39 protein-coding genes (1 of these 39 only partly in view) are annotated in these 57,671 nt (G+C 51.2%); 20 read left to right on the top strand and 19 right to left on the bottom strand.

The features are described 5' to 3' along the window. The 5 genes from K2G41_RS08085 to K2G41_RS08065 form a co-directional block, all read left to right on the top strand. A protein-coding gene (locus tag K2G41_RS08085; protein ID WP_300117129.1) for a hypothetical protein crosses the window boundary here: on the top strand, positions 1 to 2,569 show its 3' portion. 95 nt of this gene lie to the left of the window's left edge; only the last 2,569 of its 2,664 coding nucleotides appear in the window; the start codon falls outside the window, past its left edge; its stop codon occupies positions 2,567 to 2,569. 291 nt (positions 2,570 to 2,860) lie between these two features. Beyond that, positions 2,861 to 5,326: a phenylalanine--tRNA ligase subunit beta gene (gene pheT, locus K2G41_RS08080; RefSeq protein WP_300117127.1), complete on the top strand. Its 2,466-nt coding sequence runs from the start codon at positions 2,861 to 2,863 to the stop codon at positions 5,324 to 5,326. Between the two features lie 78 nt (positions 5,327 to 5,404). Next, a complete protein-coding gene (locus K2G41_RS08075; protein WP_300117126.1) occupies positions 5,405 to 6,142 on the top strand; it encodes a YebC/PmpR family DNA-binding transcriptional regulator in 738 nt (245 codons plus the stop codon). Positions 6,143 to 6,427: 285 nt separating this feature from the next. Continuing rightward, on the top strand, positions 6,428 to 7,852 hold the full coding sequence (locus K2G41_RS08070) for an MBOAT family protein (RefSeq protein WP_300117125.1): 1,425 nt from the start codon (positions 6,428 to 6,430) through the stop codon (positions 7,850 to 7,852). Next, positions 7,852 to 8,751 carry a hypothetical protein gene (locus tag K2G41_RS08065; RefSeq protein WP_300117123.1) on the top strand — a complete coding sequence of 300 codons (900 nt, stop codon included), beginning with the start codon at positions 7,852 to 7,854 and terminating at the stop codon, positions 8,749 to 8,751. The genes K2G41_RS08070 and K2G41_RS08065 overlap by 1 nt, the downstream gene beginning before the upstream one ends. Positions 8,752 to 8,794: 43 nt before the next feature. Here K2G41_RS08065 and K2G41_RS08060 read toward each other — a convergent pair whose 3' ends face one another. From K2G41_RS08060 to K2G41_RS08050, 3 genes are all read right to left on the bottom strand, one after another. Continuing rightward, a complete protein-coding gene (locus K2G41_RS08060; protein WP_300117121.1) occupies positions 8,795 to 9,451 on the bottom strand; it encodes a response regulator transcription factor in 657 nt (218 codons plus the stop codon). 105 nt (positions 9,452 to 9,556) lie between these two features. Continuing rightward, the gene (gene cysK / locus K2G41_RS08055; protein ID WP_300117120.1) at positions 9,557 to 10,504 is read right to left on the bottom strand and encodes a cysteine synthase A; all 948 of its coding nucleotides are present in this window, start codon (positions 10,502 to 10,504) and stop codon (positions 9,557 to 9,559) included. 147 nt (positions 10,505 to 10,651) lie between these two features. Further along, positions 10,652 to 11,200: a DNA alkylation repair protein gene (locus K2G41_RS08050; RefSeq protein WP_300117119.1), complete on the bottom strand. Its 549-nt coding sequence runs from the start codon at positions 11,198 to 11,200 to the stop codon at positions 10,652 to 10,654. A gap of 124 nt (positions 11,201 to 11,324) precedes the next feature. Here K2G41_RS08050 and K2G41_RS08045 point away from each other — a divergent pair, with 124 nt between their 5' ends. Beyond that, the gene (locus K2G41_RS08045) at positions 11,325 to 13,751 is read left to right on the top strand and encodes a patatin-like phospholipase family protein (RefSeq protein ID WP_300117117.1); all 2,427 of its coding nucleotides are present in this window, start codon (positions 11,325 to 11,327) and stop codon (positions 13,749 to 13,751) included. An 83-nt stretch (positions 13,752 to 13,834) separates the two neighbouring features. Here the strand turns inward: K2G41_RS08045 and K2G41_RS08040 are convergent, their stop codons facing one another. From K2G41_RS08040 to K2G41_RS07965, 16 genes are all read right to left on the bottom strand, one after another. Continuing rightward, the gene (locus K2G41_RS08040) at positions 13,835 to 14,530 is read right to left on the bottom strand and encodes an HAD family hydrolase (RefSeq protein WP_300117115.1); all 696 of its coding nucleotides are present in this window, start codon (positions 14,528 to 14,530) and stop codon (positions 13,835 to 13,837) included. 21 nt (positions 14,531 to 14,551) lie between these two features. Next, on the bottom strand, positions 14,552 to 15,502 hold the full coding sequence (locus K2G41_RS08035) for a CDP-alcohol phosphatidyltransferase family protein (protein WP_300117113.1): 951 nt from the start codon (positions 15,500 to 15,502) through the stop codon (positions 14,552 to 14,554). Next, positions 15,499 to 16,449 carry a phosphatase PAP2 family protein gene (locus K2G41_RS08030; RefSeq protein WP_300117111.1) on the bottom strand — a complete coding sequence of 317 codons (951 nt, stop codon included), beginning with the start codon at positions 16,447 to 16,449 and terminating at the stop codon, positions 15,499 to 15,501. The genes K2G41_RS08035 and K2G41_RS08030 overlap by 4 nt, the downstream gene beginning before the upstream one ends. Before the next feature lie 64 nt (positions 16,450 to 16,513). Further along, on the bottom strand, positions 16,514 to 17,191 hold the full coding sequence (locus K2G41_RS08025; protein ID WP_300117155.1) for a CDP-alcohol phosphatidyltransferase family protein: 678 nt from the start codon (positions 17,189 to 17,191) through the stop codon (positions 16,514 to 16,516). Positions 17,192 to 17,292: 101 nt separating this feature from the next. Then, positions 17,293 to 17,874, bottom strand: a complete 582-nt coding sequence (locus K2G41_RS08020; RefSeq protein WP_300117109.1) for a GtrA family protein — start codon at positions 17,872 to 17,874, stop codon at positions 17,293 to 17,295. A 34-nt stretch (positions 17,875 to 17,908) separates the two neighbouring features. After that, positions 17,909 to 18,442 carry a phosphatidylglycerophosphatase A gene (locus tag K2G41_RS08015; protein WP_300117107.1) on the bottom strand — a complete coding sequence of 178 codons (534 nt, stop codon included), beginning with the start codon at positions 18,440 to 18,442 and terminating at the stop codon, positions 17,909 to 17,911. After that, on the bottom strand, positions 18,439 to 19,305 hold the full coding sequence (locus tag K2G41_RS08010; RefSeq protein WP_300117105.1) for a hypothetical protein: 867 nt from the start codon (positions 19,303 to 19,305) through the stop codon (positions 18,439 to 18,441). The genes K2G41_RS08015 and K2G41_RS08010 overlap by 4 nt, the downstream gene beginning before the upstream one ends. 88 nt (positions 19,306 to 19,393) lie before the next feature. Next, positions 19,394 to 20,104 (bottom strand): NTP transferase domain-containing protein, encoded by a 711-nt coding sequence (locus K2G41_RS08005; protein WP_300117103.1) that lies wholly within the window; start codon positions 20,102 to 20,104, stop codon positions 19,394 to 19,396. A 78-nt stretch (positions 20,105 to 20,182) separates the two neighbouring features. Next, on the bottom strand, positions 20,183 to 21,274 hold the full coding sequence (gene pdxA, locus K2G41_RS08000) for a 4-hydroxythreonine-4-phosphate dehydrogenase PdxA (protein WP_300117100.1): 1,092 nt from the start codon (positions 21,272 to 21,274) through the stop codon (positions 20,183 to 20,185). A 379-nt stretch (positions 21,275 to 21,653) separates the two neighbouring features. Next, positions 21,654 to 22,820, bottom strand: a complete 1,167-nt coding sequence (locus K2G41_RS07995) for a TlpA disulfide reductase family protein (RefSeq protein ID WP_300117098.1) — start codon at positions 22,818 to 22,820, stop codon at positions 21,654 to 21,656. Positions 22,821 to 22,871: 51 nt separating this feature from the next. Beyond that, the gene (locus K2G41_RS07990; protein ID WP_300117095.1) at positions 22,872 to 24,062 is read right to left on the bottom strand and encodes a TlpA disulfide reductase family protein; all 1,191 of its coding nucleotides are present in this window, start codon (positions 24,060 to 24,062) and stop codon (positions 22,872 to 22,874) included. 35 nt (positions 24,063 to 24,097) lie between these two features. Beyond that, positions 24,098 to 24,802, bottom strand: a complete 705-nt coding sequence (locus K2G41_RS07985; RefSeq protein ID WP_300117094.1) for a fibrobacter succinogenes major paralogous domain-containing protein — start codon at positions 24,800 to 24,802, stop codon at positions 24,098 to 24,100. A gap of 2 nt (positions 24,803 to 24,804) precedes the next feature. Then, complete coding sequence (locus K2G41_RS07980; protein WP_300117092.1) at positions 24,805 to 25,734, bottom strand: hypothetical protein; 930 nt, start codon at positions 25,732 to 25,734, stop codon at positions 24,805 to 24,807. Between the two features lie 49 nt (positions 25,735 to 25,783). After that, a complete protein-coding gene (locus tag K2G41_RS07975) occupies positions 25,784 to 27,424 on the bottom strand; it encodes a RagB/SusD family nutrient uptake outer membrane protein (protein ID WP_300117091.1) in 1,641 nt (546 codons plus the stop codon). 10 nt (positions 27,425 to 27,434) lie between these two features. Then, positions 27,435 to 30,995, bottom strand: coding sequence for a SusC/RagA family TonB-linked outer membrane protein (locus K2G41_RS07970; protein ID WP_300117090.1), 3,561 nt, complete (start codon positions 30,993 to 30,995; stop codon positions 27,435 to 27,437). Between the two features lie 96 nt (positions 30,996 to 31,091). Next, positions 31,092 to 32,246, bottom strand: a complete 1,155-nt coding sequence (locus K2G41_RS07965; RefSeq protein WP_300117089.1) for a FecR family protein — start codon at positions 32,244 to 32,246, stop codon at positions 31,092 to 31,094. A 317-nt stretch (positions 32,247 to 32,563) separates the two neighbouring features. On the opposite strand from K2G41_RS07965, the gene K2G41_RS07960 reads away from it, so the two are divergent. From K2G41_RS07960 to K2G41_RS07895, 14 genes are all read left to right on the top strand, one after another. Beyond that, positions 32,564 to 33,097 carry a sigma-70 family RNA polymerase sigma factor gene (locus tag K2G41_RS07960; protein WP_300117087.1) on the top strand — a complete coding sequence of 178 codons (534 nt, stop codon included), beginning with the start codon at positions 32,564 to 32,566 and terminating at the stop codon, positions 33,095 to 33,097. 346 nt (positions 33,098 to 33,443) lie between these two features. Further along, the gene (locus K2G41_RS07955; protein WP_300117086.1) at positions 33,444 to 36,692 is read left to right on the top strand and encodes a TonB-dependent receptor; all 3,249 of its coding nucleotides are present in this window, start codon (positions 33,444 to 33,446) and stop codon (positions 36,690 to 36,692) included. Between the two features lie 27 nt (positions 36,693 to 36,719). Next, on the top strand, positions 36,720 to 38,816 hold the full coding sequence (locus tag K2G41_RS07950; protein WP_300117085.1) for a RagB/SusD family nutrient uptake outer membrane protein: 2,097 nt from the start codon (positions 36,720 to 36,722) through the stop codon (positions 38,814 to 38,816). Between the two features lie 104 nt (positions 38,817 to 38,920). After that, the gene (locus K2G41_RS07945; RefSeq protein WP_300117084.1) at positions 38,921 to 39,901 is read left to right on the top strand and encodes a hypothetical protein; all 981 of its coding nucleotides are present in this window, start codon (positions 38,921 to 38,923) and stop codon (positions 39,899 to 39,901) included. Positions 39,902 to 40,092: 191 nt separating this feature from the next. Further along, on the top strand, positions 40,093 to 43,557 hold the full coding sequence (locus K2G41_RS07940) for a hypothetical protein (protein WP_300117082.1): 3,465 nt from the start codon (positions 40,093 to 40,095) through the stop codon (positions 43,555 to 43,557). A 408-nt stretch (positions 43,558 to 43,965) separates the two neighbouring features. After that, the gene (locus K2G41_RS07935) at positions 43,966 to 47,049 is read left to right on the top strand and encodes a SusC/RagA family TonB-linked outer membrane protein (protein WP_300117080.1); all 3,084 of its coding nucleotides are present in this window, start codon (positions 43,966 to 43,968) and stop codon (positions 47,047 to 47,049) included. A gap of 27 nt (positions 47,050 to 47,076) precedes the next feature. Next, entirely contained in the window at positions 47,077 to 48,621 is a 1,545-nt protein-coding gene (locus K2G41_RS07930; RefSeq protein WP_300117078.1) for a RagB/SusD family nutrient uptake outer membrane protein, read from the top strand. Positions 48,622 to 48,647: 26 nt separating this feature from the next. Continuing rightward, the gene (locus K2G41_RS07925) at positions 48,648 to 49,526 is read left to right on the top strand and encodes a DUF4843 domain-containing protein (protein WP_300117076.1); all 879 of its coding nucleotides are present in this window, start codon (positions 48,648 to 48,650) and stop codon (positions 49,524 to 49,526) included. Positions 49,527 to 49,546: 20 nt separating this feature from the next. Next, positions 49,547 to 51,091 (top strand): PKD-like family lipoprotein, encoded by a 1,545-nt coding sequence (locus tag K2G41_RS07920; protein ID WP_300117074.1) that lies wholly within the window; start codon positions 49,547 to 49,549, stop codon positions 51,089 to 51,091. A gap of 289 nt (positions 51,092 to 51,380) precedes the next feature. After that, a complete protein-coding gene (locus tag K2G41_RS07915) occupies positions 51,381 to 52,460 on the top strand; it encodes a thioredoxin family protein (protein WP_300117072.1) in 1,080 nt (359 codons plus the stop codon). Between the two features lie 53 nt (positions 52,461 to 52,513). After that, a complete protein-coding gene (locus tag K2G41_RS07910) occupies positions 52,514 to 53,443 on the top strand; it encodes a serine protease (protein ID WP_300117070.1) in 930 nt (309 codons plus the stop codon). Between the two features lie 11 nt (positions 53,444 to 53,454). After that, the gene (locus K2G41_RS07905; RefSeq protein WP_300117068.1) at positions 53,455 to 54,342 is read left to right on the top strand and encodes a GLPGLI family protein; all 888 of its coding nucleotides are present in this window, start codon (positions 53,455 to 53,457) and stop codon (positions 54,340 to 54,342) included. Positions 54,343 to 54,540: 198 nt separating this feature from the next. Beyond that, positions 54,541 to 56,346, top strand: coding sequence for a long-chain fatty acid--CoA ligase (locus tag K2G41_RS07900; protein ID WP_300117066.1), 1,806 nt, complete (start codon positions 54,541 to 54,543; stop codon positions 56,344 to 56,346). Positions 56,347 to 56,415: 69 nt separating this feature from the next. Beyond that, a complete protein-coding gene (locus K2G41_RS07895; protein ID WP_300117064.1) occupies positions 56,416 to 57,426 on the top strand; it encodes an aspartate-semialdehyde dehydrogenase in 1,011 nt (336 codons plus the stop codon). Positions 57,427 to 57,671: the final 245 nt, after the last annotated feature.

The following is a 57,671-nucleotide window of genomic DNA, read 5'->3' as shown; positions in this document are numbered from 1 at the left end:
TGAAGTCACCGAACCTGACTATATTCCGTGGCCTGTCAACCGTTGCGAACAAGAATCAAAGACATTTGACAACGGTATGACCATAACTGTTTCCGGCGGTGAGGGGGCTTCAGCTGTAGCTTCCAACTGGAACAAACAGACTGTACAGGCAGGCATGAAACTCTTCGGCGACGGTGTCTATGCCTGTACGCTCGAAAACGGTAACGCCATCAAGATCACGGAAGGCCCGACTGCTATAATCCTTACGATCGAGGGACTCGCTCCCGGACAGCATTCTGTCATAGCCTACCACAATAATACGGACAAGAATCAGACCTTACCGCCGATACGTGTGGATGTCAACGGTGAAATGCGTCTTGAGAATGTAAAATACTCCACTAACACGGACAATCTCAAGGCTTCTGAAGTGGGTCGTTCCTACGTTGAATTTGAGGCCAAGGAGGGTGAACCGGTGGTCATCAAGTATATGACCGTCCCTGCTGAGGGGCAGACATATTCGACCACAGCCGTGATGATCAACGGTCTGGAATTTGACACCAATCCTTACGGGATAATGGATGAATTTCCTGAGAATAATGATCGCCACGTGGCTGCCGACGACGGTTCGGTGATCTTCACGTGGAAGGGTGCGGATGTGGCCGCTGTCCATAAGCTTGTCTATGGCACGGATTCGCTCACTGTAGCTAATTCAGTCGCTTATCAATACGAGGGTCCCGCCGCTGAATTTAAGGCCGATGGTTTCTCTCCGCTTCACCGTTACTGGTGGCGCGTTGATGAGGTAGAGGCCAACGGCACAGTGCATAAAGGCAAACTCATGACATTCCAGCCCCGCCGTCTTGCCTTCCCCGGAGCTGAGGGCTACGGACGCTTTGCCATCGGTGGTCGCGGAGGTATCGTCTATCACGTGACCTCTCTTGCCGATGACGGACAGCCCGGCACGCTTCGCTATGGTATCGAGCAGATCCATGAACCGCGTACCATCGTCTTCGACGTTGCCGGTGTGATCGCTCTCGAATCGCGTCTGGTGATCTCCGATAAGTATGTGACTATAGCCGGACAGACCGCTCCCGGACGTGGTATCCTGCTTCGCAACAAGGCTTTCGGTATGCAGAGCGACGGTATCACCCGTTTCATGCGTCTCTATCTCGGCGGTGCTGACGATTGGAATGAAAGTATGGGCGGAAATCCCAATACTTCCGACGGTATGGGTATGACCGGCAACGACCATTCAATCATGGACCACTGCTCGATCGCATGGACTCTCGACGAGGGTTTCTCCTCGCGCAACGCCAAGACCATGACTCTCCAGCGCACCATCATCAGTGAGGCTCTCAACTATGCCGGTCACGCCACTCAGTATGAGAATCAGGGCAAGCACGTCAGCCACGGCTATGCCGCGACAATCGGCGGTGGAGAGATGGGCAGTCAGGTCGGTTCTTATCACCACAATCTCCTCGCCCACTGCGAAGGCCGTAACTGGAGTCTCTCCGGAGGTCTTGACGGCGCAGGCTACTATGACGGTCACCACGACGTGTTCAACAACGTGGTCTATAACTGGGGCGGACGTGCTACCGACGGTGGTACTCACGAGCTTAACTTCGTGAACAACTACTACAAGATGGGTCCTGCCACGACTCAGAAGTATCTCCTGCGCCACCAGTTCGAGGGTGTTGGCAAGGGATCGCAGAGAGCTTATGTCAGCGGTAATATCCGTGAGGAAAAGAACGGAACGAAGACACAGGACAAGGAGGGTACAACCTATCAATATACACTCTCTAACGGTCAGGAGCTCAACTGGGATCCTTGGAACAGTGAGCCTTTCTTCCCAAGCCACGCGACAGTTGAAACTGCCGAGGCTGCTTTCAAGAATGTACTTTCGGATGTAGGCTGCAACATGCCTGAACTCAATAATCACGATGCCCGTATAGTCAGCGAGACTCTCAACGGCACCACTTCCACCGTCGGCCGCTACACAAAGAAAGCCGGTCTGCCCGACTGCGAGAGTGACGCCGAAGGATTCGCCGGCCTGAATATCATCGAGGCAAGCCGTGAAAGCGGATGGGATACTGATAATGACGGTATCCCCGACTGGTTCGAGCTTATCGTCGGAACTGACTACGCTACCCCCAATAATAATGAGGACCGTGACGGTGACTTCTTCACAGACCTTGAAGAGTATCTCGCATGGATCTCTGTCCCCAACTTCCGTATTGACGGATCAGGTGACGTGACTCTCTCCACTTACTTCGCAGGCTACAAGACACCGTCATATCAGATCACGGGACTTCCTCCGACAGTAAGTGGCGAAATCCGTGACGGAGTGCTGACAGTCACTCCTTCGGCCGACGCTCCGGCTCTCTTTACTGTTGAGGTCAAAGCTTCGGAGGATGGTATCAGCCTCACACGCAGTTTCAATTTCGCATCTGAAAACGGAAACTCTGCCATCATCCCCGTCTTTGGTAACGAAGATGGTGAGGATGCGCCTCTTTACGACATTCTCGGTCGCCGTGTCACCGATCCTCAGCGCGGTCTTTATGTCCGCAAGGGTGAGAAGGTAATCGTCCGCTGAGTACGCTGACGGCATTCGTCATTGAAACTCCTTTAAGACCTACGTAATAAGGCGTGAGGTCTGAAAAATCATCATTGAAACGGCAGACACATCCGGCAAAATCAGCCGCCGGATGTGTCTGCGTCGTTTTATAGCCGGACGGGCGCGTTGATTTTAGCGGATAATTTGTGTATAGTTTGCCGAGATTTCGTAACTTTGCACATCATTTTGCATTTTCTCGCCCTTTTGTGATTTCACTTAGGAGCGGCGAAATGCGATGAGCCAACCTCAATGCATATTCCAACCATTGTCATGAATATATCATATAACTGGCTAAAAAAATACCTCGACTTCAATCTCACCCCCGACGAACTCGCGGCGGCACTGACATCGATCGGTCTGGAGACCGGTTCGGTTGAAGAGGTCGAGTCGATCCGCGGTGGCCTCCGCGGTATTGTCATCGGTAAGGTCCTCACCTGTGTCGAACATCCCAACAGTGATCATCTCCATATCACCACAGTAGATCTCGGTGACGGCAAGGAGACGCAGATTGTCTGCGGCGCGCCCAATGTGGCTGCCGGACAGACAGTGGTTGTGGCCACCGTCGGTACGACGCTTTATGACGGCGACAAGGAGTTTGCCATCAAGAAGTCCAAGATCCGTGGTGTGGAGTCGTTCGGTATGATCTGTGCCGAGGATGAAATCGGTGTTGGATCGTCGCACGACGGTATTATCGTTATCACCGACGATGTAAAGCCCGGCACACCTGCCGCCGAATATTTCGGTCTGACTTCTGACTATGTGCTTGAAGTCGATCTCACCCCCAACCGCATTGATGCTGCTTCGCACTACGGTGTGGCCCGTGATCTTTCCGCTTGGATGGCCGCTCATACCGAACCGGGTGATCTCCACCGTCCGGATGTCACTCCGTTTGCTATTGAAAAGCCCGAAGGTGGAATCACGGTTGAGGTGGAGAACACAGATGCCTGCCCCCGTTACACCGGCGTCACCGTGCGCGGAGTCAAGGTTACCGAGTCGCCTCAATGGCTCAAGGATGCACTCTCGACCATAGGTTTGCGTCCGATCAACAATATTGTCGATATAACCAACTATCTTCTTCACGGCATGGGTCAGCCCCTCCACTGCTTTGATGTGGCCAAGATCGCCGGCGGGAAGATCATTGTCAAGAATGCCCGCGAAGGGGAGAAGTTCGTCACGCTCGACGGAGTTGAGCACACACTTGATTCGCGTGACCTCATGATCTGCAACACCGAGGTGCCCATGTGCATAGCCGGTGTGTTCGGAGGTCTTGATTCAGGTGTGACCGAAACCACAACCGACGTATTCCTTGAAAGTGCATACTTCAATCCTACATCTGTCCGTAAGACGGCCCGCCGTCACGGCCTGAACACGGATTCATCATTCCGTTTCGAACGCGGTGTCGATCCCAACAATACCCTCTATGTGCTCAAGCTCGCGGCTCTCATGGTCAAGGAGCTTGCCGGTGGCGAGATCACAGGCCCGCTCTGCGACAATTATCCCGTACGCATCGAACCGGCCTTCGTAAGCCTTGCGTTCGATTATCTCGACCGTCTCGTCGGTAAGCATATCCCTGCCGATACGATCGTGTCGATTCTCAAGAGCCTCGAAATGGAACTTACTGAAGTGACCACTGAGAAGGCCGATATGAAAGTGCCTACCTACCGTGTGGATGTCACCCGTCCCTGTGACGTGGTCGAGGATGTACTCCGTATCTACGGCTACAACAATGTGGAGATCTCATCATCCGTGCGTTCAGCCCTTTCATCGCAGTCATTCGAGGATCAGGACAACAAACTCCGCAATCTCATCAGCGAGCAGCTTTGTGCCGAGGGCTTCAACGAGATCCTCAACAACTCGCTCACAGCCGAGGCATATTATACGAATCTCACCGTCTATCCCGCCGATCACTGCGTGAAGCTTCTCAATCCGCTCAGCAACGACCTCAACGTAATGCGTCAGACCCTCCTTTTCGGTGGTCTCGAATCGCTCAGCCACAATATCAACCGCAAGAGCGGCGATCTGGCCATGTATGAGTTCGGCAATGTCTATTCATTCAATCCTGCTGCGGAGGCTACCGCCGAGAACGTGCTCGCTCCTTACCGTGAGGCTTCTCGCCTTGCCATCTGGCTCACGGGAGCTCTCCGTCCAGGTAACTGGGCTCGTCCAGAACAGCCTGCGACTGTCTATGACATGAAGGCTGTCGTGGCCAACATCATGGCCCGCCTCGGCATCAATCCTGCGGAAATCAAACTTCAGCCCTCTTCGTCAGAGCTCTATTCGGCTGCTCTCGACATTAACACCCGTTCAGGCAAGAATCTCGGCACACTCGGCATCCTCGCCAAGAAACTCGCGTCGAAATTCGACATAAAGCAGGAAGTGATCTACTGCGAGCTTGACTGGCATGCGCTCGTCAATCTCTCGCTCCGCAAGAGCGTCAGCTATTCACCTCTCGCCAAGACAATGCCTGTCAAGCGTGACCTCGCGCTCCTTCTGGACAAGGCTGTCGGTATGGATCAGGTTGAGGCTACCGTGCGCGAGAGCGAACGCCGTCTGCTCAAGGATATCACTCTCTTTGACGTGTATGAAGGAAAGAACCTCCCCGAAGGCAAGAAGTCGTATGCTATCGCCATTACGCTTCAGGATGCTGAAAAGACCCTCAACGACAAGCAGATCGAGGCTGTGATGAGCAAGATTATCACTAATCTCACCAAGAAACTCGGTGCGGAGCTCCGATAATCCATCATTCTTCTGCAAAAGAACGAAACAATAGAAAATACAACAGAATAAAAAACTCAATTGTAACCACTCCACATTATGGGAAGAGCATTTGAATACCGTAAAGCACGCAAGCTCAAACGTTGGGGTAACATGTCGCGTACATTTACCCGTATAGGTAAGGAAATCACTATCGCTGCCAAGGCCGGCGGTCCTGATCCTTCCACCAACCCCCGCCTCCGCGCTCTCATGCAGAACGCCAAGGCTGCAAACATGCCCAAGGACACCGTTGAACGCGCTATCAAGAAGGCTACCGATAAGGATGCCGGCGATTACAAGGAGATCACTTACGAGGGATACGGCCCCCACGGCATCGCTATCTTCGTAGAGGCCGCTACCGACAACAATACCCGTACCGTAGCCAACGTCCGTTCATATTTCACCAAACATGGCGGTTCACTCGGCACTCAGGGTTCGCTCACTTTCCTTTTCGACCACAAGAGCGTGTTCAAGATCAAACCGAAGGACGGTGTATCGCTCGAAGATCTCGAACTCGAACTCATCGACTACGGTGTTGACGAACTTGAGGATATCGTTGACGACGAGTCAGGCGAGGAGCAGGTGATCCTTTACGGTGCTTTCGAGGAATACTCAAACATCCAGAAGTATCTTGAGGACAACGGTTTCGAAATCATCTCGTCTGAATTCGAGCGCATCCCTAACGATCTCAAAGAGGTAACTCCCGATCAGCGTGCCGCTATCGAAAAGCTCCTTGAGAAGATCGAGGAGGATGAGGACGTGCAGAACGTGTTCCACAACATGAAGGAAGAGGATTAATGATCCTTCGCGCTTGAAATGCCCGTCGGTAATGACGGGTACATTTCGAGGAAATATAAACAACAGATCTCCGGCAAGCCTCTAATGTATAGCTAAAGGCTTCCGGAGATCTGTTTTCTATGCCTGAGAGTCATATTTATACCTGACCGTCCATAGAGGAATGCCGTCTGCAGCATAGCTTAGGCATATTATTCAGAATAAAGTTGTAAATTTGCATATCCTCCCGCCTGATAGGGATGTGCGTCAGTCCGCTTGTCCCGAAAGTGTAATCTCCCCTGATTCATCATGCTGTTCAATTCCGTAGAATTCTTATTCTTTCTTCCCGTGGTCTTCGGGATATACTGGCTTGTCCTGCGGAAAAGGGAAAGCCGGAATCTGTTTCTGCTGGCCGCGAGCTATGTGTTCTACGGATGGTGGGACGTTACCTTTCTGTTTCTGATTTTCCTCACCTCGGTCAGCAGTTTTTTCAGCGGTCTTTATATCGGACGCAGCACAGGTGAAACCGGAAAGCGGATCATGCTTTGGAGCAACGTAGTGCTCAATATCGGCATTCTGTGTGTATATAAGTATTTCAATTTCTTCTCTTCCGGCTTCGCATCGCTGATGTCGGCGGTCGGGTGGGAGGTCGATGCTGTGACGTTGCAGCTCATATTGCCGGTAGGGATCTCGTTCTACACATTTCAGGCTCTAAGCTATGTCATTGACGTGAAGCGGGGTCATATCGGTGCAACGACAGATTTCATCTCATTCATGGCCTTTATAAGCTTCTTCCCGCAGCTTGTGGCCGGTCCGATAGAGCGTGCGACCAATCTTCTTCCCCAGTTTCTGTCGCAGCGCGTTTTTAATTATGAAAAGGCAGTAGCCGGTATGCGTCTTATCCTTTGGGGATTATTCAAAAAGATGGTCGTTGCAGACAATTGCGCGCCTATCGTCGATTCTATTTTCGGGAATTTTGCGGAGGCAGGAACTGTGAATCTATGGGTGGGTGCATTTCTCTTCACCATACAGATCTACTGTGATTTCTCAGGTTACTCGGACATAGCTGTCGGTGTGGCCCGGCTTTTCAGCATAGATCTGATGAGGAATTTTCAGCTTCCATATTTCTCAAAGGACATCAACGAGTTCTGGAAACGATGGCACATCTCGCTTACGTCATGGTTTCGTGACTACATGTACATTCCTCTCGGAGGTAACCGTCAGGGGAAGTGGAAGCGGGTCAGAAACACGGTCATAGTCTTTCTGACGAGCGGTCTCTGGCATGGTGCGAACTATACATTTATCGTGTGGGGCGGCTATCATGCCCTGCTCTACATACCTTCTGTTTTCATATCGAAGAAGAAAGGAGCTTCACCGGCTAATTCCACACCCGGTGTTGTCAGACCGGTTCTGATGATGGGATTTACTTTTATGCTTGTAATGATCGGATGGATTATATTCCGCGCCTCGACAATCTCGGAGGCTTGTGATTACATAAGATTGATGTTCACTCCGGTCCATGCCAACGTCATCGAGGGTAAACGGGCCATCTGCTGGTCTCTGATAATGCTGGCCGGAGAGTGGGCCGGAAGGAAGTATGAGTCACCGGTTGATCTGTTTTCAAGAGGTATAGGACGTAATACTCCTGTCAGATGGGGACTGTATGTGGCTCTGTTTCTCGTAGAGCTGCTGCTCTCAGGCACAGCGGAGCAATTCATATATTTTCAATTCTGATGAGACTGTTTCTCAAAAAAATACTGATCTTTGCGCTGATAATCATCGTCTTTTTGGCGATGGGAGAGATTGTGGTCCGTCATGTCGCCACTCCCTACAGTTATAAGTACGGATATATAAAAGAACGTGGCGGGGAGATAGCCACGCTCGTACTGGGATCCTCACATACCTACTACGGGATCATACCCTCCGAACTCGGTGACAGCGTGTTTAATCTGGCCAATATATCGCAGACTCCCGAATATGACTTTCAGCTTCTTAAAGAATATGAGCCGTACATGCCTAATCTACGTAAGGTAATAATCCCTATTTCATACTTCACTTTCCGAGATCCGAAGCTTGAGGAGCTGGATCGGGGGCTATGTGTACAATACAAGGTGGGGATGGAGCTCAATCTTCATCCGGATTTATCGATCTATAATCTGGCTCTCACGGATTTCAAATCATACACGGGACGTCTGCGCAATATGATTCTTCCGGAGGAGTCAAACCGTTGCGACAGTCTTGGTTTCGGACTCGGTTTCGGGCTTGATCACCGCGATCCCGCTTGGAGGGAGAAAGCGGAGGCACGAGTGGAGGAGCTTACTTTTGCCACTCCCGGACGTGCCGATGAGGTCTATCGGGTTCTTCAATCAATGATAGAGTATTGCGACAGGCGCGGAATCGAATGCGTATTCGTCACGACACCTGTCTCTAAAGAGTTCAGGCAATACGCGGACAAAGCCCAATATGCCGAAATGGCTGACTATGCGTCTGTCCTCAAAGGAATGGTGGATGGGCGATATTTTGATTTTTACTCATCTGCCGCGTTTGATGATGAGGATTTCCATGACGTGGATCATCTTTCTGACGTAGGGGCACGCAAATTCAGCCGTCTGCTGCGTGAATCCATGCGTTGATCAGAGGCTGTCTGCTGTTCAGGGTGTAGTGATGGAGACGGAATTAGATGTAGTATTCCACCATCTCGACGAGGCCGGTGCGGATTGCATATTTGGTAGCCTCATAGACATTGTTGACCTCCAGTTTGCGGAATAGATTTTTCTTATGCGTAGTGATGGTGTGGACGCTTGAATTTCGTTCCAATGCTATCTCCTTGACGGATTTCCCTTTGGCTATCAGACGCAGGATTTCTATCTCTGAATTGGTCAGAGTCAGGGCTGACGGTTCATGGCCGGATGAATTGGATAGCAGGGTTTCGATCTGTCGGCATGTTGTCGGCTCTCCTTCGGCAGCATTCAGTAGGGCGTCTCTTATCTCTTGTCCGTTACATTCTTTAAGGGTCATTCCGACATTGTCCTCGAATGACAGACGACGCATCAGACCAACCGACATTTCAGCTGAGAAGAATATCCATTTCACGCCCTGAAACCGTTTCTGAAGCACAAGAAACTCTTCGACACTCCGCAGATCGAAAAGACTGTAGTCAAGCACTACGATGCTCTTCGGATATTCTATAAGAGCCTTGACAAGCCCTCTTTTGTCAGTCACATCAATCATCTCCACGCGCAGAGGCAGTGAGGAGATAAATTCGTGAATCCCTGCGCGTGTGATGGCCTGATTATCGGCTATGACGAAGGTTATGGGTTGGCCGGTTGTCATTTGAGATAGCTATTTGATGGATGTATATGTATCTGAACACGTTGCATGGACTTGTTACGTAATGTCCGTACAACGTGTTCAGATTCATTCAATTGCTATTAACCGTTAGAGGGGATATTCCTCAAAAGCGTAGAGGACGGTCGAGAGATAACGCTCACCTGTGTCGGGTAGGATAGCCACTATGGTCTTTCCCTTGTTCTCCTCACGTTTTGCAAGTTCGATGGCGGCGAAGAGTGCAGCACCGGCAGAGATACCCACAAGCAATCCCTCTTTCGAGGCAAGCAGTCGTGAAGTACGGATGGCATCGTCATTATCGACGGTTATGATCTCATCCACCACATCTCTGTGGAAATTGCTTGGAACGAATCCTGCACCGATACCCTGTATTTTATGCGGGCCCGGTTTACCGCCTGAAAGTACGGGGGAATCCTTGGGCTCTACCGCCACGGCTTTAAGCGCGGGATTGTGTTTCTTCAGTCCTTCGGCTGTTCCGCTAAGGGTTCCGCCTGTTCCGACTCCTGCCACGAGTATATCGACATTACCGTCGGTATCGTTCCAGATCTCCTCCGCGGTGGTTACACTGTGGATCTGAGGATTGGCGGGATTGTCGAACTGCTGCAGGATGATAGAACCGGGATGCTGTTCCTTGAGCTCATTTGCAACCCTTATCGCACCTTTCATACCCTCATTGCCGGGGGTGAGTACGAGGGTTGCACCGAGAGCTTTAAGAAGATTCTGGCGTTCTACGCTCATGGTCTCAGGCATGGTGAGGATCAGTTTGTAGCCCTTGACGGATGCCACCCAAGCCAGTCCGATACCCGTGTTGCCGCTTGTCGGTTCAATGATCACCGCTCCGGGTTTCAGCTCCCCGCTCTTCTCGGCCGCTTCGATCATGGCAAAGGCTATACGGTCCTTTACGCTTCCGCCCGGATTGAAATATTCGAGCTTCACGATCACTTTGGCCTTGAGGTCTTCGGCCTTTTCAATGTTGCTTACTTCAAGCAGTGGAGTGTTGCCGATGAGTTCGGTCAGACTTTTCTTAATTTTTGCCATGATAATAGTTGTTTTATGTTTCTGTTGCAAAATTACAAACAACTATATCACCAAAAAATACCATTGATGTGGTATTTTTATTCAAATATGCATTATTTACTTAATAATTGTACTTCTATTATAGGTCTGTAGTGCTGATTTGACAGATTATTCTTCGTCAATGAGGAATTTGATTTCATCAAGCATACTTTTGCAGATGGGATGTGTGAGAGGCGTTCCGGAGGCGAGCTCGGCTTCCACAAACGGACGGATGTCAGCCGGGCGCGAGTAGAGCAGATTGAACATGAGACGGAAACCACCGTAACGCTCCATTTCCGAAGCGGAGGTAACGGCATCGGTTGCGAGATCCATAGCGTAGGGGAGATGTCGGAGCAGACGGTGGCATAGTATGTCGGCAACCTCTGTCGTAGAGACCTCACGGAGCATTTCTGAGGCACGTTCGCGTGTCAGTTCCTCACGGGGATAGATCATCGGCGCGAGAAGCATGCTTTCGCGTGTGCGTGTGTCGGCCCAGAATTGTTCCGCAAGCTCCCGCGAGGGAGTTATGTCAGCCGCGATCTCTGTAATCTGCGGAAGATTAAGTCCGAAAATCATTTTATATTGCAGGCCGGCCTTACGGATAGTGTCGGCCACAATACCGTTGCGCATAGCAAAAAAGCGGCGTTTGATCTCCTGCGTTTGATTGAATTCTGCCATCTTATTTCTTTTCTTTCAACAAAATTACACTTTTTTAATCATTTTGCATAATTGGATTGTTAGAAAGATAAATCACTACACTTACCCATCTTTTTTATTCATCACGTTTACAACTTATTCAGCTATGAGACATAATATCCTCCCGATGCTTGTTTCAGTCTTTGCCGCTTTATGCGGACAAGTTGCAACTGCTGTTTCTGCGACCGACACTGTTCCTGTGGTAACGCCCGAAGGCTTCGTGACTGCGGGTGGGGCTATCGGTACTCCCCCGCGTCCCGACCGTCCGAGCGTAGGACTTGTGCTCAGCGGAGGTGGTGCGAAGGGTATCGGCCACATAGGTTTCATTCAGGCTCTGGAGGATAATGATATACCTATCGATTACATTACGGGTACGTCGATGGGAGCTATCGTCGGCGGTCTCTATGCTTCGGGATTCAGTCCTGCCGAGATGCTTGAGCTGATAGCTTCAAAGGGTTTTGCCTATTGGAGTACCGGTAAGATTGATCCGTCATACACCTACTACTATTCTTCGACTCACGATACACCGTCGTTCGTAACACTTAATCTGGGTAAGGATTCTACACAGATCACATCGGTGCTCCCGATAAGTCTCATAAATCCTATTCCGATGAACTATGCTTTCATCGAGATATTCTCGCCTTACACCATTCAGTGCGGGGCTGATTTCAATAAATTGTTCGTTCCTCTGCGCACGGTAACTTCCGATGTCTATGCCAAGCATAAGGTCGTGCTTGGTCGCGGACCGCTGGGTGATGCAGTGAGAATGTCGATGTCATTCCCGATGATCTTCGAGCCTATCCTGCTCAACGGTGTGCCCATGTATGACGGCGGTATCTATGACAATTATCCTGTTGATGTGATGATGGACGAGTTCAAGCCGGATGCGGTGATTGGTGTGAACGTCGGATCAGGAAAATCCGCCCCGGATACCCGCAACATGATGGATCAGCTTGAAGAGATGATCATGCAGCCGAATGATTATCCTTTCCCGGACAATAAGGGTGTCAACGTGCGCATAAACCTTGATGAGTTCGGGCTGCTTGCCTTTGACAAGTATCAGGAGATATATGACATAGGTTATCGCCGTGGTCTTGAAGTCATGGATTCCATCAAGGCTAAGGTCAAGGTGCGCAAGCCGAAAGCTACGCTTGATGCCGAGCGTAGCCGTTTTAAGGCTGCCACACCGGAGGTGCGCATTGACAAGGTCAATGTAAGCGGTGGCACAAAAGTCGAAAATTCATACCTGAAATCATTCTTCGATCACCGTGACGGCCCGATGAATCTTGTCGAAGGACGCGATGCCTACTATCAGGCCATCAGTTCCGGTAAGCTCCAGAACTTCGTACCGACCCCTATGTACAATGAGCGCGACAGTATGATTGATCTCGACTTCAATGCTATCGTGCGTGATCCGTTCACTGTCGGTGTCGGAGGTTACATCTCTTCATCGACCAACAGTATGCTTTTCTTCAATGCCGGTTACAATACGCTCAACTATAATTCGATCAAAACGAACCTTAATGCATGGCTCGGACAGAGTTACATGGCTGCTGAAGGTGATTTCAGCCTTCAGTTCAACACTCGCCGACCTTCGGCTTTCCATGTGAAGCTGGTCACCTTCCGTCAGAAATATTACGAGACCGAAAAGCTTTTCTATCAGATACATGAACCTGATTTCATCCGTAAATCGGAGTCTTTTGTCCGTGCATTCTATTCAACCGCGCCGACACTCCGCAGTGTGTTGACGGCGGGTGCTTCATACGGACGCCTGACCGACAGCTATCATGTCGATATGGTTGAGGGGCAGTCCAATCCCGACAACGAAAAGGGCATCTTCGATCTCGGACAGGTGTTTGCGACTTGGGAGAAGAACACGCTTGACAACGGTTATAACCCCACGTCGGGAATTGATCTCCGCGTGAATGTCACAGGCATCATGGGGCGTTACCATTATCGCCCCGGTGGTGATGGAGAGCGCGATAAAAGCAGTAATGTATCGTGGATGCAGACCCATGTTAAGGTCGCTGACTACTTAAACGTCAACAAATACTTCTCGCTCGGTCTCACCGGACAGGCACTCCTCTCCACGCGTAAGCTACTGCAGAGCTACGACGCATCCATAGTGGCAGCCGAGGCTTTCCATCCTACACCTTCGAGCTACAATCATTTCAACGCCAAACTCCACGCAAATTCATTCATTACGGCCGGGTTGGAACCGATATGGAAGATCTCCGGTTCGTTCCAGATGCGTGGTTCGTTTAACTGCTTTCTGCCTATACGCAAGATCCAATACGTCTATCCGGATGAAACAAATGATGGTCCGCAGCGTTCGCTCGTCGCCACGGAAGCTGCTGCCAAATATGGTAAGTGGCTGAGCAATCCGGAATTTTTTGGCGAAATACAAGCCGTGTTCGCTCTTCCGTTCGGTTCAGTAAGTGCCTACGGTAATTATACCTCCGCCCATGACAATAACTGGAATTTCGGTATTTCAATAGGTGCATTTATCCTCGCCCCCCGGTTCATGCACTGATGGCGGGATGCCAATCCATTCGAAAGTAAAAAATTCGGATTGCAGAACAAATATAAGGTCTGTAATCCGAATTTTACTATCTATCAATGTGGAGAACAAGTTCCCTCTTGACTGGATGGAGGCCAAGATCGGCCTTCGATCAGGAGGGTCTTGCAGCCGAGCGATTGGGCCGGGACGATATCCTTGCTGATACTGTCGCCTACAACCAAGATTTTTCCGGCAGGGAGTTTCAAGGCTTCGAGGGCGAGACGGAAGATTGCGGGGTCAGGTTTTCGCACTCCTGCTGTCGCGCTTTCGATCACTGTCGTGAAGCAGTCGGCTATACCGAAATCGGTCAGTACGGCATTGATGTTTCCATAGAAGTTCGTGACGAGTGCGAGAGGATAGTTCCGGGCGAGTTTCCTGAGCGTAACGGCTGACTCTGCCGTACACCTGCGGGCGTAATCGTAACAGTAATCGGCGATATGGTCCGATTTCCCTCTGTCGGTCTCCGTGATGAATCCATGCGTGAGAAGATAATCTGTCTCAATAGCAATTTTCTTGCGCATGAGCGTCCTGAAAGTATCGGCCGGGGTGATGATAGGTTTGGCCGCCAATTCACGCTCTGCGTGGATATATGTAGCGATAAAGGCATCAATCTCCACCTGACAACCGGCCTCACGGTAGCCGTCGAGGATTATGTAGCTCCAGTGGTCACCGCGCGAGTCGAGCGTTCCACCGTAGTCGAAGATTATTCCTGCAGTATCCCTGTCGATCTTTATGGAATCAATACCTGCCATTATGAATGTATATGGGTCATGTCACTGCGGAGAGTAGCGACTGTCAAGCTCGCGGACGAGGGCTTTGCAGTGACGTTCGTGTGTCACGACAAGATAGATGAGTATGCCGTTGAACACTGTCAGCTCGGCCACGAAGTAGAGCCAAGGCTGTCCGATGAAGAGTGTGATGAAGAGTGTGATCACACGCCAGTTGAAGGAAAGGATATTGGTGTACTTCATCAACGGCAGTGAACGGCTGCGCACATCATCATAGAAGTCTGCGGGAATATTACCATCCGGATAACGATGGTGAAGTTCGCGGCGCAGATCCTGCATGTGGGGGGCAGTTGCCTCCTGCTGACGCGTGTAACCAAGATAGAACGTCATGGTGAGACGTTTCCAGAAGTTATTGCTCCATGTTATTCCACTTTCCTCAAGCTGCTTTTCGAGCTGATCGGCACTTTCCAGTTCGTTGAGTGCATTGCCTTTCAGGAAATAGAGATGGAACTGTCGGTAATAGTCGGCCATGGCTGCCTGTTTCGTATGACAGATCCCTGCCGTGCAGGCGAGAAGCCATATAGCCCAAGGATGGATGCTGAAAAAGTCGGAGAAATTGATTTCACGGAATATGATGGCGAAATAGATAGTAATGAACCATAGATCGCCGCAAAGACCGTCGAGGATGCGTCCGATGCGTGAATATTGTTTGGTAAGGCGGGCAAGCTGTCCGTCGGCACTGTCAAATGTATTGGCCAGTACGAGCAGCAACATACCGATGACGTTAATACGCAACTCCGGATAATAGAACAGGACACCCGCAGAGATTCCAAGGATTATCGCAACGATGGTGAGCGCGTTAGGACTGATGCCGAGACGCGCGGAGATCTCCGCCCAGCAGTAACCTATGGGGCGGTAGAAGAAGAGGTCGATATGCTCTTCAGTGTCGAGCGACTTGAGCGAACGGCGATATTTTTCCTTCAGAGAATTTTTCATCGGTTGCTCGTTGGGGAGGTGATATAGCGGGTGTAAGAGTTAATGAAACGGTTGAAAGATGGGATCTTCATCAGGCCGTATTCGAAGATCACGTAGCCGATGAGCGTACAGAGTATGCCCGACATCACGTCGATGATATAGTGATGCGAGGTATAGACAGCCGTGAACCATATACCCATGCAGATGATGGCGAAAAGCACACGCAACCACTGCGGACAGCGGGCCTTGAGAGAGTAGATGAAGGCTATGAGCATGTAGGCGGAGTGGAGCGACGGCAGTGCGGCAAACACGTTGGCGTTGCGTGAATAAAGGCCGTGGAATATGTTGAGTCCGGTCATTTCATCCCAGCGTCCCAGTCCGGCAACTTCGCCGGGTGTTCCGAGGATGAAATCGAAGCCGTGAGAGGCCACATACCACGGCGGTGCGGCGGGGTGAACGTAGTAATATGCGAATCCGAGGAGATTGACGAATAGAAACACCAGTGAGAAGTGGAGATAGACCTTGTACTGACGCTTTAAATACAGCCAGAGTCCGAAAAGAATCGGGACAGGGACCCAGCAGAGATAGAAGATCCCTGCGAAGAAGTCCATGATCTTGTTGGTGTGTATTGCAAAAAACTCGTTGGGAGTGAGCGTTCCGGCTGCGGTGGCGATACCGAAAAGGCTTTTCTCGTTCTCGTAGAGTCCGCGTATATCCACCGGATTGACCTCGTAGTTGGGGAGGATGTTCATCCAGTCGTATGAGATTCCGAAAACTGCAAACGGGAGCAGTGCCACGACCAGTCGGCGCGTGGTGTCAGTGGCAAAGAGCAGCAGGGTCAGGGCTATGGCTATGTAGAGGTGCTCCGGCCGAAAACCTACGCAAAGGCAGGTGACAAGCAGCCAGATAAGCACAGCCGGGATTATTATGAGGGATTCCCGACGTGACGGAAGGTTGATTACGGACATTTTCGGTGTTTGGTATTCAGCGAGGGTTAGCCGTGACCGGCACGGCATCAGGTGTTGGAAGGGTTTATTTTCTGTCCTTCAGCAGACGGCGGCAGTGGTTTATGCGGGCGAAGGCCGTGATGTTGGCAAAGACTGCGATGACAGTCATGCAGACAATGAGAATGATCACGGCATTGAAGTCCTGAGGATTGACACACTGACCGACGATACCGGTGGCGAGTGCGCCGATGGTGGTCACGACAACTCGTTCGGGACGCTGCATGAATCCGACCTTGCATTCAAGACCGAGCCCCTCGGCACGGGCGCGCACGTAGCTGACCATGATCGAACCGACGAGGGCTACGAATGTGATGAGTGCACCGATGATGTAGCCGGTCTGGATGAGGTAATAGCTGAGGCCACCGAGAGTGAAGAGTTCGCAGTAGCGGTCGAGAACGGAGTCATACATCGCTCCGAAAGTCGAGGTCATGTTGCCGAGACGGGCCACTTGGCCATCGAGCATATCAAAGAGAGAAAAAAGGATGATGACTACACCGCCCCAAGTCAGGAGATCATAGTTCATGTCGGTGGCAGTGGCGGTGTAACCGGCATAGACAAAGATGAGAGCTGCGGCTATATTTCCGAGCAGGCCGACTGTGGTCACCATATTGGGAGTGACACCGATACGGATCAGGAAACGGACAAAGGGATTGATGACAAAATAGATGCCTTGCTGGAGGCTGTCACGGAATCGCTTGAACATAGAGGTTTTCTGTGAGATTGTTATTTGGGATTCAGACATTTTTCTTTAGATCTAAGAAAGTTGTGGGAAAATATGTATGATATTATTTTGTTTTGGCAGGATTATCCTTGCTCGGCCGGCTCCTCCGGAGAGTCGGCTTCCTGAGCCTGTCCGTGGTGTCTGACTATCAGATCCACAAGACCTATGGCATAGCGGTCAAAACCGGTAGGACGATAGACGAAGTTGCGCTGCAGGACGAAGTTCCATCCCCATGACACGGCGAGTGAGGCTACCAGTCGGGAGGCCGCGAAGATACCGTCGGGTTTGAAGCCGAAGTTGATCAGCCACTCCCAGTGGGAGAGGAGTGATGCGAGTCCCGTCGTGCCATACATGTTGAGCAGCAGCGATCCGGTCCATACTAAAAAGTATTTTACGCCGACGGCCTTCACGCTCTGTCCGGCCGCATGGAAGGTGAAGCGGTAGTTTATACAGCAGTTCACCACACCTCCGGCTATCGCTCCTACGGCAACCGAGAGGTTGGAGCGGTAAAACGGATCAAGTGCCACAAAGACGAAGGAGTAGAACAACATGCTCATACCGAGATCGATCCATGAAGCCACCTGCGAGGAGACAGACGATCGCAGGAAGGTCGAGATCAGACCTCCGCTGTGAAGGAATTTGTCTTTGAGTTGTGAAAAGTTCATCTTCTTGTTTTCAGTATGTTGTGGTGCATGAGCTCTATTCCCAGATCGGGAGATCGGTGAAGGTGTACATGGCAAGAGCGAGCACAACCGCACCGTAGATACCCGCCAGTATATCGTCGGCCATAATTCCGACTCCTGCACGAAGTTCCTCCATCTTGCGGACGCCGAGAGGTTTCACGATGTCGAAAAAGCGGAATAGAATGAGTGAAATGACGGTCCAAAGCCAGAACGAGCCTGATGCGAGGGGCGACGGAGTCATGGCGAAGATCGACAGGGGGATCATGGTGATCCACTGTCCTACGGTCTCATCCATGACCACACGCGAGGGATCAGACCCCCAGAAATCCTCGGCTATTGTCGCCGACCATATTCCGAGTATGGTGAATATGACGATCAGTCCGAGAGTGGAGAGCACGGTGGCGGTGACGCTTCCGGTCAGTACCAGAGGAAGCCAGAGGATCAGACCTACGACTGCTCCGGCTGTGCCGGGTCCCCAAGGCCAGTAACCTGCTCCGAAGGATGTGGCGATGAATCGGGGGAAAAACGGGAAGTGGCGGCTTTCGGTCATTTCTTTACGTTTTTAGCAGCGTTATGTTTCTTGATTTCAGCGAGTATCGCACGTGCGATCACTCCTGAGGCTTCTGCGCGGCATGGAGCGAAACTCGGCCAGTCATTGAAATCTATGATGGTTATAGAGCCGTCCTTGCCGATGATGGCGTCACCTCCGTAGATCTTTATGTCAAGAGCCTCGGCCGCACGGTTGCAGATGGCCTTTAGAGCTTCGATGTCGAAACGGGGCATATCCTCGTCCATCCCTTGTTTGTCACGCGCACCGTGATGATAGAAGCAGTGGAACCAAGGAGTGCCATAGACACCGTAGAATTTCAGGAGCTCGCCTTCGATGTGACGGCTGACGACTGCACGCTTAATTCCGCGCAGGAAGTATTCCTGAACCACTTCCTGTGCTTCCTCCGGATGACGCACGTAAGTGACATCCTCTTTGTGCATGGTGTGGAAGTCACCGCGCTTGACCCAAGCGTTGGACATGCCGAGCTGGTTCATGCGGTCGATTACACGCTCGTCCGTATTGACCATGATGCTCTCGGCTGTGGGAATGTTACTTCCGAGGAGGATACGCGTGAGGCGTTCGCGGGTACAGTTCTCCACACCGTAACCCGAATTTATGACGAGAGCACCGCGATCCTCCATCTGCTGGAGTACAGGGAATGACCGGTGGTGACGACACATGTTGATGACTATATCCTCCGTGACGGCACCGGCCGCGAGCTGCTCCTCGCTGTAGATCCTGACCTCGCAACCGCGTTTGCGCAGCTGGTCGGCGGTGAGGTTGAGGATAGAGGCATCGTTCCCTATATGGTTGGGCGAAAAGATACCGGCCCTCATTATTGCGGCTATTTTGATGTCAGCCATGATTGGTTGATTTTTGGAGGCATTTCCGCCTCGTAAAATATGAATAGTTAAAGCTTAAATCTATCTTGTTCGGTATTGAACTGTTTCGTTATGTGTCACCTCCGCTTGTGAAGCGTCGGGCTTCGGCAAGGTCGGAAGGATGATCCACATCAATTATCTTGGTGAACTGCCATGCCTTCAGATGCATTCCGGAGGCGATGAGCGCACGCTGGAAGTCACGCATCCGCGTGACGCCGGCAGCGGCACAGTCGGCAAGGATCTCAAGCGCGGCAGGGCGGAGCATGTAGATCCCTCCGGAGACATAGCGAACACCGGGAACTGCATTGTCAAGAAAACCGGTAATATCGCCTTCAGATGTGGCGGCGACGTAGAGCGGTTTCTCGTCGGCGATATAGGTCGTGACGGCCATGTAACCGTCACTGTCCGTATCAGCCTCGAAGTCGGCTATGAACTGCGAAAATTCTTCCGGGCGAAAGACACTGTCGGCCGTCAGCAGACAGAATGGCTTTCCGGCGTCAATGTCGGGGGCGAGAGCATGGAAGCTCTCCATCGATCCGCGTGTCGATTTCTCGATCACGTTGAGCCTTGCAGCCGGCTTTAAGGCGCGGAGTGTCGCAGCCACATCAGGCATGGCGGGATTGGTGATCACGCTTATCTTTTCCGCTCCCAGAGAGTCAAGTATCCCTACCAGACGGCTGATCATGGGCTGTCCGTCAAGCTCCACGAGCGGCTTGGGCCGGATTTCTCCGCCTCCGCTCATGCGTGAGCCTTCTCCTGCGGCTATGATGGCATAGTTCATGTGACGTTTGTGACAGTGATTGATCGGGTTGTTTAGGATTGATGATCGGTTTTCTCAGGAGTCCGTGGCGTGGCAGGATCAGCGTTCAGGCTTTTCTGCAGGGAGTCTGTCGTTGCCTTTGTCGTATGACTGACGGCGCAGCGGATTGGCTGTGGCCTCGGCCTCGCGGAGACGGTTGCGGAAGATGTCGATGGCTGTATAGATGGCCTCACGCATCGACTGTTCGTCGGCCTTACCTTGTCCGGCGATGTCGTAGGCAGTTCCATGGTCGGGCGAAGTGCGGACGTAGGGGAGTCCGGCGGTGAAATTGACACCGGTCTCTCCTGCAAGTACCTTGAAGGGGATGAGACCTTGGTCGTGGTACATGGCAAGTACTCCGTCAAACTTACGGTAGGCACCGCTTCCGAAGAAGCCGTCGGCGGGATAAGGCCCGAACGCAAGCACACGGCGTTTGTTTGCCTCGGCGATGGCGGGTGCGATGATCTCGCTCTCCTCAGTGCCGATCACGCCTGCATCACCTGCGTGAGGATTGAGGGCGAGGACGGCTATGCGCGGTCCGTGGATGCCGAAATCCTCGATGAGAGAGCGGTTGAAGGCCATGATCTTGTCGGTGATGGACTTTGAAGAGAGATTTTTGGCTACTTCAGAGAGGGGGTCATGGATGGTGACGAGTGCCACGCGCAGCCCTTCGGCACACATGATCATCATGGCCTGACGGCCTTCGCCGATGCGTTCCTGAAGGTATTCCGTATGACCGGGGAAGTTGAACTCCTCGCTGTGGATGGTGTGTTTGTTGATGGGAGCGGTGACAAGCACGTCAATGAGACCGTCGCGCAGATCAGAGACGGCGCGTTCGAGCGCGGCGAGCGCAGCTTTACCTGCAGCTTCCGTCGGCTGTCCTATGTCGATTTTGCAGTCCTCCCCGACAACATTTACGATATTGACCTGATCCGGAGCGGCATCGTCGGGTGAATCAATCTGGAATAGCTTGAATTCGGGAAGTTCCATCCCTTTCCGGTGATAGTTGGCTATCTTGGCTGAGCCGTAGATGACGGGGGTACACAGCTCGGTGATGCGTTCATCGCTCAGAGCTTTGAGCAGCACCTCGTAGCCAACACCGTTTATGTCACCGTGGGTAATGCCCACGCGTATTTTTTTATCTTGTTCCATTGCTTTGGTTTAGGAGTAGGGTGTGTAGTAGGATGATATGTCCCTTCCGATGGATTCATCAGAGCCTATTATCCTCAATTAATCGGTAAAATTACTAAAAAATCCCTGATGGCGGGAGTTGAACCTACGAGAGGAATTTGTTTTAACATTGTTTAACTGTGAATTGGCCTAAAATATGACGTGCCGTGTATGCCGGATAGTCTGTTTTTAAGGCAGATACTATTCCTTTTCGGCATACGCGGCACGCTGAGCCCCTGCAATTGGTTGGAAATTAAGATATTATTTAGGTGTTAAAGCGGACGTAATTCAGTATTAAATGGGGGATAGGATTATGATGTGGGTTTTTCACCCGGTGCAGGGAATTATTGTGGTGGATGGATCAGAGGGATTTTTCGAGAGCGACGGTAAGTTCGTCAGGATTGAATCCGGCATGGATGATGCGTCCTTCGGGATCAATAAGTAGCATGAACGGAATGCCACGGATCTGATAGGGATTCGTGACGGCTTCGACACGTGACTTGTCGGCCCACAGCTGAGTCCACTCCATCTTTTCCTGCTCCATGGCCTTACGCCAAGGATTCTCGGCACTGTCAAGCGACACGGAAAGGATCTCTACCTTGTCGGAATACTTCTTATGCAGTTCGCGCACGTGAGGAATGGCCGCACGGCACGGGCCGCACCACGAGGCCCAGAAGTCGATGATTACATACTTCTTTCCGTCAGCAAATTCAGAGATGTGACGCTCCTTTCCGAGGGTGTCAAGGACTGCGAAGTCCGTAAATTTGCTTTCGCGGAGGAAATTACGGCTGTTTTCGATAGCCTTGTTGACCTGTGCGAGACGTGCGGTGTCGGTCATCCCGCTGACTGCGGAAGCCATTGCGTCGAGTTCAGCTGCAGTGAAGAGGAAGGGTGTGGAGAGATCATTGAGAAGATACGCGCCGGAGATGCTGTAGGTGGGATGAGCGGTAATGAAAGCCTTACGGGCTTCATTCTCGACTCTTCCGGCCTTGTTGTAGGCATCTTTCAGTCGTTTCTGTTCCTCCTCGCTTTTATTATCATCCTCGTCATAATAGAGATTGTAGTGAGCATCGCGTGCGGCTATGCTCGAAGGTAGCATTGCGGCCTTGTACTCGGCATATTCTTTCTGAGCCTGCCCGCCGGTGACGGTGACGTTCTTCTCGCGTTTCAGCTCGTGAGAACCGAAATAGAAGGTGGGGGGTATGCTGTCGATATGCGCGGCAGAGATGGTCATCGGAACATTCTCGACCATTATGCTGACACCCTTGTCGATTGACTCTGGCTTAGGATTGGAGATGCGGATTTCGCTGATGGTAGGCGAGGGGACTTCACCTGTTAGGACGAATGCACCGTCAGTAGCCGTCGTTTCGGCCAGTGTGCCGCCACGACCCGATTCGCGGCTGACGAGCTCTACTTTTGTGCCCGCCTTCAGGCCGGGAATATTGCCCGTGAGCGTGAAGCCACCGGCTGCAGCGCAGGTCATGACAGCAGGGAGTATGAGAATCGATGATATTAAAGTCTTTTTCATTTCTGGATGAGTGAAGATATGGATTAATTTGTGATTGGATCAGATGATGGATTACTCGCCGAGATGTTTTGCAAGGCAGGCCGTTACCTCGTCGGGTCTGTTAGTCGAGCATATCACCTGTCCTTTGTCATCAAGCAGGATCAGACGGGGAATGGTGGTGATGAAGAAGGCTCGCGCTCCTTCATCCATCTGCTTTTCGCCGTCGAGACGGAGCTGTGCCCATTCCATCTGCTCTTTTTCCATGGCATTGCGCCATGGTTTCTCGCTTTCATCAACAGAGATGCTATATACATCGAGCTTGCCGGCATATTTGTTGTGGAGTTCGCGCACATGTGGGATTGCCGAACGGCAGGGGCCACACCAAGAAGCCCAGAAGTCAATGAAGGTGTATTTACCGGGGTTGATGAGCGATGAGAACTGTTCCACCTTGCCGTCGGCATGGGTTACCTCGAAATCAGGACACTGACGGTTGAGGGCATAGCGCATGGCGTGGTTCTTGCGGCGGTTGACGATGGCTACGCGTGCGGTGTCGGGACAGACTTTCACCAGATCGACCATAGCGTCGATCTCGTCGGCTGTATAGGCAAAGAGTTTTTCAAGTTCCTTCTGTGTGAGGTAGCCTGAAATATTATAGGAGGGATTGGCTGCAATAAATCTGCGCTTGGCCGCGATCAGTTCGGCAATGGCCTCGTTCTTGCGGGCATTATAGACGGCCATTGTATCCTTGTTGTCGTTGGTCTCAAAGTATTTTTTAGCCGAGAGATATGACGCATCGCTTTCTTTCCTTTCGGCGGGATAGACCTGAGCGAAGTACTCGCAGAATTCATCGTGGGCCTTCGAACCTGTGACCTTGACAAGGCCATCCACTCCGCGCGAGTTGCACAATGAGTCGAAGGTAAGCTCGGTCGAGAAGGTCATTTCTGCTGGTTCGGGCATGACACGTGTCGAGAGGATGGTGACATAACCTTCGCGTTTAGGCGAATAACGCTGGAAGGCAAGCTCGCACATACGCGGTGATTTCAGGTCGCCTTTAAGTTCAAAATCCGTACCTGTGATGATTGTCTCGGCAATGACCTGACGCTTGCCGTTGGGGTCTTCCACATCAATAAGAGCCACACGCGTACTGTCGGGCAGTCCTGCGAGTGATCCTTTGAGCGAGAATTCTGATGCAGCCTTTGACGGAACGGTCATTGACAGGGCAATAAGCCCTGTCAATGAAAGTGAAAAAAAGTGTTTCAGCATGGAAAATATTTGGTAAAAAGATTTGGCATAGCTGTTTATTCCACATCCTTGACCCAACGCACAGACAGATAGCAATCAGAGGACATACATTCGCGCGAGACGGTCCCTATGTTGGCTGTCAGACGACGGTAATATACGAATGTCTGTTCGGCCTCATAGGAAGGTTCGATGGTCGAGGTCCAGTAGTAGCCATACTCACCGACCCACTCCCAGTCCATAGAGATCCAGCCGTAAGTCTGCACAGGCACTACGCTGCCTCCAAGATTCAAGCCGAGCTCACAACCGGAGTCGGTGGCCTGCATTGCGTAGGCGACACCTTCGCCACGGAATCCCTTACGATCCGGATCAGACATGCCGAGAGTGCGTTCAAGTTTCTGCCAATCCTCATCGGACGGGAGACGCCAGCCTTCGGGTGCGGAATTCATCGCATCATCATAGGTCATGAGATTACCATAGATTGGCATATACTCCTCCTGATACTCATCGACCTGACTGTCATCAAGGACATAGGTCCAGCTGTAATTGTCATAGTACTCCGCATCGGCCAGATCCGAGCCGTTCTTGGCATTGGAGGTGGTCCACATCTGATCCCCGATACGGACCCATTCATAGACGTTGCCGAGATCGTCGGTGACGGTGCCACGGTCGGCAGGCTTTATGTCAGGAAGTTTATCGTCATCGCAGCAGGAGCTGAAAGCGAAAGCCGAAAGAGCTACGGCAGCATATATAAGTTTCTTCATATTCATTCTGTTACGTCGTTAAGGTTGAGACCAAGATCCTCGATAATTTTCTTGAGGATTTCATACTTTTCAATAATTTTGGGATAATCGGCCCATTTCTCGCGGAATTCGGCCTCATCCTCGTTGAAGATTGCATCCTTGAAGAGACGGAAGTCGGAGGACTTATACGGAAAGGAGTCATAGTCGGGGTCGCCGTAGTAATCCGGGTAATACCTGAGGAAGCCGACTTCATAGACGAGGGTTTCGTCCTGATAGTCCATCCATCCGGGGAAAGCCTCGGCAGGATAGGAGTCGTAGTATTCCTGACTGACGGCATAGAAGTCGTCAAGAGCCGGATCAGAGTCGCTAAGATTATCATCGACGATACTGCGTACGAGCGAGCGGCTCAGCGAGCGGGCATCCTCGGCATCAATGTCCATCCATTTGGCAGCATTTATGGCGAAACAACGCCAGCAGCTCAGGAAATCCTTTGATCTCCAGTCATCATCATTGTACTTGTCAATCTCAATAGTCGCAGGGATAAGTATAGAATATGGTTTGAATTTTCCTCCCTCCACGTTAATGTAGGGCAAGAAATATTTTTCGATCATTGCGGTGACGTTCTCCTTGTCAGTCTGATCCTCAAGATATGAGAAGCGATAATGTTGCTCCATATCCGAAGTAAGATTCCAATCGAAATCAATTGTTTCTTCCTTGATCATACCGTAGGCATCAGTATAAGTGGCAAGATGATCGTTAAAAAGGAGATAGATTCCGGTGCGCTCCTTGAATCCGCGGCGCAGCTGTGCTTCCGGACTGTTGTCGGAAGCATCTACTTCGAAATAATTGGGAAAGGCGGGACCGGGAGTCAGATTCTCATCGTCGGAACAGGCGCAGAGCACCGGTGAGATGATGGTCAGGAGACCTGCCATGAATTTATTTATGGGTTTCATTGTCGTTGCTTGAAAAATTATTTATAAAAAACTTTACGGATAATGCTGATCACCAGTCGTCGTCATCATCCCAATCATCGTCCCACCAGTCGTCATCATCATCCCAGTCATCACCGCCGTCACCCTCCGGCTTGGTGGAGAGATAGGGGCTGCGTGACGGACGGCTGGCGTTGCCCAAGGAGACTTGGAAATTGCGGATGTCGCGTGGCAGAGGAAGCGTGTAAGCACCATCGTTCTTTTCAAGACGATACCAGTCTATGCGGTCAATCACATCATCATAATCTTTTCGGGTTATGTAATAGTACCCGTGTTCGATGACCTTGCTCCACGGATATGGCTGGCAGACTGTGTAGCGGCGGAGGTCAAACCAACGGTGGCCTTCGATAAGAAATTCACGTGCGCGTTCGTCACGGATAAAATCGATAAGATCGTTGCCTGATTCATCCACGGATACTTTTCCGCTCATCCTCGTAGCGAGAAACTTTTCAAGGGTGGTGCGTGCGGTGGTCTCATCGCCGCTATAGGCTGAGGCTTCGGCGAGCGTAAGGTAAGCTTCGGAGGTACGGAAGGTGAACACGCTGCCGACAGTGTTGATCGGTCCCCATGCCTCGGACTGTCCGTTGAATTTGCGGAATGCATTCGGACGATTGAACTGCGAATTGCCTATGTAACGGTTCTTACGCAGGTCATCAGACGAATAAAGGGCTACCATCTCATCCGAGACGCGCCATTTTGCCATGTTTCTGCGTTCGTCGCTGAATAATGAAGCTACCATGTAGTCACCCATGGAGAACAATACTTCAGGTGACGATGCGTCGAGGCAGGCATCGCCGGGAGTTTTACTGCTGAGGGAAAGCAGGCGGCTGTTGATGTCGAGCACTTCGCGGGCTTTCTTCACGGCATTTGACCAGTCCTGCATATAGAGATAGACGCGGCTCAGAAGCAGCTTGGCCGTAGGGAGTCCGGCGCGGTAAAGCGATTTAGGTGTCGTGCCTTCAAGATATTCTTCGGCGTTCCGGAGATCCGAGATAATGTTTTCGTAAGTCACCTCAAGATTCTCTCTGGTATATTCCTTATCCTCGACCACCTCGGAGTATTTCATCGGGAGACCTACGGTCGATGATGCGGTCGATGGAGCGTAGGGCTCGCAGTAGAGGTTGGCAAGCATGAAGTAATAGAGACCACGGAGGAAATAAGCCTCACCTTTCACACGACGTTTGGCCTGCTCATCGATCTCAGTGGGAGCGGGCTGCTCGTCAATGAGTGAGATGACCATATTGCAGACGTTGATGCGGGAGTAAAGGGTGTTCCAGTACTGTGCGTCACCGCCGGAATAACGGAGATTGTAGTCAGTACCCGTGTCCTGCTGCCATGTGTAGAAAGGGAAAACGGTGTAGTCGTAATAGAGGAGGTCATTACCGGTATATTCCGTCATGGTGATCTCGTCGGTCATGTAGTGGAGGAAATCGAAATCCGAGTCACGGTTCTCGGTACCGACACTGTAATTCGCGCTTACGATACGGCAGGTCTTGATGTAAGCGTCGCCGAGGAGGACTTCATCAAGGTCTTCCCAGCCGGTGACCTTGGCAAGATCCTGCGAGTACTCTTCAAGGAAGGAATCACAGGAGGTGAGGCTGACACCACAGAGCATCAGACCCACACCGTATATGGTTTTCTTTATTGCGTTCATGATTAATAGGTTAGAAAGTTACGTTAAGACCAAATGAGAAACCGGGACGGTCAGAGAGCTGAATGTTGGTGAAACCTCCCTGTGTCGGAGTCTGACCTTTGAGCTTGGAGTCACAGATGGTGAAAAGGTTTGTTCCGGTTGCAGTCAGTTCAAGACGCTTGCAGCCCCATGGTCTGAGGAGTTCCTTCGGGAAATCGTAGGAAAGGCTGAGGGTCGATAGTTTGAGGTAGTCGGCACTCACGACACGGAGATCCGAGTAGTCATACATATCCCAGTATGATTCTGCGATGGTGTTCACCTCATCCATATTGTCGGACCAGTGGTTGAGATACTTGTAATAACTCGGATGGTTTTCAGCGATGATGGCAGGAATATTGGTGTGCTTCTCGTCGCCGGGCTTGAGCCAGCGGTCGAGGTAGTCACGGCTGAGGTTGTTTTCCGACTTGATCTCACCGCTCTTGGCAAATACACCGTCGCTGCCTACGCCTGCACCATACATACCGAACAGACGGGTGTTGGCACCGAGGCTGTAAGTGAAATTGGCGTTGAGGCGGAGATTTTTCCAGCGGAGCATGGTCGAGAGGTTGCCTGACATGATGGGTTCACGCGAACCGGTCGCGGTGAGCACGGATGTGTAGGTGTCATACTTGCTGAGACCTTTCAGGTCCTCGGTGTGGTCAAACCAGTCATCGAACATCGGACCGCCATCCACGGGGCTGAGACCGAGGAATTTGTAGGAATAGAATGTTCCGACCGACTGTCCCTTGATGATGGCATTGCCGTTGAGGAAGTCCTCAAGCTCGTAGGATTCGCCTGCGGGGAGACTCTTGATGCGGTTGATGGCACGCGAGAAGTTTGTCGAGATGCTCCACTGCCAGTCGCGGCGATCAATCGGGCGCACGGTGATGCCTATTGAGTAACCGTCATTGTCGATATCGCCACCGTTGACGATGTATGACTCATAACCGTTGACGGTCGAGATGGTCTTTGACATGAATGCGTCCTTTGTGCGCTTCCAGTAGAGAGAGGCATCAAGCTGAAGCTTGCGGTTGAAGAAGCCCCATTCGAAACCGAGGTTGTAGCTCGTGGTCTTTTCCCAGCGGAGATCGGGATTGGGATTGCGGCGAACGGTTGACATGTACTCGCCGTAGAACTCATTGTATGCTTCCTTCTGTATGATCATGACGGGTGACTGGTCAGAGAGCATGTTGCCCTGATAGCCGTAGCTACCCTTGATGGAGAAGTAGTCAAGCCATGTGAGCTGCTTGAAGAAGTCGAGCTGGGCGGCATCAAACGAACCAGAGACAGACCAGATCGGGAGAAGCTTGTCGTTGGCACGGTCACCGAAGCTGTTCGATCCATCGACACGTGCGTTGGCGTTGATGAATATAAGACGTTTCCAGTTGTAGCTGGCGGTGATGTAGGCCGAAAGGATGTTCTCTTTTGAGTTAGTAAGGGTGGGCACGTTGTCGGCCAGCCATGCGGCATAGACGGGATATTTGGTCATGTCGATACCTGTGGCGAAGCTCATGCCTCGCTCAGGGAAATAACCACGGGTGGTGTTGGAATAACCCTTGTAGTTATCAGAGTTGGCCTCGAAACCGATACCGCCGCTGAAGTTGTGGATGTCATCGTTGAAATACTTGTTCCAGTCAAGCTGAAGACGCGCGGTCCAGCTGCGGAGATCAGTGGAGGTGTGGGTTAGTTCACCACCTTGCGGCATCAGTGTATCCTCATCAGCGGGTGTGCCGTATTCGCTGCGGCGGAGTTTTGCCGCATGGTATGTCTCGGCACCCCAGAGGCTGTTGACTGCAGTGTTGGAGGCGGTGTAGGAGAATATGGCGTTGGCCGAGAGCCAGTCGGTGATGTTGAAACGGAAGTTGGCATCGAAACTCAGCTGATTGCCGTTCTGATCTACACCGCTGTGATCAAGCTCATTAAGGACATTGAAGTTGTAGCCCACTCCCTGATACTCCCTGCGTTTGTAATAGTAATAGTGTCCGTCGGAGGTGTAGGCGGGGATTGCACGGCTCGCACGGTAGGCATACTGAACCGGGGCGATCTCGTTCTGATAATAGCTGCGGTCGCTGACAGTGCCTTTGAGGCTGAAAGCAGCCGTAAGCCACTTGGCGAAGTTTACGTCAAGGTTGATCATGGCATTGTAACGCTTGTTGGTCGTGCCTTTGACAATGTCATCATCGTCGGTGAAACCGAGCGAAGCGTAGTAGGAGCTGCGTGAGCCGCCGCCACTGAGGGTGAGGGTGTGTGACTGCGAGAAGCTGTCGTGGGTGAGGAGCTTGAACCAGTCGGTATTCTCTGTCTCGAACCATGCAAGCTGACGGTCAAACTCGCTCTGGTCGATGCGTCCGGCGTAGAGTTCGCTTATCAAGTATTCGAAACCGACAAGCGAGTAACTGTTGTCATAGACATAGTGATCATTGAAAAGCTGCTTCGACAGTGCGATGCGCTCCTTGGAGTTGAGGACATCGACCGAGCTGTCGGTGTAGCGCGGACGGCGTTTCCATGTGAAATTGTTGGTGTAGCGGATCTGCGGTGCACCTTCCTTACCGCGCTTGGTGGTGATGACGATGACACCGTTGGCGGCCTTCGTTCCGTAGAGTGCGGTAGCGGAGGCGTCCTTCAGCACGTCGAGACGCTCGATGTCCTGCGGATTAAGACCTGAGATGGCGTTACCGAGACGGTTGATATAGTCAGGGTCATTAAGCTCGTCGGGCGAGATGGGCACAGGATCTTTGACAACGATACCATCCACCACCCAGAGAGGCTCGCGGTTACCGATGATCGAAGATGTGCCTCGGATACGGATCTTGGGAGCTGCGGCGGATTCGCCTGAGTTGGACATATACATGAGGTCGGGCACCTGTCCTTCAAGCATCTGGTCAATCGAGAGTGCGTCCGGGCGGAGGATGTCCTCGGCCTTTATCGAGGTGATGGCTGAGGTGGAGGCACGCTTGTCGATGACCTGATAACCGGTCACCACCACGTCGTCGAGCTGATTCTCGTCGTCCTCAAGGGTTATTTTGAGCGGTTTTCCGTTCCAGTTGATGTCCTTACGTTTCATGCCGATATATGAGACCACGAGGGGGACGTTGGTCTGTCCGTCGGCAGGGAGCGTAAAGTTACCCTCCATGTCCGTGGCGGCAGCCACCTTGGGTGACTTCTTCAGCCATACGGATGCTCCGGGGAGGGGTTCGCCGTTGGAATCGACCACACGGCCGGTGATACGCGAGCCGTTGGTCTTGGCGGCACGCTGTTTCGACAATACGATCGACTTGTCGATAATCTCGTAACCGAGACCCATCTGCTCGTTGATCACATGGGTCAGGATGGCGTTGAGGTCCATGTCATGGTATGAACCGGTGACGGAACGTCCGGCGATGTCGTTAAGAATGCCTTTGTTATAGACAAACTCGTAGCCGGTGGCTTTCTTGATGATTTGGAAGGCGGCTTCCGGCGAATCACCGTTGAAAGTCAGGTCGTAGTTGCTGGCGAAGAGCGTCACGGGGACACACATCAGAGCAACCAACAGGGTAAGGATTCTGCGTTTCATCTAATATTTAATGATTGGTTAAATACTTGTGGATAATTTTATAGGTATTATATATTAAGGTATGCTGATGGGTGGATGCGTATTGGGAGGGTTCTGTCAGTTGTCGGTACGCGTTATCCGCACCTTTCCGTCATCGACACTGAAGCGTATGCCCCCACATTTCTCAAGGATGGATATGGCGGTCGTGAAGTCGGAATAGCGCGGGATGCTCCCCATGAATTCCTCATTCTCCAGTGAGCTGTCGGCAAATTCATACTCGAAGTCGTACCATCGGCTTAGATCCTGCATGATGCGCAGCAGTGTCTGGTTCTCGAAAACGAAACGGCCGTTGCGCCACGATGTGATAACGTCCGTATTGACCTCCCTCACGCTTACTTTTGAATCCGTTGAAGCAAAGACTGCCTGATGACCCGGTGTTAGGAAAAGTTCGCCTCCGACTTCGTCGGCACGCCTGATTGAGACCTTGCCTTTCTCAAGAGTGGTGTAGATCTCGCGGTCCTCAGGATAGCAGCGGACGTTGAACGAAGTGCCATAGACACGGATCATCTGATTGTCGGTCTCGACGTAGAAGGGGCGCAGGCTGTCAGTCGCCACAGCGAGATAAGCCTCGCCCTCGACGCGGATGTGGCGCATATCGTTGCCGAACGCGTTGGGGTAGTAGAGGCGTGAAGCCGAATTGAGCCATACTTCCGTGCCGTCCTCAAGCTGAACCTTGAACTCACCGCCTCTGGGGACATCGAGGCAGAGTTCGTGCCCGATGCTGTCGGTCTCATGTCCTGCAAGCAATATGGTGGTCACTTTGGCGGTGTCAGTCGCGTTCAGGACCACATTGTGACCGGCCTCATCCGAGAGTACCGCACGGGTCACACCGTGTTTGATATCCTCGACGCTCTGCGGAATTTCCGTGCGCGAGGCAATCGGCGAGTCAGAGACCCGCATGTCCATCCGGCCGACGATGATCGAACCGGCCACAAGCACCGCGAGCACTACCGCGGCGGCCACGCTCCAACGGCGGATGCGGCTGCTCCACAGCATACGGTTGACCTGATTCTGCATGTCGCGGCAGGGGCGCGAGGAATCAACCATGCGCCACAGATCGAAGGTATCTTTCAGGACTGCAGGGTCGGTGAGACGTCCGTATAGTCTGCGGTTGGCCTCGCTATCGTTAAGCCATGCCTGCAGCTCGGCCTCCTCGGCAGGAGTGAGACGGCCCGACATTTTCTTTAATATAAGTTGACTTACACGCTGCATAGGGTGGGGGTAGAGGTGGGATGTGATGTGAAGGATCTTGGAGAGAAGACCGGTGACCGATCGGTTTTTATTATATTTTGGTTAAAATGGGTTTCGAAATGTGATTTATACTATATTCGCAATAGGTATCAAAAAGTATATCCCGAAAGGCAGATTTTTTTAATTTTTCTTGTCGCTACTTGCGGTTGACTGACATTTTGCAAGCATTTTTGTAGGTTTTATAAACATATTTCGTAATTTTGTCCTCCCACATCCAGTCCATATCAGAAAAATTGCATACGGCCGACGACATATTCCGAATGTTTGTTGCCGGAAAAATGGCACCGTTCTATGACCGCTATTTTCCGGGAATGGTGATGTATGCCTCGCGGCTTTTAGGCTCGGAACTGGATTGGATGGCCGATGACTGCGTGCAGGATGCCGTGCTGGACACCTTCCAGAAGCGTCACACGTTCAAGACGGCCGAACAGTGGCGTGCCCACCTTCTCGCCTGTATCCGCAACAAAGCCGTGTCGGCTCTGCGCAAACTCTCGGCCATGCGTAACTATACTGATTCAGGGGAGACGCCGCTCCACGAAGCTGATGCCAACCGCGCGCTGATCGAGCATGAGACACTTGACCATCTGTATGCGGCCATAAGGAATCTTCCGCCGGAATATCAGGAACTCCTGCGCATGAGCTTTGAAGAGGGATTAAAGAACGCTGAGATAGCGGCTGCGCTCGGAGTGGCGGAAATTACCGTGAAGAAACGCAAGGTCCGTCTGCTCGAAATGCTACGTAAAAGTATGGGTGACCATACGGATTTCATGACGCTTACCGCCCTGCTCACGACAATGGCAAAGGCAGTCTGAACCGTGTCCTGTCCGGCTTCTGTTTTTACCGGTATTGATGATGGTCGGGTGGCGATGATATTGGATAGATTATATGTGAATGAATGATAACCATAATGGTTTATGGTTAAAAATTGACTATTGGTATATTGGATGTGTTAATGATTGTTAACTATTTGTGGAGGGTAATTATTATCCGTACTTTTGTGTGATATTGTGCGATAGGCTCGCCGGTTATCATCTCCTATATTGCTTTAATCAATCTTTTTGGACATCACATTGTATATTATCGCGGCCGGTAGGGCGGCCAATCCATCATGGCAAATATAATAACATATAGGATAAATCTAAAAAAAACCATGAGTGTATGAATTTAAGTCAGAAAACTCGTTACTGGTTGGCAATGCTGCTGACCTTGACCTTCTCACTTTCAGTTTATGCCCAGAACATCACAGTGACCGGTACAGTAATCGACAATACCGGTGAGCCTCTTATGGGTGCGACTGTCATGCAGAAAGGCACTCAACACGGTGTCGCAACCGACCTTGACGGTAACTACAGCATTACCGTGCCGTCCAACGCTACTCTCCAGTTCTCCTACATCGGCTATGATGACAAGGATGTCGCCGTCAAGGGTCAGACCCGTATCGACGTCACTCTTGAGACCAACGCCACAATGCTCGACGAAGTCGTGGCCATCGGTTACGGTACGGTGAAGAAAAAAGACCTTACCGGTGCAGTCTCCTCCGTGTCGGGTTCCGAACTCGCCAAAGTCCCCGTGACCTCGGCGGCACAGGCACTTGCCGGTAAGGCAGCCGGTGTAAATATTGTGTCGCAGAGCGGTGCTCCCGGTGCCGGAGTCAATATTACGGTCCGTGGTGGTGCTTCGATCACACAGAGCACCAAGCCTCTCTATATTGTCGATGGCTTTGCTATGGATGACGCACTCTCTAACATTGACATCAATGACATCGAGACTATCGACGTTCTCAAGGATGCATCATCAACAGCGATCTACGGTGCGCGTGGTTCTAACGGTATTGTCGTGATCACGACAAAATCTGCAAGCAGCGGTAAGACCAAGATTGACTACAACGGCTTCGTTTCGTTCGATGTCCTCCCCAAGAAGCTCGACGTAATGGACAATGCGCTCAACTATGCCAACTACCAGTATGAGTTGATAGCCCTTCGTAACAACTACGGTCTCTTCACGCAGGTCTATGACAATGATTTCGATTATGCCAACGATCCGTCGTTCTACACAGGTGTGTATGATCGCATGAATCAGATGTATGGTAAAGACGGCGCACTTAACTATGCCCTTGACATGCAGGAAGAGGGTTTCGGCGGAAGTGCAGTGACTCAGAACCACAGCCTGTCAATCTCAGGTGGTAACGAGAAGACCAAGTATCTTATCTCATACAACTTCATCGACAACGATGGCCTTCTTGCCAATCACGATTATGCCCGCAACTCACTCCGTGCGAAAATCAACTCTGAACTTTTCAAGGGTGTGAAACTTGATTTCTCATCGTTCTTCTATGGAGCCTCAACACACGGTGGCGGTAAGTTCGATGGTCTTGACGACCTTGTGAAGTATCCGATCAACGGCGGTACCATGCTCTCTCAGGATGAGCTGCTTAACACCCAGACTCTCGGAGTGTACCGAAGCATGACTTCACTCTACTCCGCTACCAACCAGCTCGTTCAGAATCGTGCGGCTACGAGCACGAATCGTGCCCGCCGTCTTGAACTCAATGCCGGAATCACAGTTGATTTCCTCAAGAATTTCACATGGCGTACTTCAGGCAATTATGTGACATCTTGGGGTAAATCCACATCATTTGCCGGACCGGAGGGTACAGGCTATCTTCTCGACCCGATCAATACAGGTATGTCAGGTTCAATCGGTACATCCGAGGGCTACAACTGGCACATTGCAAATACCCTTACCTATCAGAATACGTTCAACGAGAAACATGACCTCACCGTCATGCTCGGTCAGGAATACTCTTACAGTGAAAGCGAGAGTGTATCGCTCAGCCTGAAAAAATTCCCGAATCCGAACCACGGTCTCGACTACATCAATACTACAGAAGTATCAAGCAAATCAACCGGCCATTCACACAGCAATATGCTTTCGTTCTTTGGCCGTGCATCCTACACCTATGATAACCGCTACATCCTTACCGCGACAATGCGTGCCGACGGCAGCTCTAAGTTCGCACGTGGCAACAAGTGGGGCTACTTCCCCTCGGTATCGGGTGCTTGGCGTATATCGCAGGAAAAATTCTGGCAGGAGAACTCAATTGCTGAATGGTTCAACAACTTTAAGTTCCGCGCAGGCTACGGTATCACCGGTAACAACGGTATCAGCGACAATCTCTACACTACTGCTGTGACTCTCAGTTCGTACCCGATGGACAATAACGAACAGAACCCGTCGTTAATCCTGTCCAACGAACTTGGTAACCGTAACCTCAAGTGGGAGACGCTCCACGCAACCAACATCGGTATTGACCTCGGTATGTTCAACAGTCGCATAAGTCTTGGCGTAGATTGGTACAACAACCAGATCTCCGACATGCTCATGTCCTCGACCATTCCCTCAACAACCGGTTATAACAAGCAGATGCAGAATGTCGGTAAAATGCGTAACCGCGGTTGGGAATTCTCACTCAATACCGTTAATGTTTCCAATAAGGACTTCTCTTGGAGCACTACTCTCAACCTCTCGTTCAACCGTTCTAAGGTCATAGAGCTCAACAACGGTCTCGATTATAAGACTTTCAATGCCGGTAGCTCACTGTCCGGTCAGGTGACTTATTATGCAATGGTAGGTCAGAGTCTCGGCGATATGTTCGGTTATAAGTACATAGGTATCTATACTACAGATGACTTCATTGACAACGGTGACGGCTCGTTCACTCTCAAGGATGGAGTTGTGAAGCCTTTCGGTGGAGAGGCAAAACCGGGCGATATGAAGTTTGCAGCTGACAATGAGGACGGAACTCAGTTCACCAAGGAACTTGTAAAAATCGGTAACGGTACTCCGACCTGTATCGGCGGTTTCGGAAACTCCTTTACCTTCAAGGGCTTCGATGCCAATATCTTCATGAACTTTGCTCTTGGCAATGACATCTATAATGCGACTGCACAGTCCCTCAGCCCCTATGGTCCCTTCCAGAACACTCTTGATAAGTTCGGTTCCAACCACTATGTGCTCATTGATCCTGCAACCGGTCGTGAGGCAACGACCCTTGCCCGTCTCAAGGAACTTAACCCCAACGAAAGCTCACGCCTCTGGTCATTGACTGAAGGCAACTCGTCAAATATCATCTATCCCTCATCCTATTTTGTGGAGGATGGCTCTTACCTCCGTATATCTCAGGTGACACTCGGCTATACTTTCCCGCAGAAGTGGATGAAGGCGGCTCGTATCAGCAAGCTTCGTCTTTACTTCACCGCCAACAACCTCTACACGTTCACACATTATTCAGGCTATGATCCTAATGTGTCCTCAAGCAACGATGACGTGATCTGTACACCCGGTTTCGACTCACGTGCATATCCCGCTTCACGCAGCTATGTTGTCGGCTTAAATCTCTCGTTCTAACGGATTACAACACAAATGAATTTAAAGATGAAAAAATATAATTTCAACGCAGTGCGCAATCTCGTTGCGGCCTTGGCTCTCGTGGGCAGCGGGTCAATGCTCCTTACTTCATGTGAGGATACTCTTGACCTCAAATCCTACACCAAAGATGATGTCGAATTCGCTTTTGAAAACGAGAACAATGCCGATTTGTTCGTGCAGGGTATCTACAGAGGTCTTGTACATGAAGAGTTTTATCGTCAGGCAAACACCGGTGAGATGACAACCATCGCCGCCGAAGATGCCTTTGAGGGTAATAAGCACTATATCTCCAATTATGCTTACGATCCTACCGCTCCTTACGTGTTCGGCTCGACTTACAGTGAGTCATACAAGAAGATTGAGGCGTGTAACATAGCTATTCACCGTCTGAACGGTATGGAGCAGACCGACAAGATCAAAGCCCTCATCGGCGAGACTGTGGCTCTCCGCGCTTTCCTTTACTTCAACCTCATCCGTCTTTTCGGTGATGTTCCTTTCGTGACAGAGCCTCTTGAATTGCTCGATATAGAATCAGAGGACGTTTTATATCCCAAACGCTATGACCGCGATAAAATTTATGACTTTGTCATAGACGAGATGGCAGCGACAATCGAGGATCTTCCTTGGTTCAGCGAATGTGGCTACACCGAGCGTATCAACCGTAACAGTGCTTACGGACTTCTTGCCCGTATATGCCTCCACGCTGCCGGTTACTCGCTCCGTTGGGATCTTGAGACCAACTCCGAGGCTTCGCTCCACATGGGACAGCGTGAGGATCAGGCACGTATCCGTGAGCTTTATACCATCGCCGATAAAGCCCTTGCTGCGGTAATCGGTAGTGGCGAAAACTATCTTCTCCAGTCTGCCAACGGAATGTCGGGTTTCCAACGTCTGTTCTACAATTTTGATCAGCGTAACTTCGGTGAAGTCGCACCCGAAATGATGTGGTCAATAGCCCGTCTCGGCACGAATGTCGGCAACACGACCCTCGGTGTCTATGTCGGAACTCCCGGCGGTAGCCAGTATGCCATCTATGGGGCACGTCGTGCTCTCCAGTGCAAGCTCCCGACTTTCTACCTCTCCTATGACGAGAACGATACCCGCCGCGATGTGACCTGCTGCGCTTACAATCCTCGTGCACTCGGTGTCACTACTGATGCCGAGGTCGCTAATGCAGGCACAACCTACTCGTCCATCTGCTCCGGTAAATACCGTATCCAGTGGCAGGTTGAGCCGAGTGCTGCCGCACAGCGTAATGTAAACATTCCTATGGTACGCTACGCAGATGTGCTCCTGATGTATGCTGAAACTCAGAACTATCTCAACAACGGCCCGACAGCAGCTGCGATCTCTGCTCTCCAGCAGGTGCGTGACCGTGCCGGAATCGGCTCTATGTCCATTCCGTCAGGCCAAGATGCATTTCAGGACGCGCTCCTGCAGGAGCGTATGTGGGAGCTCTCCGACGAATTCCTTCTCCGCACAGACCTCGTGCGCATGAACCTTCTCGAACGCGAGGTAGGTAAGGCTCAGCAAGCTCTCAAGGATCTGTCCAAGCGCGAGGGTGATTATGCGGACGTTGCCGTGTATCGTCTCTACAAGTTTGAAAAGGATGAGAACAAATATGGCACAACCTTCCTCGGGCTTGATTACATCGACATCACTGACCCTGATGAAATTGCAATCGTTGGCAGATCAAGCATTCCCACAACGGGAACTAACAAAGACAACTTCAATGCGCAGCTTAAGGAAATTGCTGCCGCTCATGGTAAAGATGCTACTGCTTCTTGGTATGTCACCAACATGTTCCTTTCATGGGATAACACTTGGAATAAAAACGGCCGTATAGCAGGTGGCTTCCGTATGGGTGGTGAGAACAATCAGCTTCTTGTCGGTAATACGATTGCTCAGAAACCTACCGGCTTCGCTGAAAACAGGAATAATTATCCGGATTGGATCGACGGACCTTTCGGACTATATTTCGGCTATGTCCACAACAGAACTGAATTGAGCCCCTTCGCAAATCAGGCAGCAGGTCATCCGCTGGTTGACAATCCCCGCCTTACCCAGCTCCCCGGATATCCCGGATATTCAGGTGTTCATTAAGATCATTCTCCCTATGCCAGAGGTTTCTAAGTTAGATTTTCTTTGGCATAGGGAATTATAAAAAGTAAATTAATCAACCAATTTTATTACTAAAACATTCTCTTATGAAGAAAACATTACTTTTTGCAGCCGCTCTTACGGCTTTTGCAGCTAACGCTGAAGTTTTTGATTACAGCTTCAGAAGTGAAACTCCCAATGCGCAGTTCCCCTTCTTAAATGAACTCGCTAATGCAGAAAGCCCCTTCTATTACCCCGGTAACTATAACTTAGTTAACCAATATGGTGTAGCATTGCCAGAAACCTACGGACTCAAGGTTCTTACTGTTCCTGAAGGAGAAACAGTCGGTGTGGTAGAAACCGGTCTTGCCATTTCTTTCCTTGACGGTCAGATCTACAAACTCTCAGCCAGTGCCCAGCCCGGTGGCGATGTTGCGGATGTTGAGGTAATGCCCGAAGAGAATTACAAATATCCCTTCCTTTCTTGGGGTTCAAAGGGTGTAACCCGTACAATCTTCATGCCCGGCTGGGGTACTGAGGATGCTTGGGCTGATGCAGACTATAATGCAGCAGTTGAATCTGATTGGGTAGCTACCAAGAACGGTGTTCAGTTTACCCGTCTTGGTACTGATGGTGTCGTTTCCCGTCAGGACACTTACATCCAGTATCCCGCCGTTACAGGCAAGGTAACAGTGACCGTATGGGCCGGCTGTAACCTTGGCGGTACTGCTAACCCCGACAATGTGCTTAAAGTAGCCGTAACCCCCGTATTCGACGGTGTTGCAGACGAAGAACAGACCGTACATATCGAAAAGAATGATCCTGTCACCAAGCGTTACTACAAACTTGACCCCGTCACTTTTGACGCAACCGGCAAGAATCTTGCTGTCCGCGTAGGTGCTGACGGTGCCCAGCTCAACCTCATGTATGTCCGCATCGAAGGTGAACCTGCAACTTCTGCTATCGAAGATATCATCGTTGACGAAGCTAACGAAAACGCTCCCATCTACAACGTAATGGGTATTCAGGTTGACGAGAACTACAAGGGTCTCGTTATCAAGAACGGTAAGAAGTACATCCAGCGTTAATCGCTCCCGATAAAACGGTGGCTTTGTAAGGGACACATTTCGATGTGCCCTTCCGAAGCAGGAAAGGATCATTCGACAGATAAATGATCCCGGACCGTTGAAAAAACTGAAAGAAAGACATAAGGTTTGTGCATCAGTCGCTCACCTTATGTCTTTTTTCCAACTTCTACATTAAATTAACCAATTATATCATGAAACTATTCAACAATCTCGCCGTCACTTGCGGACTCCTTGGCATGAGTCTTGGATTACATGCAGCCGACGGTGATCTCCTCGCTTTCCCCGGAGCTGAAGGTTTTGGACGGTACACTAAGGGCGCACGTGCTGTCACAGCTCCCGAAATCTATCATGTGACCAATCTTAATGACGCAGGAGCGGGTTCATTCCGCGACGCTGTCAGCAAGGAAGGCCGCATCATTGTTTTTGATGTCTCCGGAGTCATCAATCTTAAATCTGCCCTCGTTTTCAAGGGCAAAAATACGGTGCTCGGACAGACTGCCCCCGGCGAAGGTGTGCAGGTCTATGGTGACCGCATCAGCTTCTCCAACGCTTCTCAGCTGATTGTACGCAACATGCGTTTCCGTATGGGTATCAAAGGCACGAGCGGTGCGGATGCCTGCGGAGTGGCCAACGGAACCGACATGATTTTTGACCATCTCTCCGTTCTTTGGGGACGTGACGAAAATTTCTCCGTCAGCTGGGACAATAAGAACACTCGTCCGGCAAACATTACCATTCAGAATTCAATTATCGGTCAGGGACTCCAGTCTCACTCATGCGGCGGTCTGATTCAGACCATCGGAGGTGTGACCCTCTACCGTAATCTATATGTCGAGAATAAGACCCGTAATCCAAAGGTCAAGGGTCTCAACCAGTATGTCAACAACGTCGTCTATAACTGGGGCGAAGGCGGTTGCTACATCATGAGTGATTCCGAGGGCGACTCGTGGGCCGACATCGAAAATAACTATTTCGTGAAAGGTCCGTGGAACAGTTCGACAGATCCCTTTGTGCGCGGTATCAAGAGCTTCCGTTACTATGGAGCGGGCAACTATTACGATGCCAATAAGGACGGTGAACTCAACGGTCACCTTATGACTGAGGATGAGATGCGTGGCGCGCAGAACGGCACAGCTCCTTACTCCACTTATTTCAGTTCGCTCGAAGCTCTAAATGCTGACATTACCGAGTACAACAAGACCGCTACCGAACAGATCCAGCTTATTTCACCTATCAGCAATGTATTGTCGGCTGAAGATGCTTACAAATGGATGCTCACGAGTGTCGGTCCTGTGCTTCCCGTGCGTGATGAAGTTGATCAGTACATTATTGATGAAATCGCTTCCTACGGCACTGCAGGAACAAAGAACGGTATCACCAGTGAATCGCAGCTTCCGCATAAGGGCACGGGTGTGCTTTCCGGAGGCGTGAAGCCCCTTGACTCTGACGGCGATGCCATCCCCGACGAGTGGGAAAAGGCCAATGGTCTCAATCCCAACGACGCTTCGGATGCCGTGGCTATCGATCCCGCTACCGGCTATACTTGGATCGAGGTTTATGCCAACTCAATCACCGAGGCATACCCCTACATCAAGAAGCCCGTCAAGTTTGCAACCGGTGAGCCTTCCAAGACTGCTGTCGTACTCTCTTGGGACGTCAACAAGAACACCGAAAACGGTTTCGTTGTCGAGCTTTCGACCGACGGCACGAACTTTACCGAGGCTGCTACCCCCGCAGCCGGAGCTTCGTCATTTGAGTTGACCGGACTCACCCCTGAGACAAAATACTGGGTACGTCTGCGTGCCACTGACGGCAAGGGTCTCTACTCGGACTATACCGACACCCTTGAGTTTACGACTATCGGTGATCCCTCCGCTCCCAAAGCCTCTGTCAATCCTTTCCCTGCCGACGGTGCGAAGGAGGGTGTCGCCAACGGCCTTAAACTCACTTGGGAAAACAACGTCAACACCTACGGCGGCGATGTCACCTACACCGTGATGCTCGGCGAGAACCGTGATGAACTTGCATCCGTTGCTACCGGACTGACCAAAACCGAATGGGACGCTACAGCAGCAGTCGCAGCAGGCAAGACATACTACTGGCGTGTGGATGCCACTAACACCCTCGGCACTACTCAGGGTGATCTCTGGAGTTTCTCGACCACTGCCGGAGGTGTGCTGTTCTACACTGACTTCACCACAACCCCCGCAGAGTATGCCGAGAAATACGGTTCGCTCACCGGCAATACCGATATCTTCAAGAAAGGCTCAAAGAATTCTTCAATGACCTTCAACGGGATGGTAATAGGTGTCGGCGAGACCGCAAGCCGCATTGTGGCAATGCCCGGATGCTTCTCCGAGGACGGCTCTAAGGATTATGGTCCTGCAAGCGATGACGACAAGGGCGCGACTGCCAACTGTATCCAGTTCATCAACGGTAGCGAATACGTCACCACTCCCGCCGTTCAGGGTCCATGTGTCGTCACCTATTACCTCGGCAACCCCTCGACATCGCAGCAGACCGTTAAGCTCTACACCATTGCCGGCGGATCGGAGACCTCGCAGGATCTCGTGCTCGGTGCTAAGAAGAGAATCTTCAAGTTCACCTACACCTATGCTAATGCCGGTGAGGTGCAGTTCCGCCTTGAATCCAACGGCAAGAAAATCGACGTCAACGATATCCTGATCGAGCGTTATATCGCCCCCGAAGGTGAGGAGGCACTCGAACTGACCGCCGGAAGTCTTGAAAACGACGTTGAATACACCGACGGCTCGATTTCGCTTACATTCAATCAGGAAGTGAAGTATCAGGGCGATGCAGTGATCGAAGGTGTACATCAGTATGAGACCATCACTGTCGGCACGAGCGGTACCAAACTCAATATCGCTTATGAGGCTCTCGACGCCAACTCGGCCTACACTGTCAAGTTCCCCGCCGGTGTCCTTACCAACGTCAGCGGTGATAAGTCGTTTGTCGGCGACATCCGCATCAACACCGGTGACTTCCCCCGCGAGAAGGCTGACGGTGAGACCCACTGGGGCAAGGCTGCAAAGAACCTCCCGATCAACTTCGCACCATTCAACGAGACCGCACCCTTCGAGACCGTAGGTTCACTCGTCCAGACTCAGCAGAACGACTATCCCCACTGGTGTCAGGTTGCCGGTGGCGACAATGCCGGTGAGATCACCGCTGACCATGTCACTTTCCGTTCAGCATCGAGCAGCGATAAGGTCATGGCCTACTTCGGTGCTGAGGCCAAGCAGCTCCATCTCGAAGTCGAGGCTGCCGAAGGCACTACAGTCCGCCTGAAGGTTCAGGAGACCCGCAATGCCGACGTCGCACCCACATGGCGCACTATCCGTGTCCTCACCGAGAAGGATCTGCCTTTCAGCGGCGAGTTTGATCTCAATCCCGCATCACGTTTCGTCAAGATTACCCCTGCGTCCGTCACCGGTGCAGTAACCGTCAAGGCTATGCGTATCTCGGATGCCACAGGCTTCTTCGGCGAGGATTTCAGCGGTATCTCTGACATCGTTGTCGATGAGAATGCTCCCGTCGAGTATTTCAATCTTCAGGGAATCCGTGTCGATAACCCCGCTCCCGGTCTCTATATCCGCCGTCAGGGAGGCAAGACCGAAAAAGTCATCGTGAAGTGACACGAGTGAGGCTCTGACCTTTCAAATCCGACATTTAATCATGGCCTGACAGGAGCGACTGATCCTGTCAGGCCATTTTGCATTTAATGTAGCTGTTATTGGGGATGAGACATTTTGTTAAATTTAGATTTTTGCGTTAAAATTGAAGTTATTTGTAAAAAAAGATAGCCGGAATCGATCTTTAATGTGACAATTGTGTAGCAAAATGTAAAATTTTAGATTTATTCTTTGTCATTTACATTTTTTATATATTACTTTGCAGACCTCATTGGAGAAATGGAGGATATTGTTGTGTTTCCGATAGCTTACTCTTTCCTGAGTTTAAGAATGTATAGCGTCCTTCAGAACCAAAGAATCCATAAATAATAGTAATTCAGCATAGAAATTTTAATCAAGTATCGAAGCAATATGAGAAAGAATGCAGTGCGACTGTTAGGCATGTTCCTTATCTTTCTTATGGTAGGTGTGCAATTTTCTGTTGCACAAACCGTTACCGGACAAGGAACTCCTCCTAAGACTAAATTCGCCGGCGTGGTCATTGATGACAATGACGAACCGCTCCCCGGTGTTACTGTCGTCGTGGCCAACAAACCCAGCGTAATCGCCATCACCGATGCCGATGGCAAGTTCACCATGTTCTATCAAGGCTCTACGTGCCGCCTCAAGTTTTCATATATAGGTATGAAGACTCAGGAAGTGCGTTGCACAGCCGGAAAGGATATTACCGTGCGTATGGAGCCCGATGCGACCTCGCTCGGCGAGGTCGTCGCCAACGGTATCTATACCCGTAACATAGAGAGCTTCACTGGCTCTGTATCGACCTTTAAGGGTGAGGAATTGAAAAACATTGCTCCTCAGGGTATCATCAAGAGCCTTGCAATCCTTGATCCATCGATCGTCCTGACCGATAATCTTGAATTCGGTTCTGACCCCAACCGTCTTGCCGACATATCTATCAACGGTAAGATGAACGTGCAGGCACTTTCAGCCGAGTATGAGACCGACCCTAACCAGCCTCTCTTCATCCTCGATGGATTTGAATCTAATCTCCAGACCATCAATGACCTCAACATGGACCGTATCGAGAGCATCTCTATCCTCAAGGATGCTTCCGCCACAGCCATCTACGGTTCGAAAGCTGCCAACGGTGTGATTGTCGTCGAGACAAAGAAGCCCACCGCCGGCCGTCTCCGCCTGACCTACAACGGTTCGCTTACCGTGGCTTGGGCCGACCTCAGCGACTACAACCTTATGAACGCGGCCGAGAAGCTGCAGTACGAACTCCTCTCCGGTGTTTACAGCAGTCTTAATTCCGACGGTTCTACGCTTGGTCTCGGACCTGACGGTCTCCCGATCAGTGAGGGTATGCGTGCCCAGTACATGGAGCGTCTCCGTCTCGTGCAGTCAGGCCACAACACCTACTGGATGAACGAGCCTCTGCGCACAGCGTTCACTCAGAACCACAATGTCTATATGGAAGGCGGTGACCAGTCATTCCGTTACGGTGCAGGTCTTTCCTACGGCAAGACCGAAGGTGTGATGAAGGGATCGGACCGCGACGTTATCAACGGCAACATCATGCTGACCTATCGTGTCGATAATTTCAGCTTCTCTAACCAGACCACTATCGCGCATACAAACACAAGCAATGAGACCGTGCCTTTCAGCCGTTTCTCTCAGATGAGTCCTTACTATGAGAAGGTCAACGAGGATGGCGAAGTAGCGAAATACGTCTATAATGATGAAAACAACACCGTATGGAATCCCCTTTGGGATCTGCGTCAGAACAGCTACTCCAAAGGTGAGATCATGGGTGTGACCGACAACTTCCAGTTCGAATGGCGAGTGTCAAACAATCTCCGTCTGCGCGGTAACGCACAGTACTCGACCTCAAAGACCACAAACGAGGTCTTCGTATCACCTAATGAGACCTCGCAGGCCAATCTTGAAGCCATCAAGCGCGGTAGCTACAAAAATTCGTCGATCAACAATAACCGTTGGAGCGGTCGTGTAAATGCCACTTACGGTGTCAACTGGGGTGTCAACACCTTCAACGCTGTCGGCGGTTTCCAAGCAGAGGAGGATCACTCAAAGAGCAATGCCTATGGCGCGCAGGGTTATCTCAACGACCTCTTCACAAGCCCGAACTTCGCTGTCGGTTATCCCGACGGAGGCAAACCTACCGCTACTGATGTCAAGAGCCGCAACGTCAGCTACTATGCCAATGCCAACTATGCCTACGACATGCGTTACCTCGTCGATCTCAACCTCACCCGTTCAGGTGCGTCGCAGTTCGGTGTCGATGATCCCTTCACCACCACATGGTCAGTCGGTTTAGGCTGGAATGCCCACAATGAAAAGTGGTTCAAGCCTAACCGCTACATCTCCTATCTCAAACTGAATGCGTCCTACGGTAACCCCGGTAACCAGAACTATGATGCCAAACTTGCATCAAGCATCTACACTTATCTCACTGACTACACCAATCCCTTCGGTGTCGCAGCCATCATAAGCCAGTGGGGCAACGCCGGATTGAAATGGCAGAAGACCAAAACATTCAACGTTGGCCTGACCACCACCATGCTTGACAACCGTCTCAATCTTAACGCCAACTTCCAGATCCGCAAAACAGAGCCTCAGCTTGTCCGCATCGAACTTCCAAGCTCAACCGGTGCGACCTCCGCTCCTATGAATATCGGCGGTACTGACAACCGTTCGTTCTCTCTTACAGCCACCTACTACATCATCCGTCATGGAGATTTCAACTGGTATGTAAGTGCCAACCTCAACCATAACAAGACCAAGTACTACAAGATCGGCGATTCGCTGGAACAGTACAATCAGGAAGGCAAGAAGATCGAATCGCTCACGCTCACACGTATGTATGACGGCGCAAGCACTACGGGTCTCTATGCCGTGCGCTCAGCCGGTATCGACCCCGCAACTGGTAATGAAGTGTTCCTCCGCAAGGATGGCACATATACCTACGAGTGGAGCACCGACAACGAAGTGCTCGTCGGCGACAGCAATCCCGATCTGACCGGTGCGTTCAGCACATCGTTCCTCTACAAAGGTTTCAGCTTCGGTGCATCGTTCACTTATCGTACAGGCGGCGATGTAGTGCTCACGACACTCATGGATAAGGTGGAGAACATCTCTGCCACCGACCGTCTCTACAATCAGGACCGTCGCGCTCTCACCGACCGTTGGAAGCAGCCGGGCGATATAGCCAAGTACAAGCGCATCGACGACACCACGCCGACCTACACGAGCAGCCGTTTCATAGCTACCGAGCACACTCTGCAGTGCTCGTCCATCACCATCGGTTACCGCTCCACCAAATGGCCCTTCATCCAGAAGATCGGTGCAAGCTCGTTTGATGTACGTGCCTATATGAACGACATCTTCCGTATCTCCAACATCAAGGAGGAACGCGGTCTGTCCTATCCCTTCCAGCGTTCGTTCTCGATCTCACTTGGTTTGAGCTTCTAATCCACAACAACGAAAGACACAGAAAATATGAAGACAATAAATAAAGCTAAAATATTTGCCGCGACCGCCCTTCTTGGCTTCGGCCTGAGTTCATGCTCGGACTGGCTGGATGTCAAGATGGAGGATCAGGTGATGGAAAATACTCTTTTCAGCAACTATTCAGGCTATCTTGCAGCTCTCAACGGCGCATACGTCAGCATGAATGCCCTCTACAGCACCACATATACTGTCAGCGGTCTCGATGTCATGGCTCAATATTACAACGTGACATCCAACAATGACCACAAGCAGAAGCTGTTTTCGAGCTATAGCTATACCGATACCGGATTTGAGACCTACAACAATGCCATCTGGAGCAAGGCTTACGAGATCATAGCCGACATCAACGTCGTCATCGAACGTTGCAACGGCGACAATCCCCTCACTGCCAAGCAGCGCGCCATCATTCTCGGCGAGGCTCTGGCTCTGCGCGGTTATCTCCATCTGGATCTCCTCCGTCTCTACGGCCCGATCTACAGCGAGGATCCCACTGCCGCTTGCATCCCTTATCAGAACACTTCCTCACGTGAGATCCAGCCCCTTCTTCCGGCCAGCGAGGTTCTCACCCGTGTTATCGATGACCTCAAGGCAGGTGCAGCTCTGCTGAAGGACTATGACCCGATCATCACCGAGGGCGTGAAGAACACCTCGATTGAGGATGACGGTCTCTCGTCCTACGATATGTCTCTCCGTCAGCTCCGCATGAACTATTATGCCGTCGAGGCTCTCCTCGCACGTGCATATCTCTGGGGCGGTGACAAAGCGGAGGCCTACAACATCGCAAAGAATGAGATCATCGACAAGATTACCACTGACGGCCTCGTGGTGTTCCCGTGGACCACACGCGCTCAGGTGACGGCTGAAACCGCCCCTGACCGTATTTTCTCATCAGAAGTATTCTTCGCGCTCTATAATTCAAAGCGTTACGATATGGTACAGGCTGCGTTCTTCGCCGAGACGCTTACTCCGACCAAGAGCCGTCTGACATTTTACGGTGAGAACATGACCACCAAATCGAAGATCACGACTTTTTATGACGATGACAATGACCTGCGCCGGACATTGTGGGAGGTTGTAGAGCCGACTGACGAGGAAAAAGCCGCAGCTTCGATATGGTCACCCGCCACTACCTCGCTCGTGCTGACAAAGTACAAGGATTTCAGCGGCACTGCGATGTATCGCTACATGATCCCCCTCATCCGTCTTGGAGAAATCTATCTGATAGCAGCCGAGGCCGCTCCCACTGAGACAGAAGGCCGCACATTCCTCAACACCCTCCGTCAGCACAGAGATTGCCAGAACATAGCGGAGGAGGCCGACTTCGGCAATGCGCTCACATTCGAGATGGCGAGGGAAGTCATCGGCGAGGGTCAGCTCTTCTACTTCTACAAGCGTCGCGGTGCGACGGAGCTTATCGGTGGTACGGGCGACACATGGTCAGGCTACATCCCCCAGTATAGCATGAACAAGACCAACTATGTCTGGCCTCTGCCGCAGTCCGAGAGCAACAAGCGACTTACCAACAATAAATAATCCACATATACATCCGACATTTATATATGAAAAGAATTATCTATATACTTTGCGCGCTGTTCTCTTTGCCGGTCATGAACTCCTGCTCGGAGCATGAAATCCCGATGTACGACGGCAAGGATGCAATTTTCTTTGACCAGCAGTATGGTGTCGCGTGGTTCGACACCGTTCGCCAGAGCCATCAGCTTTATTCGCTCGTCTCTTTCGGTCTCATGATCGATCCGGATTCGACGGTCATGGTGAAGATCGAAACCACCGGCTATCTCAAGAATTATGACAGACCTTTCGGAATCGAGATCGTCAATGACAGTACCACTGCTATCGAAAACACTGAATTTGAACTTCCAGTAAAGAATCCTGTCATTCTCGCCGGACAGAACAGTACATACATCCCCGTGATCTATCACCGTTCCGACCGTATGTCACAGGAGACCGTGCAGCTCCAGATCAGACTCGTTCCGGGCGAGCATTTCAGCCTACCCTTCGGCCCTGACGGAATCGGAGTCATGCCTAAGCGTGCCACCGGTGGCGATGTATTCACCGAATACAGTACCAACGCCGATCCTTCCATCCACAACATATTCGCCAACGCGCTTCTCAAAAAGCCCAAGGGCTGGAATGCTAGGCAGTTCGGTGAATATAGCCAGAAAAAGTTCGCCCTCATGCTTGAGATCACTGAGGCGGAGCTGGGATGGACCGTGCTTGACTTCGAGAATGATACTAACAATAAAATGAGTATCTCACGTGCGCCTATTGTCGCTACCCATGTGGCAACCTACCTTATGGAGCAGTATTTCAAGGGTCGCGAATACTGGGTTCTTGACGAAGACGGCTCCATGATGTGGGTGCTGGGTGTCACTTGGACCGAAGGTACTGATCCCAACACCATGACTGCCGCTAATTAAAAAAATAAATCCGTATCGACATGAAAAAGATATATATGTTACCCCTCTTGGCACTCTGCCTCTCTGCTTGTGTGGATGATGAGGGAAACTACAAATACTCTGACCTTAACGAGGTCACGATTGAAAATTTCGAGAGCAGATACAGTGCCATCTCACAGGTGGATCGCATCCAGATAAGTCCTGAAGTCAGCAGTACGCTCTATGGCGAGGACACAAGTGACATGGAGTTCACATGGTCTGTCTGTCTGGATAACCTCAGTCACGAGCACATCGTGCTATCGCATGAAAAGGATCTTGACTGGCTGGTCGATATCGATCCCGGTTCTTACAATCTTTATTTCACTGTCAGAAGCAAGAGCGAAGGTGTCGAGGATCTGTTCCAAGCGTCTCTTACAGTGTCCTCACCGCTGACCACAGGATTCCTCGTGCTTGGAGATCTTGTGTCGGACAACCGTTGCGCTGTCGATATGATCGCTATGCCGACCGGACGTGACACGATGGTGGTCGAGGATGTGTATGACAATTCTCAGCTCCGTCTGCAGAATCCGGAGAAGATTATATTTGCAGGTTACCACTATTCGGGTGCCGAGGGTCACCGACAGGCTCTCTGGATGCTTGCCGACAACAAGGCCCGCCGTATGACTTCCGGCTCATCGTTCGAGGATCTCGGTGAATTCAATGACCTTGCTCTTGTCGAGGTGGATTATCCCGTCACCAAACCGGCAGTGATGCGCGACATGTTCCCGCATCAGTCAGTGATTTCAGGTCGTGCGCAGAACCTCAGTCAGATGTATCGAGGCTATGTTACCGATGAAGTCGTGGTCGTAGCTTCCGTGATGATGCTGGAGTACTTTACCGAACCGTGCAACCGATATGAGAGAAACTCGTCCTCTCCCTTATTCAAGCCTTCGCCCTACGTGTTCTACCGGGCAGCCTACAACAGTGCCTACTCTACCTGTCTCATATACAATATGGATGATGACTGCTTCGCATACGTGAATTATTCGGAATATAACTCCACCAAGCTCAAGGACAGTGAGACCGATCCTTGGAAATTCGATGCGAGGTCGGAAGGCCGTAAGCTCGTGTATGGCGAAAACACTTTCAGCAATGTATCGTATGCCCTCATGACTGACAGCGATGACAACTATTATATCTATGGTTTCACCGCTCCCACGTCAGCCACGGGAACTGCCGCAAAGCAGGCTCTCGTTACTGTCGATAAGTCAATTGCCACTGATTTTGACAAGGCTTCGAACTACATGTTCTCCGCCACACGTACATCTGTGTTCTACACTGTAGGTTCGCGCCTCTATCAGTATGACTGGGCTCGTAAGATGATCGAACACGTGGATTTCGACGGCGAGATCACAATGCTGAAACCCGATTATCTTTCCACCGGATCGAATTACTATTTCCTTGTGGCTACATATAGCGATGAGGGTGAGGGTATGATCTATAAGATGGAAAGATCCGACGATCCGAACTCTCTCACCATGACTAACCTTCTCAAGTGGCCGAGCCGACTGAAAGTGAAGGATATGGAATGGAAGAATGCCAACTAAATCTTTGCTGAGGTAAGATAAACAAAATCCCGTGTGGCTGGGCTAACACCGGTTGAGGTTGCCGTCACGCGGGATTTTTCTTGTTGCTTGTATCGCAGCAATGGTGGCCGGCAGTCCCGGCGTGAAAATATTTTTTTTCATGCGTTTTAATCTTTTTGAGTTTCCGTCAGTCATAATAATAATGGCCCTGTCGGAGCAAAGTGAGGAGCAAGACTTAGTTCCGGCTGCAGTCCCCCTTCAATCCAACCATAAACGAATAAATCAATCTTAAAACATATTACCATAAGTTATGAAGAAAATTGCTATCGCTTCACTGCTTCTTGCAGCGACAGCACTTGTGTCTCCGGCGCAGACTGAATTCCGACACATCGGATTTGACGAGGCTCTCAAAGCCGCCAAGCAGGAAAATAAACTCGTGTTCATTGACTTCTTCACCACTTGGTGCGGACCCTGCAAGATGATGTCGTCCAAGACTTTCCCTCAGAAGGAAGTCGGTGACTTCATGAATGCCAAATTCATTCCCCTGAAACTTGATGCCGAGAAGGAAGGCGAGGAACTTGCCCGCCAGTATGGTGTGCAGGCTTATCCTACCTACGTCGTTATCGATGCTGACGGCAAGGAAGTGGCCAAGTTCACCGGTTACATGGACGGACAGAAGTTCATCGACAAGGTGGATGCCGCTCTTGATCCCGAACAGCAGCCCGCACGCATCAAGTCACGCTATGAGGCCGGTGAGCGCACTCCGAAAGTGGTCAATGCCTACGCGATGCAGCTTATGGAGCAGCGTAAGGAAGACGAGGGTTTCAAGGTTGTGGATGAGTACTTCAACTCACTCTCCGACGCCGACCGTCTGAAGCCGGAGAATGCTTTCCTCTTCACCGTCTATACCATCAACCTTGACAATGACCGCGCACGTTTCATGACCGCGCACCGTGATGAATTCCCCGAACCTGTCCGCGGCGATATCAACAAGCTCCTCGGCCGTCTCTACAACAGTTCGCTCAACACATACTTCTCCGGTTATATGTTCCGCGAGGGTAAATATGACGTTCAGAAGTTCAACGACCTCAAAGCTATGCTTGACACGCTTGGCGTTGCGACTTCGGACAATGCTCTCGTCTATGAGTTTGTCGAGAAGCGTCCCGGAATGACCGATGCCGAGTACTTTGACTTCATCAAGGCCAATTACAGCAAGCTCACCCCTCACTGGCGCGACATGCTTTTCCTCAATCTGACCCGCCTTGTCACTCCCGAACCTGAACTCAAGGGCGATATGTCCAAGTTCCTGCGTGCCAACCTTTCCGAACTCAGCCCGATCGGCATCCAGTTCGCCGGCCGTACACTTCAGGGTCTTGAGAGCGAGGATTGATACTCTGAGCAAGCTCAAACCATATTCACACTGACAACCCCGAAAACAAGTTTATGTGTAAAAGATTTTTAGGGCTGCCCTTATCCCTGACCGCCATACTTTTTGTCGTGGCGGTCAGCGTCATGTCTGTAAGGGCCGAAGAGAATGCCCGTTTCATCGACTATGCTTCGATGGAGGCAGCCGCGACAGGAAAGCTGCGCAACTATATGAAAGCCCATCCGGGCATCAACAGTGACTCGCTGCGGAAAAATGTGCTCGGTAGTCTGACCGACGGACATGTCGGCAAGGCTTCCGACCTGCTTCCGGCAAAGAAAAAGAAACTTACTCCGCAGGAACTCTACGAGACGGCGCGCAAAAGCTCGCTGATTTTCGGTAAGATGGAGCATAATGACAATTTTCAGGCTGATTCGGCCTACAAGACGGCATCGGCGGTCGTTCTGACCCCCGAGGGAGTTTGTGCCACGAATTATCATGTCGTGGCCGATCTCGTCCTCAGCGGAGCTTTAGGCCAGACGGACAGGAATGATCTGATCAATTTCGTCATGGACTGTGATGGGAATGTCTTTCCGCTCACAGGGGTTTTGGCCGTAGATCCCATCAATGACTGGGCGATCATCAAGGTTGATCCCTGCGGACAGAAGCTGACTCCTGCTCCGGTGGGCGACGACGTTGCCCCCGGAACGCCGGTCTATTGCCTTGCAAGTCCTACAGGAAATTATTTCCATTTTACGGACGGAATGGTGTCGAACCGCACACGCACGTTTAACAAGCGTACCGGACTCACGAAATACATTCTCGACATCACTGCCGACTACGGCGTCGGGGCAAGCGGAGGTCCGGTTTTCGATGAATGCGGCAACCTCGTGGCTCTGGTAAGCTCCACGCTTTCGGTCTATGCCCAGCCGCAGCAGTACCGTAATTTCCAGATGGCCTATAAGCAGACCGTCCCGGTGTTTCTTATAAAAGAATGTTTCACGGATTAACGCAGGTTCTTATGAAAAATATATGTGTCGCGCTTATCATTGCCGCCGGTTGTGTGCTGCCCTCGATGGCCCAGCATCGTCATGGACCCGGAAGACAGCAGAACCCCAATGACATGATGGCGAAGATGAAGGAGGAAGCTGCGGCTTATTATGCCGGAGCAGACACTGCCGACTATGGTGTCAGATACCGTTTCAAATACAAGTTCAACAAGGAGCATGATCTCGGCTACGAGGAGGACCGCGTGGTACTCGTCCGTCCGGAAGTGACTCTTGACATGAGTTACGAAGGGATAGGGGAGACCCGCTGGCGGCAGGCTCATCCTGACAGTCAGGGTGGCGACATGAGTCTGGCCTATCATCTCACTCCGTCATATTATTTCTATTATCCCGAAAGCGGCCGTTCGGTCAAGACTTACCGTATCATTGCCGAGGAGTTCCTGCTGAATGATTCAACGGGTGAGACCAACAAATGGAACATCACTTCCGAGAAAAAACGGATCGGAGATTATGAATGCCGTAAGGCTACTCTTGACAAGGACGGTCGCCGTTGGACCGCTTGGTTCACCAATGACCTGCCCCACAAAGCAGCTCCGCGTACGCTGACCGGACTTCCCGGAGTGGTTCTGGAAGTCTCGGATGCTGACGGGGAAGTGCGCTGGCTGTTCAACGGGATTGTGGAGAATCTTCCCGACAGCAAGCTCTATGTCAAGTTTCCCGATAAGTTCACGACAGTTCCTGCTGCGGACTTCCCGAAGATCGTGAAACTTTTCGGGCGTTCGTCCAACAGTACCATTCAGGATAGCGGCATAATGGACAAATATCCCGGTCATTATCCTGAAAAGTATCGTCCCTCGACCGGTATCGATGGTCTCAATATCGACAATCCAATCGAAAGATAAACTACTATGAGTCCGCGGGCGAGCGAACATATAGTCACGCCCGTCATACTGTCCTTACGATGTGAGGCCGTGTCAGAATCAGATTTGATTTCGACACGGCCTCACATCCATTTTTCATCTGAAATCGCGTCAGATACAATATTATTTTTGTGGCTACCAAAAAATTAGCTAACTTTGCACCCCAAAGTAGCCAACAATATGGAAACCAATATACTTACCGGGTTAATAGCGCGTCAGGCCGAACGCTATGGTGAGCGTCCCGCGCTGAGCGCACCCGACAGTGAAGGAAAATGGCACGATATCTCGTGGCGTCATCTTAGCGATGATGTCGATACCGCGGCGGCAGCTATGGCAGCCTTGGGTGTCCGTGAGGCGGATAATATCGCCACCTTCTCAGCCAATCGTCCCGAAAATATCGTGACGGACTACGCGTGTTTCAGAAACCGTGCGGTCTCCGTCTCAATCTATGCCACGAGTTCGCTCGAACAGCTTGCCTATATTATCAATGATGCGGGGTGTCCGCTCCTTTTCGTGGGAAATACCACCCAGTATCGCATAGCGCGGGCTGCTCTCCCGCTTTGTCCTTCGCTCAAGCGCATAGTCGTCATTAAGCCTATAGCTTTTGATGATGACGATACGTCGAGTATGCTTTGGGAGGATTTCATGAAGGTCGGCCGTGAGGCGTCGGATGAAATCCGCACTATGGTCAATGCCCGCTCGGCGACAGCTGTTCCTGAAGATATCGCGACTCTCGTCTATACATCCGGTACTACCGGAGAGCCGAAAGGTGCTGTCCTCACACATTCCAACTATGACGCCGCTATGGAGAGCCATCTTCAGCGGCTGACCATGGTCAGTGACAAGGATGTCTCGATGGCTTTCCTTCCGCTGAGTCACATATTCGAGAAGGGATGGTCATACTTCTGTCTGGTCAAGGGTGTGAAGATTGCTGTCAACCGTGACCCGCAGGATATCCAATCGACCATCCAGCAGGTGAGACCCACATGCATGTGTGCGGTTCCGCGCTTCTGGGAGAAGGTCTATACCGCCGTGCAGGAGAAGATAGCCACGATGAGTCCCGTGATGCGTATGCTCGTCGGGATGGCCCTGAAGGTGGGTCGTCGGCGCAATATCGACTACGCACGCGTCGGACGCAAAGCCCCTTGGTGGCTGGAGGCACGTTACCGCTTCTTCGATGCCAAGGTGTTCAGTCTCCTGCGTAAGGCCATAGGTATTGACCACGGTAATATATTCCCTACCGCCGGTGCGCCTGTCTCACCTAAGATTGTCGAATTTTTCCATGCCTGCGGAATAAATATCGTCGTGGGCTACGGTCTGTCGGAAACCACAGCTACCGTCACCTGTTTCCCCGAAGTAGGGTGGGAGATTGGCTCTGTCGGTACTCCCATACCGTTCGTGAAACTCATGATCGGCGATGAGAACGAAGTTCTGGTAAAGAGTCCGATGGTGATGCGCGGTTATTACAACAAGCCGGAGGAGACGGCCAAGGCTTTCACATCGGACGGATGGTTCCGCACGGGTGACGCAGGCTATATCGACGAGCATGGCTCGCTTTTCCTTACCGACCGCCTGAAGGATCTGTTCAAGACCTCCAACGGTAAATACATCGCTCCGCAGGCTGTCGAAACCCTTTTGTCGGAAGATAAGTACATTGACCAGATAGCAGTCATCGGTGACCGCCGCAAGTTTGTCTCGGCACTTATTGTGCCTGACTATACGGCCCTGAAGGATTTCGCGGCTTCTGAAAAAATCTCATATCATTCGATGGATGAGCTGGTGTGCAATGCCCGCGTCCGCGATATGATGGCCACGCGTATGGAGAAGATTCAGAAGGGTCTCGCTTCTTACGAGAAGGTGAAGCGTTTCGTGCTCCTCCCGCGTCCGTTCAGCATGGAGAACGGTGAGCTGACCAACACGCTCAAGATCAAGCGTCATGCAGTCAACCGCATTTACGCCAAGGAGATAGACTCGATGTATGAATGAACGTCAGCGCGATTTCAAAGCGTGTGTAGAAATAAAGAATATATTAATCAAAATTTGAATTACTCCAGAATGAAAGTAGCAATCGTAGGCGTCAGCGGCGCCGTAGGACAGGAATTCCTCCGTGTCCTTGACGAACAGAACTTCCCTATTGACGAACTCCTGCTCTTCGGCTCAGAGCGCAGTGCAGGTAAGACTTACACATTCCGCGGTAAGGACTATACTGTACAGCTTCTTCAGCACAATGATGATTTCAAGGGTGTGGATTTCGCTTTCGTATCGGCCGGTGCAGGTGTTTCGCGTGAATTTGCCGAAACCATCACCAAGCATGGTGCGGTCATGATTGACAATTCAAGTGCGTTCCGTATGGACAGCGACGTGCCTCTGGTTGTCCCCGAAGTTAACGGTGAGGATGCGTTTGACGCTCCCCGTGGCATCATCGCCAACCCTAACTGTACTACCGCCATCATGGTGGTGGCACTTAAACCCATCAATGATATCTCGCCCATCAAGCGCGTCCACGTAGCCACTTATCAGGCTGCTTCAGGAGCGGGTGCGGTGGCTATGCAGGAACTGGAAAACCAGTATGCGGAGCTTGCTGCCGGCAAAGAGCCTACGGTGGAGAAATTCGCTTATCAGCTTGCCTACAACCTCATTCCCCACATCGATGTGTTCCTTGACAATGACTACACCAAGGAGGAAATGAAGATGTATAATGAGACTAAGAAAATCATGCACGCGCCTGAACTTGAGGTGAGCGCGACATGTATCCGTGTTCCGGTCATGCGTGCCCACAGTGAGGCTGTATGGGTTGAAACAGAGTCGCCCGTCAGCGTGGAGCAGGCCCGTGAGGCATTCGGAAAGGCCGAAGGTCTTGTGGTGATCGACGAACCCGCCGCCAAGAAGTATCCCATGCCTCTTGATGCAGCAGGTAAAGATCCGGTATATGCAGGTCGTCTGCGCAAGGACATTGCCAATCCTAACGGTCTCACATTCTGGCTCGTCGGCGACCAGATCAAGAAGGGAGCAGCCCTCAACGCAGTCCAGATCGCACAGTACATGATCGCCCATCCCCGCAAGTAATAGGCGTAAAGACAACAATATGAAATCGAGGTCATCACAGTAGGTAATTGTGATGACCTCGAAATTTTTATGATGATATTGATCCATTTTGCGATGTGTAATTCGATAAAGATGAGTGGCATGTCCCATGAATGAATGCACAAAATTTCAAGATGTATAATTTTATCAAACTATTACCATTGTTTTGCAAAGTTTTTCGTATCTTTGCCGATACGAATTAGTGCATACCATAGGAAACTTAAATT

The sequence above is a fragment of the Duncaniella sp. genome (assembly GCF_029056165.1).
Classification (GTDB): domain Bacteria; phylum Bacteroidota; class Bacteroidia; order Bacteroidales; family Muribaculaceae; genus Duncaniella.
Note: the sequence above shows the minus strand (reverse complement) of the source record. Positions and strands in the feature narration are given on the sequence as shown.

What these genes read in the sequence shown, in the direction of transcription:
- K2G41_RS07985 (WP_300117094.1), bottom strand. Translation starts at nt 24,802, where the DNA reads ATGAAGAAACTTATATATGCTGCCGTAGCTCTTTCGGCTTTCGCTTTC.
- K2G41_RS07970 (WP_300117090.1), bottom strand. Translation starts at nt 30,995, where the DNA reads ATGAAACGCAGAATCCTTACCCTGTTGGTTGCTCTGATGTGTGTCCCC.
- K2G41_RS07935 (WP_300117080.1), top strand. Translation starts at nt 43,966, where the DNA reads ATGAGAAAGAATGCAGTGCGACTGTTAGGCATGTTCCTTATCTTTCTT.
- pdxA (WP_300117100.1), bottom strand. Translation starts at nt 21,274, where the DNA reads ATGGAACAAGATAAAAAAATACGCGTGGGCATTACCCACGGTGACATA.
- K2G41_RS07950 (WP_300117085.1), top strand. Translation starts at nt 36,720, where the DNA reads ATGAAAAAATATAATTTCAACGCAGTGCGCAATCTCGTTGCGGCCTTG.
- K2G41_RS08045 (WP_300117117.1), top strand. Translation starts at nt 11,325, where the DNA reads ATGAGACATAATATCCTCCCGATGCTTGTTTCAGTCTTTGCCGCTTTA.
- cysK (WP_300117120.1), bottom strand. Translation starts at nt 10,504, where the DNA reads ATGGCAAAAATTAAGAAAAGTCTGACCGAACTCATCGGCAACACTCCA.
- K2G41_RS08025 (WP_300117155.1), bottom strand. Translation starts at nt 17,191, where the DNA reads ATGTTCAAGCGATTCCGTGACAGCCTCCAGCAAGGCATCTATTTTGTC.
- K2G41_RS07905 (WP_300117068.1), top strand. Translation starts at nt 53,455, where the DNA reads ATGAAAAATATATGTGTCGCGCTTATCATTGCCGCCGGTTGTGTGCTG.
- K2G41_RS08075 (WP_300117126.1), top strand. Translation starts at nt 5,405, where the DNA reads ATGGGAAGAGCATTTGAATACCGTAAAGCACGCAAGCTCAAACGTTGG.
- K2G41_RS07915 (WP_300117072.1), top strand. Translation starts at nt 51,381, where the DNA reads ATGAAGAAAATTGCTATCGCTTCACTGCTTCTTGCAGCGACAGCACTT.
- K2G41_RS08050 (WP_300117119.1), bottom strand. Translation starts at nt 11,200, where the DNA reads ATGGCAGAATTCAATCAAACGCAGGAGATCAAACGCCGCTTTTTTGCT.
- K2G41_RS08010 (WP_300117105.1), bottom strand. Translation starts at nt 19,305, where the DNA reads ATGGCTGACATCAAAATAGCCGCAATAATGAGGGCCGGTATCTTTTCG.
- pheT (WP_300117127.1), top strand. Translation starts at nt 2,861, where the DNA reads ATGAATATATCATATAACTGGCTAAAAAAATACCTCGACTTCAATCTC.
- K2G41_RS07910 (WP_300117070.1), top strand. Translation starts at nt 52,514, where the DNA reads ATGTGTAAAAGATTTTTAGGGCTGCCCTTATCCCTGACCGCCATACTT.
- K2G41_RS08005 (WP_300117103.1), bottom strand. Translation starts at nt 20,104, where the DNA reads ATGAACTATGCCATCATAGCCGCAGGAGAAGGCTCACGCATGAGCGGA.
- K2G41_RS07900 (WP_300117066.1), top strand. Translation starts at nt 54,541, where the DNA reads ATGGAAACCAATATACTTACCGGGTTAATAGCGCGTCAGGCCGAACGC.
- K2G41_RS07925 (WP_300117076.1), top strand. Translation starts at nt 48,648, where the DNA reads ATGAAAAGAATTATCTATATACTTTGCGCGCTGTTCTCTTTGCCGGTC.
- K2G41_RS08060 (WP_300117121.1), bottom strand. Translation starts at nt 9,451, where the DNA reads ATGACAACCGGCCAACCCATAACCTTCGTCATAGCCGATAATCAGGCC.
- K2G41_RS08035 (WP_300117113.1), bottom strand. Translation starts at nt 15,502, where the DNA reads ATGAAAAATTCTCTGAAGGAAAAATATCGCCGTTCGCTCAAGTCGCTC.
- K2G41_RS08020 (WP_300117109.1), bottom strand. Translation starts at nt 17,874, where the DNA reads ATGAACTTTTCACAACTCAAAGACAAATTCCTTCACAGCGGAGGTCTG.
- K2G41_RS07920 (WP_300117074.1), top strand. Translation starts at nt 49,547, where the DNA reads ATGAAAAAGATATATATGTTACCCCTCTTGGCACTCTGCCTCTCTGCT.
- K2G41_RS08030 (WP_300117111.1), bottom strand. Translation starts at nt 16,449, where the DNA reads ATGTCCGTAATCAACCTTCCGTCACGTCGGGAATCCCTCATAATAATC.
- K2G41_RS08065 (WP_300117123.1), top strand. Translation starts at nt 7,852, where the DNA reads ATGAGACTGTTTCTCAAAAAAATACTGATCTTTGCGCTGATAATCATC.
- K2G41_RS08015 (WP_300117107.1), bottom strand. Translation starts at nt 18,442, where the DNA reads ATGACCGAAAGCCGCCACTTCCCGTTTTTCCCCCGATTCATCGCCACA.
- K2G41_RS07975 (WP_300117091.1), bottom strand. Translation starts at nt 27,424, where the DNA reads ATGAACGCAATAAAGAAAACCATATACGGTGTGGGTCTGATGCTCTGT.
- K2G41_RS07930 (WP_300117078.1), top strand. Translation starts at nt 47,077, where the DNA reads ATGAAGACAATAAATAAAGCTAAAATATTTGCCGCGACCGCCCTTCTT.
- K2G41_RS07990 (WP_300117095.1), bottom strand. Translation starts at nt 24,062, where the DNA reads ATGCTGAAACACTTTTTTTCACTTTCATTGACAGGGCTTATTGCCCTG.
- K2G41_RS07995 (WP_300117098.1), bottom strand. Translation starts at nt 22,820, where the DNA reads ATGAAAAAGACTTTAATATCATCGATTCTCATACTCCCTGCTGTCATG.
- K2G41_RS07940 (WP_300117082.1), top strand. Translation starts at nt 40,093, where the DNA reads ATGAAACTATTCAACAATCTCGCCGTCACTTGCGGACTCCTTGGCATG.
- K2G41_RS07960 (WP_300117087.1), top strand. Translation starts at nt 32,564, where the DNA reads ATGGCACCGTTCTATGACCGCTATTTTCCGGGAATGGTGATGTATGCC.
- K2G41_RS07895 (WP_300117064.1), top strand. Translation starts at nt 56,416, where the DNA reads ATGAAAGTAGCAATCGTAGGCGTCAGCGGCGCCGTAGGACAGGAATTC.
- K2G41_RS08070 (WP_300117125.1), top strand. Translation starts at nt 6,428, where the DNA reads ATGCTGTTCAATTCCGTAGAATTCTTATTCTTTCTTCCCGTGGTCTTC.
- K2G41_RS07945 (WP_300117084.1), top strand. Translation starts at nt 38,921, where the DNA reads ATGAAGAAAACATTACTTTTTGCAGCCGCTCTTACGGCTTTTGCAGCT.
- K2G41_RS07965 (WP_300117089.1), bottom strand. Translation starts at nt 32,246, where the DNA reads ATGCAGCGTGTAAGTCAACTTATATTAAAGAAAATGTCGGGCCGTCTC.
- K2G41_RS07980 (WP_300117092.1), bottom strand. Translation starts at nt 25,734, where the DNA reads ATGAAACCCATAAATAAATTCATGGCAGGTCTCCTGACCATCATCTCA.
- K2G41_RS08040 (WP_300117115.1), bottom strand. Translation starts at nt 14,530, where the DNA reads ATGGCAGGTATTGATTCCATAAAGATCGACAGGGATACTGCAGGAATA.
- K2G41_RS07955 (WP_300117086.1), top strand. Translation starts at nt 33,444, where the DNA reads ATGAATTTAAGTCAGAAAACTCGTTACTGGTTGGCAATGCTGCTGACC.